We start from the raw sequence: 57671 nt of genomic DNA, 5'->3' as shown, positions 1-57671 counted from the left end.
TTATGATGAGGCATTCTTGTTTTGATCATCTGAAAAGAAGCTTTATACAGCTTCTCTCAAAAAAAATTCCTCTCCGGATAACCGGAGAGGAATTTCTAATATGTTCAGATCATCTATTTTTTTAATCTGATGCGATACAACATACTCATCGCAAAACCAAGCAGCATTACAAATGTTCCGATCCACAATACATTGATGAATGGGAATTTTATAATTTTTAAGGCAATGAAAGGTACCATTCTCGACGATTCTTTTACTGAAACCTCCAGGGTTTGATCATCAATCACCTTATCAATTCCGATAGCCAACCCTTGCGAAAATAAGGTATCATTAATTTTCTTAGGTTGTCCGTTTTCAAGGTAGTAAATTGGTTTTATTGACAATTTACGTTCCTGAGTATATACAGAAAAGTTAGCCTGTATAGCAGTATCATTAGCACCAAACTGCTTTTTAGAAGTAGTAGGATTCACCACTACACTATCCAGTTTAATATAACCTTCCATAAAAAACAGTGTATCTCCCACTTTTGCAGAATGCTTTCTGAAAGTAGCGGTATCTTCTCCGCTCATTAATTTATCAGAAGCATTTACATAGCTGAATATATCTCTGTTCCAATAGTGTTTAGAGTCAGGGTTATTAGAATAACCGGTAGCCCCTTTAGTATTCTTGATAACATCCGGCTTTAATACAAAAGTTTCAGAACCGTCTTTTTTAGCCAGCTCTACAAAGAAGTACATAATTCTGCCGTTATCGACGGTACTGTCTTCAGTGTAAGTAGCCCAATATTCACCCATATCAAATGGAACACCCTGATAGAGCGTCAGATTTTCCCAACCTTTTTGCTGTGCCTCTTCTCCGAAGTTTAAAGGATTCACCCAGTTCATGGATAAAATTTCCTGTTTTGAAGAAGAAATCAAAATACCTACCAGCATTAAACCGAATCCTACGTGTGAAATAGAGGCACCGGCAACTTTCAGGTTACCCTTGAAACCGATCCAGATATACGAGAAGTTGGCAACAACAGTATATACTGAAGCAAAAATAGCCAGATGAATAGCAGCTAAGAAACCTGCTCCGTATTTTACAAAATTCACTGCACCAAAAACAGAAATACAAACTGCAATCACCACACTGATTATTGTAGGCAGTGCGATTTTGCGGTAAAATGTTTTCTTAGCAGTATCTTTATATTTGAAGTATTGTGTTACAGCAGTGAGTAAACCGATCAGGATAGCCACAAATATCTGTACTCTGTTATAAGAAAATTCAACATTCTCACCCACATCCAGGCTGGTTCCGAAAATAGTGTTGATCACCGGTAACGAAGTAGCACCGATAATATAAATACCCGCAAGAAATAATACCAGTGAGCCGATAAACATCCAGAATTCACGACTCAATAAGTTTTCTTCTTTCTGAATTGCCGGTATTTGTTTATATCTTCTGATTAACAGGAAAACGGGAGGAATTACAAAACACCATAAGAATGCTTTGATCTGCCAGCTGGTACCCGTATCTACGAAAGCGTGTACCGAAGTATCCTGTAAAGCACCGCTTCTTGTTAAATAGGTAGAATAAATAATAAAAATGTATGCTAATATATAAAATACATACGTTGCTCTTAAAGAGTGGCCTGTAGAATTATACACCAACTGCGTATGGATTGCTGCCACAAATATCATCCATGGAACCAGAGAAGCATTTTCAACCGGATCCCAGGCCCAATAACCACCGAATGATAAAGACTCATACGCCCATATCGCGCCCAGCATAATACCTAACCCTAAAACTGCAGTTGAAAACAATAACCAGGGCATAGATACTTTTGTCCAGCCACCAAAATCCTTTTTCCATAAACCGGCAATAGCATACGCAAAAGGAACAATAGTTGCGGCAAAACCGAGGAATAAAATCGGCGGGTGAATCACCATCCAATAGTTCTGCAACAATTGGTTCAAACCATTACCGTCTGCGATATGGTGAACATAATCCGGACGTTGGAAAATAGGCGCGTCTGGAAACTGCTGACGAGTTAAGATAAAAGGTGAATTACCCATTTTCAGATCGAAAATGTAAATACCCAGAATCATTGTACTGATCAACGCCTGTGCAAAAGAGATCGTGGTCATTACAGGAGCTTCCCATTTCTTAGCGGTTTTCATCAGCATCAGACCAATTACGCCATGCCAGAAAGCCCACAATAAAAAGCTACCTTCCTGCCCTTCCCAGATACTACTCAACAAAAACTTCACCGATAAAGAACGGTCAGAGTGATTGTATACGTAATAATATTCGAAGTAGTGATTATAAATAAGATAGAAAATGATTGCAAAAACTGCAGTAATAGAAAATGCATCTACTGCAAATGCAATTCGTCCCAATTTCTTCCAGCTTAAAGCTTCCTGAAGATTTTGAACAGTAGCGGCTTTAAAATAGGCAATCATTGCCACCAAAGATGCTACCAAAGAAAGTATCACCAGGAAATGTCCTATTTGACCCGGTAATAAGTGTTCGCCGACAAAGTTCATCAGGGATTAGTTTACGTTTTGAGTAAGTGTTTCGTAAGTTGCGTTAGGGTTGTCTTTGTATTTAGAAGGACATTTCATCAGAATGCCATCTTTACGGGTAATCTCAAATACGCCATTTTGCATTTTACCCTTTAACACAATACGATCAGATTTCTCCATATCGAATGGTTTTTCGAAATAGTAGTGAACTTTAGCTTTGTTGCCCAGTGTATCTACCACGTAAAAAGTAGTAAGATTGGCATTTCTGGCGGGGTCATAAATAATCGGATCTTCCATTGAATGGTCTAACTGAGTAACCACAGTAACAGTTTTACCTTCTTTTTGTCTTGCAGATGCTAATGTTTCATAAGTAGATAAATCACCTACAAAAGTTAAAATAACCATCAAACTCGCTGCAATTCCAATTAATGCTACGATATGGAGCTTTTTCATAAATCAATCTTTCAATGCGCAAAGTTAACAGAAAAGGTTCATCTTTATGATAATTTGGTGACAAACCCCGGATTTTTATCAATATTTAACCTCCGTTTCCGGAAGGCTGGCAACGTATTATTACAATCATTTTCTAAAACGGTTCACTATGAGTCTTAAAAATCCATTAGAAAACTTCAACCCAAACGCTCCCAGTACCGCCAATAGTACGCTATTTGGTTTACCGTTCGACGCTTCTAACGCGGAACTGATCCTCATCAGCGTACCCTGGGAAGTGAGTGTCAGCTACGGTGCAGGTACCGCCAGGGCTGTTTATAATATGCTGGAAGCCTCGAAACAGGTAGACCTTTTTGACATAGACTCGCACCAGGCCTGGAAAAAAGGAATTTTTCTGATTCCGCCTGACGAAACCATTTTATCGAAAAGTGACTTTTTCCGTTCACTCACAGAAGCCCATATTCAATCAATATACGAAGATAAAACTATTGATAATGAACGGCTGGCAGATATTAACCTGGCTATGGACCAAACCCGTGAATGGGTAAAAGCAACCACTTCAGAGTGGTTGGCCAAAGGGAAGAAAGTTGCCCTGATTGGGGGAGATCACTCTACACCACTGGGTTTCATGCAGGCCCTTCATGACCTCGAAGGCGAATTCGGTATCCTGCAAATCGACGCTCATTGCGATCTTCGTAAAGCGTACGAAGACATTGAGTTTAGCCATGCTTCTATTATGTATAACGCGCTTGAACGCATTCCTGGTATCAGTAAACTCGTACAGGTCGGTATCAGAGATTATTGTGAGGAAGAATACGACTACCTGCTCGCCAATGCCGATCGTATCAGCTGTTTTTTCGACAATCAGATCCAAAAAGCCCTGTTTGAAGGAGCTACCTGGAGAGAAATTACCGATAAAATCATCGAACAACTACCCCGGAAAGTTTACATCAGCTTTGACATAGACGGTCTCGATCCTAAATTATGCCCCAATACCGGTACCCCGGTTCCGGGAGGATTTGAACTCTCGCAAATCGATTATTTATTACATCGTATCTTAGCAGCCGGAAAAACAATTATCGGCTTTGACCTTTCCGAAGTAGGAAACGGCGAATCCGATTGGGATGCCAACGTGGGCGCAAGAGTGCTCTGGAAATTATGTAACCGTTTTTTATCAAACCCCGTATGACGTTAAAATCAGCTTATACCATTTATCTGAAAAAATCTTCCAGAACAGGTATTGTATGGATGGGATTGTTCCTTCAGTTACTCTCTATTCCGTTTTTCATGAACGAATTGTGGGTAACACAACAATTACCAATGCTGTGCGCCGGACCAATTATTATTGCCCTGCTCATCGGTATACTGAAACTCAAATACAAAAATTCGAACCACCTGGTGTTCATTTTAGATTATCTGCTGATTGCAGCCACCTGGTTTGCAATGCCGGAATTCAAATTCATGGGGATACTTTTTCTGGTACTCGCCTGGTTCGACAGAAAACAGTTTCAACAACAAACCGTTGAAATCGGCGACCGCATACAATTCAAAAATAACCTCACCAAAAAAGAAGTAAACTGGAACGAGCTCGAAAATGTAGTACTGAAAGCAGGTATACTGACCCTTGACTTTAAGAATAATAAATTGCTGCAGCTCGACATTGACCGCAACAAAACTTCGGTTACCGAACAGGAGTTTAATCAGTTCTGTCAGAATAAACTTTAAAAATAAATTATTCAGGAATTAAGAAGACAGATCGTTAGTCACTTAATTCCTGAATAGCACAAAAACGTTCCACGTCAAAAACCTTTGCTTCAACAAAATGCTTTAACTAATTAAAAATCAGTTTATTTAAACAAATCAATCAACTGCTTCATTTACTTCTTCAACAATTTTACCATCCTGTCGTTTGCGCTTTCCTGCAACTATACTTTTCACAAAAATTAAGACTTTCCCTTAGGTAATCCGCCATTAATTTACGATTTTTGCGCCCTTATTGATAAGCAAATATGGCACAATTACAACAATCTCCCTACTTGATGTACTCTGACGGAGAGGGAAATATTTTTGAGGACGAGACTTTGTACGCAGTAGGTCGTGCGGGTTGGGATGCATTTCCTATTCCCACAGAAGATTGGATTCTTTTACCCACAGGCGGTAATTTATACGAATTACCCGGCCGTCGCGGTATCGGAATCGATGTTCAAACCGGAGAAATGAGATTGTGTGAAAAAGGTTGGGCCGTTGCTGCATTTATTCCTCCTGCGCACACGGGTTTGTTTATGGCGGCTTATGAAACGGTAGATCCGGAAGCCCCTACTCTTCCACTTTTTTGCTATACCGCAGCCGGCTGGCACAACAACGAATTTTATGTACCGGCAGTGCGTATTGAAAAAGATATCCGTCAGGAATGCGGAGGTTTTGAACAGGAACAGATCGATAATGGCCTCGGTAAATTTTTAGAAGCTTACCCCCATAACCGGCTGGTAAAACACCTGGCTGAAAATTGCTGCAATACCTATCATTGCCCTGCTGCCCGTAATTATTTCATGGGCCGTTGGGAATGTCCGGTTCCCAGCTCTCCGGCATGCAATGCCAACTGTATTGGCTGTATTTCATTTCAACCGCAGGAAGAAGAAATTGTTTCTACTCAAGATCGCTTAACCTTCAAACCTACAGCTGAAGAAATTATAGAGTTTACCGTACCGCACCTCGAGTCGGCACCTTTCCCGATCGTTTCATTCGGACAAGGATGCGAAGGCGAACCCTTGCTGATGTGGGAAACGATCCGTAAATCAATTCTCGAGATAAGAAAACATACATCTAAAGGATCGATCAATATCAATACAAACGGATCAAAACCTGCTGCTGTAGATGCATTATGCCAGGCAGGGCTCAATTCTATCCGTGTAAGCACCAACTCTGCCCAAAAACATATTTACGAGGCTTACTACCGTCCGAACAACTACGAATTTGAAGATATTGTAGAAAGCCTGAAAGTAGTAAGAAAGTACGGCGGCTGGGCAAGTATCAACTATTTTGTATTTCCGGGAATGACAGACACGGTAGAAGAATATGAAGCGCTGCGAAAACTGATTCAGGATACAGACCTCACAATGATTCAATGGCGAAATTTCAACATCGACCCCGACTGGTACCTTGGTAAAATCGGGATTGTTGAAACCGGCGAACTGATGGGCGTAAAACAACTTCAGGAACTGATTCATGAAGAATTCCCGGATGTAAAGTTCGGTTATTATAATCCTCCGATTGAACGGATCAACGGCGATTACGACTTACATTTTGCGCATTAATTATGGGTAAACTTTCTGCAAAATCGATCGGTGTAGTGCTGGCTGTAGCCGCTACTATCATCTGGTCATTTAATTTTATTATAGCAAAATGGGTGGTTGGAAACATTCCACCCGTTTCTTTGGCTTTCTGGCGTTGGGGAGTAGCTGCTGTGGTAATGATCGTCGTATTTCTTAAAACCAATATAGCCCATTTACATCTGCTTAAAAAACATTGGCTTTACTTTGCAATAACGGGGTTGTTCGGCGTTACTCTTTTCAATACATTACTCTATATCGCCAGCACATCTTCTCCTGCAATCAACTTATCGATGATCGGAACCACTACCACACCAATTGTATCAATTGCGCTGGCAGGTATTTTTCTGAATGAAAAAGTTTATTTGCAAAGAGTCATTGGCATGATCGTCACCTTCACCGGAATCCTGATTTTATTATCAAAAGGTGATATAGATACATTACTGCACTTCAAATTCACCAAAGGAGATGCCTGGGTAATCGGCTCAGCGGTGTCTTTTTCGATCTACAATATTCTGGTAAAAAAACAACCGGCCGGCGTACCACCCACCGCTTTTCTCACTTATACCTTTACCTTAGGAGCATTACTGCTATTGCCCGCTTATCTTTTCGAAACAGGGGGCCGCACACCATTTGTATGGGATGCAATAAACATATCCATCATCGGCTACCTGGCTGTAGGAACTTCGGTTTTATCATTCCTTTTCTGGAACGGTAGTATTAAACGCCTCGGAGCAGGAACCACCTCTCTGTTCGGTAACCTGATTCCAATCTTCAGTACCATCGAAGCAATTGCCATTCTTAAAGAACCTTTTACCATCTTACATGCAATCAGCGCAGGATTTATCATTGCCGGGCTCGTACTAGCCAACGGAAAGAAAGTGATTTAACCTATTCGCTTACGGTTCGGGTGGATACAAGCACATCCACACCATCACAAACTTCGTATATAATAACAGGAGTGATAAAACCGTACAGGATGAAAATATTTATAGACACCAATATTTATCTTGATTTTTACCGGAGTAACAGCCACCCGATGGAAGTTTTCAATTTATTAAAAGAAAACATTCAATCGATCGTACTCACCGATCAGGTTATTCATGAATTTGAACGGAATAGAGAAATGGTGATAGAAAAAGTAATTGAACAATTCAGCAGCGATAGCCGCATTGATACTTTTACCAGCTCCTATTTATATGAACTGGAAGTATTTCAGGAATTATTATCAACACACCGACATTATAAATCAGTTCAAAAAACCGTTACAGAACAATTAAAAAGCATCATACATAGGCCAGCCGGAGATCCGATAGACAATTTTTTCTCACAACTGGTTAATATTTCCATTAAGGAGAACCGTGTTCATTCTACCACCAAAGATATTCTCAGATTAGCCATACGAAGAAAACAACATGGCAACCCTCCACTATCAGCCAAGTGATCAATAGGTGATGAAATAAACTGAGAAATTCTATTGAGAAATGTAAAAGACGATTTAATAATTGTATGTAGAGATAGTACATTTCATGAACATCTCAGTTATTTAAGGAAGGAGTTTTACAAAGAAAGAGGATGTGAACTCGTAACTATTACTAATAGTTTATTAACTGCATTTCAAATAAGTAAAATCAACACCCCTTCTAACCCAATGAGACTTGAAGAATTAACAAACTCTTACAATGATTTTTGAAAACATAAACCTCAATAAACCAAAAACTACTCCTATGCTTAAAATAGCAATATATGTGTTATCCTTCGGCGATTATCTGTTTAAGATATCTGATGAAGAAGGAATAGAAATATTCATAAGTGAACGGTATTCTTCAGAAGAAGCATGCTTAACTGCAATAGAAAGAGCGAGACAACATGCACACCTTCCACAACATTACGCAACAAGACTATCATTTGATCTTAAATATTTTTTCTATTTCACTACGCCCACTCACCTGATTATAGGAGCAAGTGAAATGTGGGAAGAAGCCGACAAAAGAGATAAATACATGAAAATAATGATGGAAGGCTTTAAAAATGCCGAAGTACAGGAAGGAGTTGTAAATTATTAAAAACTGTTAAAATCACTCCCCCCTTATGGAATTAGCCCCTAATTTGCATCCTATTAGAGAGATATATTGAAAAACTGTATTACATTCGTATATAAATGATTAAAGCGTATGAATAACCAATTTGAAACCAATAAAAACTTAAAAGCCGGCGGCTATACCGCACTGGTTTGTAGTTTATTATTAGTCGTGTTTATTTTTGTGCGCTGGACCTTGCCCGAAGAGCCCGAGCTGCTTTTAGACGAAGGCCTTGAAATAAATCTGGGATCAAGTGATGAAGGTTTTGGCGATGACCAGCCCTTCGAACCGGGTAGTCCGGCCCCCAGCTCTCAACAAGCTTATACACCACCTACTCCTACACCCGCTGTAGCCGAACAAGTGAAAGATATAGAAACTGATGACAGAGATGAAGAAGCTCCTACCGTAACAGCACCTAAAGTAGTTCATCCGAACGCTACCAAAGTAGCAGAAAAAGAGGTTGCTACCAAAAAGGTAACAGCTAAACCGGTAGAAACGCCTCCTGCCCCGCCCGTTCAGAAACCTAAAACGGTTTTCAAAGGGTCTAACGGAACAGGAACCGGCGGTAATGAAGCCGATACTTACAAAAAAGGTGGTAACCAGGGTATTGCCGGTGGTACCGGAGATCAGGGCCGTCCGGGCGGTAATCCGGATTCAGATAATTATACCGGCGGTGGTACAGGAAACGGCTCTGGCATCAGAACAGAATCAGGTATCGGAAATAGAAAAGTAAATACCTGGCCTAAAATGACCGACGATTTTAACGAACGCGGTATCGTAATGATCGCTGTTAAGTTTGATCAAAATGGCAGAGCCATCGAATCTACCATCGTTCCTAAAGGAACTACCGGTGGGCTTTCGCTTCAGAATATTGCAAAAAGAAAAGCACAAGACATAAAGCTAAACGTTGATGAGAGTGCTCCGGCCACTCAGACCGTAACGTTCAGAATGAACTTTGTATTGACTAACTAACCCCGATTCCTTCGGGGTTTTTCCTTATCAAATGATGACTTATCAGGAAACTATTGAATTTCTGTTTTCTCAATTACCGATGTTTTCAAGAGTCGGAGCACCCGCCTATAAAGCAGATTTAAAAAATACCATGGCACTTTGTGACGCCCTCGGAAATCCACAACAGAAACTCAAATTCGTACATATTGCCGGCACCAACGGAAAAGGTTCCGTCAGCCATAGCATGGCTGCAATTCTGCAAAAAGCCGGCTATAAAACAGGATTGTACACCTCTCCCCACCTTTATGACTTCAGAGAAAGAATCAGAGTAAACGGAGAAATGGTTGAAAAGAGTTTTGTAGTAGACTTTACCGAAAAGATTCAATCTGCCATCAACGAAATTCAACCTTCTTTTTTTGAGTTGACTGTAGCTATGGCATTGGACTATTTTCTACAGCAACAGGTAGACATTGTTGTAATGGAAGTTGGATTAGGCGGCAGATTGGACAGTACCAATATTATTTTACCGGAAGTATCCGTTATCACCAATATCGGGTTTGATCACCAGGCATTTCTGGGCGATACGCTCATCGCTATAGCCGGAGAAAAAGCCGGTATTATCAAAGAACATGTGCCGGTTATTATAGGAGAAATGCATCCCGAAACACAAGCTGTTTTTTATGAAAAAGCCATAGCTCATCATACTACTATTGTTTTTGCCGATCAGGACTATCAGATTCTGGCCACACAACAAACACCCGAATACCTGAAAGTGGCTGTTCAACATAACGAAGTAGTGAGTTATTACCAGTTAGATCTCAACGGGTGGTACCAGCAGAAAAACTTACTGACAATTCTGGCCACCGTAGCTGCATTAACGGAAAAAGGATGGAAAATAAGTGCACAGGCTGTTGAAGCAGCACTGCAGTCGGTTAAAACCGTTACCGGCTTATTAGGAAGGTGGGATGTACTTCAACAACATCCTTTGGTAGTAGCCGATGTTGCTCACAATGTTGACGGCATACAACAACTACTGGAACAACTCGTTCATCTGAGATATGAAAAACTTTTCATTATCATCGGAATGGTAAAAGATAAAGAAGTGGAAAAAGTATTGAGCCTGCTACCCAAAGAAGCGCACTACTACTTTACCCAATCTCATATTCAAAGAGCATTACCAGCCAATATACTGGCAGAAAAAGCCAATAACGTTCAGTTAGCAGGAGAAGAAGCTCCGGATGTGAATGGCGCGATTCAGCTTGCTACTGCAGCAGCAAAAGAAAACGATCTGATTCTGATATGCGGAAGTGTATTCCTCATCGCAGAAATAGACCGCTCCATATTTTAATAAATCAATCTACCTAGTTTATCTAAAGCATAAAAAAGGCAGGTTACATGCATACTCTGAATAATTTCACCGGCGCGTAACTTGTCTTTTACCTCATCAACCGAAAACAAATGGATTTCAATATCCTCATTTTCATCTAATGCCTGCTCTTCCATCTTTTTTCCACCAGTGGCGAGATACATATGCATCCAGTTACTGTTCGTAGAAGGATTGGCAGATGTTTTACCCAGATAATGGTACTCTTTAAAACGGTAACCGGTTTCTTCCAGCAATTCTCTTTCGATAGCCGACTGATGTGAAGCATCGGTATCATCCACACAACCACCTGGAATTTCCCAGGCTGTTTCTCCGAGCGCATGACGATATTGCCTTTCAAGAATAATTTGCCCGTCTTCTGTTAAAGCCACTGCAGTAACCCAGGTCGGAAATTCATAAACATAATAAGGATCTACAATTTTTCCGTTCGGTTGCTCACAGGTATCTTTTCTTACTTTAAACCATAAATCATCAAACAGCTGTTCAGACTGAAGAATCTTCCATTTCATATCTTTCATTACCAGTTCATTTTTTCTCTTAAATAAGTAATGTGAGCGGTGTGGTGTTTTCCATGCCAGGCGTAATGTTGTAAACACTTCCATACAGTGTCAAACTCTTTACGCTCGGGATGATAATATTGTTTTGTAGTAAAATAATCTTCAGGTAAAGTTCTCAGGAATTCATACAACCGTGCATGTAGCGCGTGTAATAAGGTCAGACTAATATTTACCGGCAAGTTTTCAGCATCCTGCATTACGGCCCAGATATTTTCATCATAAGGAGCAATGGTAGGAGTTGTTTCACTTGAAACAGCCAGTTTTACACGGGTATACATGTTGGTATGACTATCTGCTACGTGGTGTACAACGGTATGAGGTGTCCACCCTCCTTCCCGGTAGGGCGTATGCAACTGCGCTTCGTCTAAACCGGTAATGGCATTCTCCAGCAACTGCGGCAAAAATTTTATGTCCAGCAATTTTTCTTCCAATAATATTTTACTAAAGGGCTGTTCTGTAAATTTCCCTATTGGATAGCGGGGATCTTTCATACTTTATAATTTATTCTGTTCTGAGTTGTTTTCCGGTCAATTGAATAAACACATCCTCCAGATTTGCCTGCTTCACCTGTTTTTGTTTTTCAAAACCACTGGCCACCAGTTGATCAATCAATTGATCAGGTGTAGACAAAGCGATAATTTTACCGTCATCAATAATAGCGATCCGATCACAAAGTATTTCCGCTTCATCCATATAGTGGGTGGTAATGATAATAGTAGTTCCGTTATCACGGATTTTCAGAATTAAATCCCAGAGATTTCTTCTAGCCTGTGGGTCAAGGCCTGTAGTAGGCTCATCAAGAAATATAATCTTAGGCCGGTTGATTAAAGTAGTGGCAATCGAGAAACGTTGTTTCTGCCCACCACTTAAATCTTTAAAATAGGCTTTAGCCTTATCTTGCAACTGTACACTTTCCAATAACTGGTAAGCGTCAACTGTTGCATTGTATAAACCGGCAAATAAATCGATTAATTCAACCAGCGTTGTTTTTGTATAAAAACCGGCCGCCTGTAACTGTACGCCGATGATTTGTTTAATAGCTTGCGGGTTTTCATCCAGGTCAATACCATCTACCCATACTTTACCGGCTGTTTTGTGCCGGAGTGTTTCAATTATTTCGAGGGTGGTGGATTTACCTGCACCATTAGGGCCCAGCAATCCGAAGATCTCGCCTTCTCTGACAGTAAAATTAATTCCTTTTACCGCTTCAAAGTGATCATAATATTTCACTAAATCCTGTACAACAATAATCGCATCTTTCATGGCAGAAAGGTACTAATTGATACTGGTTATTTAGCGAATAATTGTGTAAAGTATAATTGATTTTTTGAGTTACGCGCTACGCCGATTCCCGATAAAGTAAAGTTTCCTTCGATATTTTTTTTATGGCCGGGGCTTTTCAACCATCCCTTTACCACCTCCTCTGCCGACTCGGAGCCGTAAGCAACATTTTCGGCAAATGCGGTCATTTTAGGGTATTGAGACAGTACTACATCACGACGGGTGTCAAAACCGAAATGCCCGAACTGCACTTTGCCAGAAGCCATATTCGCCGAATGCTTGCGGGCCTCTACCGACATAGGAGCCAGGTCAGCCAAAGCGTTTAACCCTTTAGACCGGCGGTGCTGATTCACTAAACGGAGTATTTCTTTTTCGATCGCCGGGGCTACGCTGGTGGTTAATATGGGCCTCGAACCCGCAGCACCGGAACTACCTGAAGTAGTTGTTTTTGTAGTGGTAGTGGTATTTTTGCCGGTACTGGCACAGGCCGTCAGCAAAAAAAGGCAGCTTAAAAATAAATAAAACGTTCTCATATCCTGAATCTATAAAAAATTGATCCAAAAACAGGAGAACGTTCTAATTTTTGCATTTTTTTATAAATGAGACTCTAACTCTTCCATCATTAACTTAGAGCCAATAAATAATGGGGAACGCTGGTGCAACTCTGTCGGTACAATTTCAAGAATACGTTGCTGGCCGTTAGTGGCTTTACCACCGGCTACTTCTACTATGAAAGCAAACGGATTACATTCATAGAGTAATCTCAATTTGCCATTCGGCTTATCCTGAGTGGCAGGGTACATGAAGATGCCACCTTTAATCAGGTTTCTGTGTACATCAGCTACCATTGATCCGATATAACGCTGGGTGTAAGGGCCACCATTCGACTTGTTTTTACGCTGACAACCATCGATATACTTTCTTACGCCTTCATCATACTGAAAGAAGTTACCATGATTTACAGAGTAAATTTTACCCAGTTCAGGGCACTTGATATCCGGGTGGCTTAAACAAAACTCACCAATACTAGGATCTAATGTAAAACCGTTACAACCTCTTCTGGTAGCATACACCAGCATAGTGGAAGACCCGTAAATTACATATCCCGCAGCTACCTGCTTTACACCCGGTTGCAGAAAATCTGCTGCAGTAACCGGTGTTCCTACAGGGGTAACCCGTCTGAAAACCGAGAAAATGGTACCGATTGATACGTTGACATCAATATTACCGCTACCGTCTAAAGGATCAAACAAACACACATACTTTGAGTTCACACTAACCGGATCATCAAAAACCACAAAGTCATCCAACTCTTCACTACCGATACCCGCACAGCTGATACCGTGCCTGAGTACCCCCATAAATTGATTATTGGCGAAAACGTCCAGTTTCTTAACGTCTTCTCCCTGGATATTCGTAGCACCCGCATCTCCTAATATATCCACTAAACCGGCTTTATTTACCTCCACGTTCACACGTTTAGCAGCCAATCCGATATCTCTTAACAAACCACTTAATTCACCTGTGGCATTTGGAAAATTTCTTAACTGTAAAATGGTAAATTCATCTAATGTTAGCACTTTGCGACTAATTGCGCTCATAACAATTTGATTTAAGCAGTAAAGTGAATATTTGCACCAAATGTATATGAAATCAAACATTCCTCACAAGGTTCTGATAGAAAGTATTAACTTCATTTTTTTTATCGAAATTTGTAGCCGATTCCTTTACTTTTATATAAATAATTCTGCTTCTTTATGAAGGTTTTCAAATTTGGTGGTGCCAGTATTCAAAGTGTCGAAAATATAAAAAACGTCGGATCAATTTTAAAAACTTACGCAAACGATCCCGTATGTATTATTATCTCTGCCTTAGGAAAAACAACTAACGCACTGGAACGTGTAGTTAATACATATTATAAAGGAGAACAAGCAACTGCGCTGGCTTTGTTTGAAGAAATCAAACAATCCCATCTCTCACTCGCAAAAGAACTTTTAAATGATCGGTTATCCCATACCGAGAGTTATTTACTGGACTTTTTCACTGAAGTAGAATGGTTAATGCATGACAGGGTTGTTCAATCATACGATTACTACTACGATCAGATTGTTTGTGTGGGCGAACTCATGAGCTCAACGATCGTATCTAATTACTTAAACGAAATTGGTTTTAAAAACGAATGGCTCGATGTAAGGGACATTCTTAGAACCAATGATGCATTCCGGTTTGCATCTGTTGATCTTGATTTCTTTCAGAATGCGGTAGACCAGCAGGTAAAATCTATTCTGAGCGAAAAGTCTGTAATCACACAAGGGTTTATCGGCTCTACCGATGAGAATGAAAGTACTACCCTTGGCAGAGAAGGCAGTGACTATTCTGCCGCACTATTTGCCCATGCCTTAAATGCAAAAAACCTGACTATCTGGAAAGACGTGCCTGGATTCATGACTGCTGATCCGAAAGTATTCAATGAGGCAAATTTTATCCCCTCATTAAGTTATCAGGACGTTATAGAGCTTTCTTTTTATGGAGCCCAGGTTGTACACCCTAAAACCATTCAACCATTACTGGATAAGAAAATTCCTTTATATATCAAGAGTTTTATACAGCCAGCTGAACAAGGAACACTGGTTAGTGAACAAACCGTGAAAGGGTTACCACCGGTGATAGTAAAAAAAGATCATCAATGCCTGATAGAATTTACCACCCCCGATTATTCGTTTGTGGGAGGAAAACCGCTTCAAACATTGTATGAAATATTAGACAATCATCATTTAACCTCTCATCTTATACAGGTAGGGGCTGTTTCTGTTCAGATATGTTTAACATACGATAAAAACACCACTCCCAACCTCGCCACCAGTCTGGCAACTTTGGGAGAAGTAAATATTCAGCAGAATCTTACTTTATATACAATAAGAAATTACAATGGTACTTTGATTAAAAAGTATATTGATAATGATAATATCATTTTATTACAACAGACGAACAACACCTATCAGGCATTATTGAAAAATTAAGCATGAAACCTGTCGACTTCTATAACAATTATAAAGACGAATTAAGCATCGCTTTAAAAAAGGTAAAATCTAAAATATCCTGGTTAGGTTTTGGCCGCTTACTGGTATTTGTATTACTGGGTTATTTTGTATACCATCAATGGAACCAGCTTAGCACTGTACATTATTTAATATTACTGGCAGGAGTGGCCATTTTTATCTGGTTAATCAAACTTTCAGCCAATGCACAATCTTTAAAAGAAGCCTTAAACGCTCAGATAAAGGTGATTGAAAACGAAGCTGATAACCTCGCTACCGGCAATAATTTTTTCTCAAAAGGCGAATCGCTGCAAGAGTTCAACAGTACAACCTTCGACCTTGACCTTTTTGGTAACAAGTCACTGTTCCATTATATAAACAGAACCCATACCCACTATGGTAATGCGGCACTCAGCAACAGCATTATCAATGCAAATTTAAATATTGAAGAATTGCTTATTGACCAGCAAAAGGTTAAAGCAGTTGCAAAACATCCGAAACTCAATATAGAAATCGCAGCTTATTATCGAACAGAAGAAGATGCATCTGTACTCAAAAAAATGCAGGCATGGATACATGATACCACCAAACACTTCAGTACTGCTAATATGAATGTATTGAGATGGAGCGTTCCTGTAATATCAGCAGTATGCGTTGTGGCCAGTATAATTACTGAAAATTTCATATGGGCTACAATACCCATGCTGGTATTCTTTCCTTTAAGTATCCGCCTTTCTCTGAAAAGCTATTCATTACATCAAAAAATAACAGCATACGAATCGTATATCGAAAAGTACAGTACTATCCTAAAATCATTTACTGACCATACCCGCCAGGTTAATGAATTAAAAGAAGAACATCAACAGGCAGAAAAAGCTTATCGCGCACTGCTTAAATTACATAAACACCTTGAGATGACAGAGGCCACTAATAACTTACTGGTAAAACTCTTTCTCAACAGTTACCTGTTCTATGAAATTCATTGTTTGGCGAAGGTTGAAAAATGGAAAGAAGAATATCAATCTTCTTTTCAGGAATGGGAAACTTTAATAGGTAAAATAGAATACTATGTATCTATAGGTACGTTTGCTTTTAACCACCCCACGTATCAATATCCGGGCTTTATCAGAGAAAAACTCTGTATACGTGCAAAAGATGTTTTCCACCCGTTGATGATCAGCAGTGCAGTGAGTAATTCTTTTACGATTGGAGAAGAAGAACAATTAGTTTTATTAACCGGCTCTAACATGTCGGGGAAAACTACTTTTTTAAGAACAATAGGTGTGAATGTAATTTTATCACAACTAGGAGCTCCTGTAGCAGCAAGCGAATTCTCACTTTCCCCTTTAAAAGTATTAACCTCTATCCGGGTAAGTGATTCTTTACAGGAAAACACTTCCTATTTTAAAGCTGAATTAAACCAGCTTAAAGACATCATTGATCTGATTAAAACCCATCGTTTTCCTGTACTGGTATTGATCGATGAAATTTTAAAAGGCACAAACAGCGACGATAAAACCAATGGTTCTGCTGCCTACATGAAACAGCTCATGAAGCATAACTGTTTATGTATTTTCGCCACACACGATCTGATTCTAAGTAATCTGGAAGAACAATACACTGGTAAAATGACCAATTACTGTTTTGAAAGTATTATTCAGAATGAACAACTCTATTTTAATTATCTTATACAAAAAGGGGTCGCAAAAAATAAAAACGCCAGTTTCTTAATGAAACAAATGGGCATTATCGAATAAAATAATCACTTCATTGTGTCGCCTGCCACATCAGTTGATGCAAATCAAATTTATAGTACTATTCCCTGCGTTAACGGTTATATAAACAAACAATAATCTAACGCAAGGAATTACAATGATATACTTATTGAGAACAGGCAGCTTTTTGCTTATTGCATCAATTCTCCCCTTTCTGTCATCCGGCCAGCAATTAATGTTTAAACCCGATCTTCCTGAAGCCGGTAAAACTTTGACCCTTGAATATATTGCCCGCAATGATTATCACAAAAAAGAACTCTACGCCTACCTGTATGTTATTACCGATGAAAAGCCTGTGCTCGTAGACGGATTTCTTTCGCGTAAGGGTAAAAAGTACAAAGGCAAAGTAAAGTTACCTGCGAACGCCAAAGCTATCTACACTTATGTTTATCAGCATGACTACTTTGATAATAATTTTCAAAAAGGATATACAGCTATTACGAGAGGAAATGAATCATCAGGCAGAATACTGCTATTGGCTGAAAAAATACTGAATGAAAGAAACTGGTCACCTAACACCTACTTTCCCGATTTAGATACAGAACTGAAAAAGTATCAGGAACTGTATCAACAAAACTGGCAAGTCAATGAATGGCTGGCAGCTTATGATATCAGAAACTACTTCGACAAAACTTATTCAATTGATGAAAGAGCTGATTTTCTGAAAACATTCATCACTCAGGAAAACCTGACACCAATGCAGGCAGATGCCTTAAAAAAGCGATTTAATTATTTTCAGGAAAGAAGTTATGATCAGTACCTGGATAGTATTTCAGGACAAAAACCCACTACTGCATCCGGAACGGAAATTCAACTTAAACGAAGTGTTTCCCAAGCTTATCCTGCTTATAAAAAAGCACAACAGTTCAGACATTTCTATGATACCATCCGGAATAAATCATTACAAGAAGATTTAATCAATGAACTTTCCGGACTTGTTATACAGGAATATTTAAAAGAAGAAAAAATAGATTCAGCGCTGCAATGGTTACAATCGGTTAATACGTTAAAAAACAATTCTCTTTATGGCCCTTTGGTGGTAATGGCCTATACAACTCTGCATCAAAACAATGAATCACAACTCACTCAATTAAACCGGTATATCCAATCTACCAACAAAATTACACTGAACAGATTTCCGTATGAGAATATAGTAAACTACCAATACAGACAAAAAGCATTAGATGATTTTTCACTCTTTCTTGATGCTTTGAAAAATATTCAACTCAATAAAAAAGAAAAGGCCACCGAACAGTTCAGCCGGTTATTAGCTAATAAAACAATAGATTTCAGTTTATTTTCTGATATCTACCTCGATTTATTAACAGAACAACACAAGACGGCTGCCATTGAAGATTTGTGGAAAGCATCTTACTACAGAAACCAGCCTGATCCCAAAATGGATACGTTGGTACGTCAATATACGAAAGAAGGAAAAACCTCCTTTTCTGATTATGAAGAGGCCAGAAGAAAAATTCTTGCAGAATTGCTGGAACAGGAAGCTCAATTAATCACTCATAGTTTATCAAAAGTTAAAGCTCCCGCATTTGATCTGGTAGATATTGATGGTAAAAAAGTTTCGTTAGAAAGTTTAAAAGGCAAAAAGCTGATGATTGATTTCTGGGCTACCTGGTGCACTTTTTGTAAAATGTCGTTTCCCGAATTGAAAAAACTCCAGGAATATTTCGAGGCTAACGACCCGACTGTTAAGTTTGTTTTCATACAAACTATGGAAAGAGGTAATCTGAATAAGATGGTAGAGTCAGGAAAAAAATATTTAAAAGAAAATGAACTACCTTTTTACCATGTAATAGATGATCATTCCGATATGTATTCTTCTAAATTTTACCTCAATTCCATCCCGGCTAAAATATTCATTGACAGTGAAGGTAATTTTGTTTATAAAAGTATTGGCTTCAAAGCCGGTTATGAAAAAAACCTTGCAGAAATGAAAGCTATTTTTAATGCAATGGATTGAAAAAATTGAATAGTAAGAATGGAAAATTATAAATGAAAATTGACTTATACACTTAATTCCCCACTCTTAATTATTAATTATTTATTGATTCCACCCACCGCCAACGGCCCGGTATAAATCTACAATTGCTTCTAACTGTTTTTGTTTGAGCGCAACGAGGTCGAGCTCACTTCTTAAAGCATTACTTTGTGCAGTAATAACTTCCAGGTATGTAGCGTAGCCGCTTTTAAAAAGTAAGCCGGCATTTTTAACGGCGAGAGCTGCTGTTATCACTCTTTGCTCGGTAAGGTCTAATTGTAATTTTTGTTTTTCAATACTGGTTAATGCATTGGATATTTCACTTACGGCTGTGTACACAGAACGGTTAAAAGAAATTTCGGCTTTATCGCGTTCTAACAAAGCAATTTCATACCGTGTTTTCAATCGCCTGTTCTGAAATACCGGCTGTGTTAATCCGGCGGTGAACCCTCCTAAAATTGCACCGGGCAAATTAAACCAGTTTTCTGCAAACATACTGTTTGTACCGAATGCAGCTCCCAGGGTTAAATTCGGATACCGCATAGCCTGCTGAACATTCGCATTCGCATTCGCAGCACGTAAACTCCATTCCGCCTGACGGATATCAGGTCTGTTTCTAACTACTTCAATCGGTGTACCCAAAGTGATATACTCATTTTGAATCAGTACACTATCAATATCAGAATTTCTGTACACTGTATCAGGTAACTGTCCTACCAATAAACGCAATGCATTTTCCTGAATAGCAATTTTTTGTTCCAATTCAGGAATCAGTGATGCAGCAATTAACCTTTGCGACTCTGTTTGCTGTATTGCGAGAGCAGTGATTTCGCCCGCATCAAACTGTAAACGTATAATACGTAATGTACTATCGTTCAACTGGAGATTCTTTTGAGCTACTTCTCTTTGAGCATCCAGCATCATCAGATTAAAATAACCTTTTGCCACATTCGCTACTAAATTTGTTTCTAAAACCCTTTTCGCTTCCTGGGTCGAAAACCATCTTGCTAAAGCTTCTTCTCTTCCGCTCCTCAGTTTGCCCCAGATATCAATTTCCCAGCTGAATCTTAAATCAGTTCCATACTGTGAAGTGAGTATATACCAGTTTTCCGGTGGATTTCCCCCATTATAGCGTTCATAATATTTTGATGCTGCGGTGCTCATAAAGTCGTCTGAACGCCATTGCCGGTTGATATTTGCCAAACCGATATCCATTGAAGGCAGGAATGCAGCATTCGCCTGCTTCAATGTTTTATTGGCGATATCAATATTCTTCAATGTGGTTAATAAATCAAAGTTGTAATTCAACGACTGATCAATTAATAACAACAACGAAGAATCTTTAAAAAACTGACGCCAGTTGACTAGCTGTAATTGTACCGAGTCTTCACCCAATTCCATCGTTTCGGGCACTCTGAAATTTTCGGGAAAAGTCAACGGTGGAGTTTGATAAGGTTTACCCACCTTACACCCCCATAGGGCTAACAATAAAAAGAAACCTGTTATATATTGATATATTCTCTTCTTAATCATACGATGCCTGTTCTTTTGCTTTGAATGAAGCCTTAACTTTTTCATCTAAGGTTTTAAATACGATAAACAACAATGGTATTATGAACACCCCTAACACCACTCCAAAAAGCATTCCTCCTGCTGTACTGAAGCTTAAAGAATGGTTTCCGATAGCGGAAGGGCCCACAGTCCACATTAGCGGAATCAAACCGGCAATAAAAGCCAGCGAAGTCATCAGAATCGGCCTGAACCTTAATTTTGCTCCCATAATAGCTGCATCATAAATGCTCATTCCTTTCGCCCGTTGTTGAATAGAATACTCTACTATCAAAATTGCATTCTTTGCCATCAATCCGATCAGCATAATCATTCCTACCTGAACATAAATATTATTATCTATTCCTAACAGCAGAATGGTACCAAATACCCCTACAAGGCATAACGGTATCGAAAGCAACACTGCGAATGGCAATACATAACTTTCGTATTGCGCTGCTAACAAAAAATATACAAACATGATGCTTAATGCAAAGATCAATATTGTTTGAGAACCGGCCTGTGATTCTTCATAACTCATACCTGTCCATTCATAACCATAGTTACCGGGTAATTCTTTTTCTGAAAACTTCTCAATAGCTTCCATGGCATCACCTGTTGAATAACCTTTAGCCGGATTGATATTTACCTGAATAGAATTATATAAATTATATCTTGAGATGGTTTCCGGTCCGATAATTTTCTTTAAACTCAACACTGTACTGATAGGAACCATTTCGCCATTCTTATTTCGTACAAAAATTGATTTTATCGATTCAGGATCTGTCCGGTAATCAAAATCCGCTTGAACATAAACCCGATACTGGCGTCCGAAACGGCTGAAATCACCGGCCTGTACCCTGGCAAAGTATGCTCTGAGCGTTGACATAAGATCTCTTATATCCACCCCCATTGTTTTTGCTTTTACCGCATCGATTTCCACTTCATATTGCGGAAAATTAGCTTTAAAGCTGGTTTCAGCAGAGCCGATTTCCGGTAAACGGTTCAACTTATTAATGAATGTATCTGCAATCGTATTAAAGTCTCTGATATCACCTCCCAAACGATCCTGCAGCACCATTTCAATACCTCCGAAATCACCGAACCCCTGTACTGTAGGGCGTGGATAAACCGTAAAGCGGGCTTCATGGATGAATGCCAGATCTTTTCTGATAGTATCCATAAATGCTTTTATATTTTTCAGCTCTTTACGTTGTTTATGCGGTTTCAGGTTAATATATCCTGCTGCAAATGCCGGGGAAGCAGATCCGTCGATTGCATTATAACCTGATACGGTAGTCATACCTTCTATATCCTCGCGTTGTTTCAGGATGGCTTCGGCAGTTTTCAGAACTTCCGTTGTTCTGGCCAGTGATGCACCCGGCGGCATCGCCAGCGAGAAAGTAACAAAACTATCATCTTCAGTAGGTATAAAACTTTTTGGAGTAATCGACATCAATACCACACCGATCGCAACAAAAACAATTAACCCCAACCAGGCGAGTTTTGAACGTTTGATTAAAACTTTCACCACCCCTACATACCTGCCGGTTAAACGATCGAAAGAGGCATTGAATGCTTTGAAGAATTTCAACTTATAGGCACCTACCTTATTTAAAGGTTTCTGTTTATCAGGATCCGGTGCGCGTAAGAATAAGGCACAAAGTGCCGGACTTAATGTCAAGGCATTTAATGCTGATATAAGAATTGCTGTGGCGAGCGTATAAGCAAACTGTTTATAAAAAATTCCGGCTGGCCCCTGCATAAAACCTACCGGCAAAAAAACCGCTGCCATAATCATTGTAATAGATAATACGGCTCCGGAAATTTCAGACATTGTTGTTAAGGTGGCCATTCTTGGTTTCAGGTGCTCATCGTGCATCTTTTGGTGAATCGCTTCCACTACCACAATAGCATCATCCACCACAATCCCGATCGCCAATACCAATGCAAACATAGTTAGTACATTCAGACTAAATCCGAAAAGATTCAGAAAAAAGAAAGTACCGATTAACGATACGGGAATAGAAATAGCAGGAATCAGTGTAGACCTGAAATCCTGTAAAAATATAAATACAATAATAAATACTAAGATAAAGGCCTCGAAAATGGTGTGCTGTACCTGCGAAATTGACTCATCAATCTGGTCTCTTACGCTATAAGTAACATCGTAATGAATTCCTTCAGGGAAAGATTTCGATAAATCATCGAGTACTTTTCTAACATCCACATCAATGTCATGTGCATTTGATCCGCTGGTTTGGGTGATGTTAAGGGTAAGCCCCGGAAATCCATTTACTTTATTATCACTTCCCAGATTGGTTGCTCCGAATTCTACTCTGGCGATATCTTTGAGATAAAGCACAGAGCCGTCCGGGTTTGATTTCACCACAATAGTTTGAAATTCTTCCGGCTGGGTTAAACGGCCTTTGTGTTTAATAACCGTTTCAAAAGCTTCATCAGATGTTTCACCAAACTTACCCGGCGCAATTTCAAAGTTCTGATCTCTCAGGGCGGTCATTACATCCTGTGGAATCAGATTATACAGTGCTAACTTTTCAGGATTCAACCATAAACGCATAGAATAATCCCTGGCACCTACCCTGCTTACCTGAGCAACTCCATCTACCCTCAGCAATGGCCTGATCAGATTAATCTGTGCATAAGCCTGTAAAAAAGTTTCATCATATAATTTATCGGGATGATCCGAAAAAATATTAATAGTCATAATTACACCACTCTGACGTGGCATTACGGTAATACCGGCTTCATTTACTTCAGCAGGAATGGAGGAAATTGCTCTTGAGATACGGGTTTGAACATTCACAGAGGCTACATCCGGGTTGGTACCGGTTTTAAAGAATACATTTACGGAGCCAGAACCACTGTTAGATGCACTGGAACGCATGTAAGTCATATTCTCCACTCCATTAATAGTTTCCTCAACCGGTAACAATACTGATTTTGCAACCGTTTCTGCATCGGCTCCGGGATAACTTAAAGAAACCACCACGCTGGGCGGTGCAATTTCCGGAAACCGTGAAACGGGTAATAACTTTAATCCTACTAATCCCAGAATGATCAACAGAATAGAGATAACTGAAGCTAATATAGGGCGATCTACAAATGTTTTTAACATAAACAACGTTAAGTTTCAGAATAAGAGAACGCAATTTAGTTTACGTGCTCAATTGGAATAATTTCAGAACCTTCGGTTACTTTATCAAACCCTGATAAAATGACCCTGTCACCGACAGCAAGTCCTTCACAAACGATATAGTTTGCTTTACTTTTTCCGCAGATTTTAATATTTCTTCTACGGACTTTATTTTCCTCATCTAAAACATAAACGATGGTTTTGTCTTGCAATTCACTGGTAGCAATCTGAGGTACCTGTAATACACCTCTTTTAATTTCTGAGATTTTTAGTGTACCGGTAGAGCCGGTACGTAAAATATTGTCGTCATTCAGAAAAGAAGCGCGTAATGAAATGGCTCCGGTAGCTCTGTTCACCTGCCCGCTCACGGCGTCCACTTTTCCGAGTTTGCTATAAATTTCTCCATCAGCCAATATTAACTGAACGTCAGGAAAAGTTAGTTTATTAGTATTATTGTAACGGATGCCCGCAATACTGTCTTCTTTGGCTTTCATCTTGGAGAAATACAAAAAATCAGATTCACTCATAGAAAAGTATACATATACTTCTTTTACATCCGACAAAACAGTCAGCGCCTGATTGTCATTTTTTGTTACGAGATTGCCGATTCTTTTAGGAATACGGCCAATATATCCGTTAATAGGAGCTTCAATAATAGTGAAGTTAATATTGATATCCGCGCCACGAACAGCGGCACTAGCCTGTTCAAGACTGGCCTTTGCTACTTCGTAATCACTCATCGCAGATTTTAATCGTACTTCCGAGATAACGTCATTTTCTACCAATGGTTTTAGTCTTTCTACTTCCAGCTTGGCATTTTCCAGTCTTGCTTTTGCTACATTTTCATTCGCTTTCGCATTATTCCATACTTCCTGATAAGCCGACGGATCTACTTTAAACAGCTTTTGACCAATGGTAACATAGTCACCTTCGTCCACATAAATTTCTCTTAAAATACCTTCAACCTGTGGGCGGATCTCCACGTTCAGCTTGCCTTCAATGGTACCGAAATAGTCTTTTATAGTACTGGCTGTACTGGTATCTGCAACATAAATAGGTAAAGCTAAAAGCCTGTTTTTTTGTTGTTCCTCTGATCTTGCATTTGAACAGGCATTGATAAACAATGCAGTAATCGTAAGCACAGAAAAGAATCTAAAGAAGTAATTAGTAGAATTCAACATCATATATTTTTTTCACGGAGGGCAATTTGCAGAATTACCCTTTTCTTTGGTTTATAGTTTCGTATGAAGTTTAAAAAACATGCCAAGCAATCAAAATGTTTTGTTAATTTCCATAAAGCATGCAACCATAAAAAAATACCCCCAAAGTTATTGGGGGTATTCATTTATCAAGACTAGTTAACTTTTACAGCTAGTGGTTTAACTAAATTGTAGGTGACCGTATTGAGTAAATCTACAAATTTCACGTCATCTGTCATTTCAGGTAAACTCTTCGACCACATTGATAAAAACTTAAATTCATTTCCCTCCTTCAAAATCGGCATTTTTATCAGGTGTGTATTTACGATTCCGCTACCGGTTTTTGGAGCCGTAGCAAAGCTTCCGAAATTCTTTTTATCGACCAGCAGTGCCATACCTAAACCATCTTTGTTCTCAGATTGTATACCATATGAATACATAGAGATATAGTGATCAATTTCGAGATATTTGAACTCTACTTCATGTAAGTTCACTATTCCGGTTATTAACATTAACTCCCCGGGGGCATTTTTTATTGTTACCTTATTATTATAATACCATTGCCCTTTTGTAATAGTGATCAGTTCTTCAACATCGATAGGTTCCAGGTCGGGTCTTACTTTAAACCCTTTATATACCATTTTAAAAGCGGCCTGGATAGGTCCATCGTACAATTCTTCATACGTTACAGACTCGAACTGGTCACCGGCCAGGCGATACAATGAGTCTTTGTAAGAGAAACCAACAGCTCCGGCGCCTAAAGATCCGCCAACCTTCAGAATGTCCATTCCCCAGGGTTGCAGGTTATGATAGCTGACAGTAGTATCGGTACCTACTTCACTTAATACTAATTCGGGAGTTAATTTACCCCAGATATCCCTGCCGTTTCGTTTGTCGAAATATAATCTGAAACCAACGAGATCGTTCTCCCATGCAGGGCCTTCAGTAAGATATGGGGGCAATTTTTCTTTAGAGAAATCAGTAGCTTCCAGCCCCAGAATCATCGTATCTTTTTTTAGCTCCGCTCCAAAAGTTCTATCTGTCAGTAATTTCCGGTGACGCACCTGGGTGGTATTTGGATATACGGGTGTAGCGGCAGTTTTTTCAAACAGCAGCGTATCTGTTGCTGATGCTGCAACAGACACAACGGTCAAAAGCAAATCCCATTGACCATCCAGATCTGTATCTACTAATTGATAAGGCAATTCCTGTCCTTTCAGTAAAAGTTTGAAGGGTTCTTCAGAGAAACTTTTTAAGTCCGTTCTCTTTAATTCTACTAATTCAGCAGAACGGTCATGTTCTTCTCCGTTGGTAATTAAAACCGACAGGTTTTCTTTAGTTTGACAAGCGCTTAACAAGGCAATACTTGCGCAGGCCGCCAGGTTAAATATTTTTCTCATGAGACATTTGGTTATGGTACATTAAATTTAAAAAGGTATCATAAAAAAGGCAATCTTTTTAAGATTGCCTGAAGATATAAAAGCTGTTTTATTTTAAAAAGGTTATTTGTTTTTTAATAACAGTTTATTGAACGTTATTGTGAAATAATAATGCTTTTCGCATGATAATATTTCTGTTTTTTAAACGTTTTATATAAATGGGGTATTAGCATCAAAACATACCTCCTACCCACTGCATTACTAAACCGCATATATATGCGGCGTTTGTACCGATAGCATAACCTAATATGGCTAAAATCACACCTACGGGAGCTAAAGCAGGATTAAAAGCTGAAGCCACCACAGGAGCAGAAGCGGCCGCACCGATATTTGCCATACTACCTACGCCGGCGAAAAACAAAGGGGTTCTGGTTAATTTCGCCACTACTAAAATGAGTAATCCGTGGAAGGTGATCCAGATAGCACCCACTGCGAATAAACCGGGCTGTTGGAACATAGCAAGAATATCCATTTTCATACCGATGGTAGCAATCAATATATATAAGAAAACTGAAGCCATTTTTGAGGCACCGTATCCTTCCAGTTTGCGCACTTTTGTAAAAGACAAAGCAACGCCTACCAGGGTCGCGATAAACACCTTCCAGAAGAACTGAGAATCTAATGAATATTTACTTAAATGTGCGGCGTTTTCTCTGATATAATCGGCCAAAAAAGTACCTAATCCATGTGCAATTGCCACACCACCCAGGGCAACTCCTATAATTTGCATCATGCTGGTCAGCGTAGGCATTCGTTCACCTTCTGCCTGTTGAATAGCGAGCTTTTGCTGAATAGCATCAATTTCAGAAGTATCGGCTTTTAACCATTTATCTATCTTTTTAGCTTTACTGGCTGAATAAATCAACAATGCCATCCAGATATTAGCACAAATAACATCTACGGCGATGGTGGCTGAATATAAAGCTCCTGATGGCTGTAACATCTCAAAAAGTGCCGTTTGATTAGCTCCGCCGCCGATCCAGCTACCAGCCAGCGTCGTCAGACCTTTCCAGGTTTCTCCGTTTACCGTTTCAGGAGAGAACTGCCCTACAATAAACATTGCCAGTGGGCCACCCACCATCACCCCGATCGTACCGGTGAAAAATAATAAGCCGGCTTTTTTGCGCAATCGCCAGATGGCAGGAATGTCAAGATTTAAAGTAAAAAGTACTAATGATGCAGGCAACAAATAAGAAGAAGCCATTTTATACAAACCGGATTGCTCGCCGGATATAACGTTAGAAGAATTCAATATTCCCGGAATGAAATAACACAATAGCAGTGCAGGTACAATGGAGTAAAATTTTTTCAGATGTTTGTTATTACTGGCAGCTGTAGTAAATACCAGCCCTAAGATGGCGGCTAAAATTCCCATTACCACTACATCATCTTGAATCAGGGGTTGTTGCATTGACTTTTCTTTAAATTAAAAACAAAAGGTCAATTTACAGTATTTCATTGAATTAGAAGAGGTATAGCGTCAAAAAAGCCTCCGAAACTACGTCAGGAGGCCTTTACAGATATTTTAAAACCTTTTACTATTCATGATAACCTCATCAACAGTAGCAGTTTATTTTATCAGTATTATTTTACTGCAGCATAGCGGGATGCTACATAATCCCAGTTTACCAGACTCCACCACTTCTCAATATATTCAGGGCGGCGGTTCTGATAATTCAGATAATAAGCATGTTCCCAAACATCTAATCCTAACAAAGGAGTGCCTTTAACAGCTGCTACATCCATTAATGGATTATCCTGATTGGGTGTTGAAGTTATCTGAAGCTGTTTTTTTCCGTCAATAATCAACCAGGCCCAGCCGCTACCAAAAGTAGACTTTGCAGCTTCTGTAAATTGACTTTTGAAAGCGTCGAAACTATTAAACTGGTGTTCAATAGCAGCCAGCAGATCACCCGCAGGGGCATTTTGATCTGCAGCAGGGCGCATCATTTGCCAGAATAATTCATGATTATAGTGCCCTCCGGCATTGTTACGCATTTTTGTAGAATACTTCGAAACGGTAGCCAGAATATTTTCTAAAGTATTTTTGCTTACATCCACATTTTCCTCTTCCAATGCAGCTTTTAAATTACTGGCATAACTGGCTGCATGTTTGGTATAGTGCAATTCCATAGTAGCTGCATCAATTACAGGTTCCAAAGCATTGTATGCATAGGGTAAAGCAGCTTGTTGAAACCCTACTGTAGGTAAAGCAACAGCCGCATTATTTCCACAACTTTGTAAAACTCCCGGTAAAACCATCGCACCAATACCCACTTTAGCTGTATTCGAAATAAATGCTCGTCGTGTAGTATTATTTGTAGACATATGCTTGAATTATAATTACTAAGGTAAAAAAACAATCCGACAATCAGCTTAATTACACAAAAATTAATCCAGGTCAACTAATTGCTTCAAATGAGGAGAAAATTACAAATTCTTTTGTATGAACGTAATTATACAAACAAAAGATAATATTTTAGCAATGCGTGAACTGTTACAAATAATATTCATGAGTCAACATCTCAGCAATCCCGAATGGTATTTTCAATTCAGTAACGGAACAACACTTTCCGTTAAGGAGTTTATTGAAAAGCACTCGAATTTCTTAAAAATTCAGGTGTACAACCATGTAAAAGATGCAGACGATGTAAAAGACATTCTTCAGGATGTTATTATAAAAATATATAAACACAAAGACCGGTTTGACTCTGAACGCAGTTTAATCGCCTACATACTGAAATCTTGCAAAAATGCCAGTATAGATTTTCAAAAAAAGAAAAACAAAGAGCAAACAACAATGGAGAACTATCAGGTACTTCATTCTAAGAAAAGCCAGGAAATGCAGGATGAAGAAGCATATATGAAAGCAAAATTATTGTCAAAAGTGTACAAAAAATGGCAAACACTCTCTCCTAAACAACGAGATATACTCAAACAGACATATGTAGACGGGGCTTCCAACAAAGAAATCGCCCACCGCCTGAAAACCACCGAAGCATATATAAAGACACAGAAATACAAAATCTTAAAGAACTTTAAAGACCATTTAAATTAGCAAAAGGTTACTGATGTTCAGTAGCCTTTTATTTTGATAATCAACAGATTAAAAATGTCTGTTTTTTTTGAAAAATAAAGTATACCTAAAGTGGTTACTATTTAAAGGAATCAGCGTTTTATATAAAAGAACAAGTACTAGAGGAACATGCCTGAACTGGATTATGAACATATTGACCGTATCGTAGACCTCATTGAGAGCTTTTTATCAGGAGAAATCACTACTGCTGAAAAAGATGAACTTATACAATGGGTCTGTCAAAACGAAGCAAATCTTGCCTTGTTTGAGAAACTGGTGGGCGAGTACTCTTCTGCTGCCTTATTAGATGAGCAATTTTCTAAACTGGAGAGCATCTCAAAAGATGACGTAGAAAAAATATTCATCGACTGTATACGTGAAACCGAAGAGCCTAAATCGTTCTTTACCAAATACCGGCAACTTTTATCTATCGCCGCAGGGGTACTGATAGTAGTATTGGGAGGCATAGTATGGTATATGAACAGTTTAGACAAAAACCCTACCGACCCTACAGCAATCACCAGGCTGTTTACATTACCTGCACACGTTAGTAAACCAGCTGCAGACAGAACAGTAATCAGAATTGGTAATGATCAGCCTATTATTATTGAAAAAGCTATAGATACCATTGTATTTTCTAATGAATCTATAATGTATCCAAACGGAGAAATTATCAGTGAAGTTCATAAAAAGCCAACATCCACCACCGTTTTTGTTGAAACACCTTATAACGGTAAAATTAATCTGCTTTTAGCAGACGGCAGTAAAATCGGTTTACACCCCGGATCATCGTTGAAATTTCCACTTTCTTTTACAGAAACGGAGCGCAAAGTAGCGCTCGCAGGTGAAGCCCTCTTTAGTGTTCAGAAAACGAAAAGAAAGCAACCTTTTAAAGTAGAAGTAATAAACGAAAAACTCAACGCACCGGCTCAGGTAACCGTTTTGGGTACAAGTTTCTGGATTAGTTCACTCAAAGAACAGGATTTTTTTGAAACGGGTGTATTAGAAGGTGTAGTGGAAGTAAACTATTATTCAGGAAGAGAAGTTCTTATTGCCGGTAAATCAGCCATCACTTCTAACGAAGGTATTGAATCAAAAGAATTTGACCTTGAAACGCTCTCCGGAAAGTATGATGGAATGCTCTCCTGGGATAACAGCGAAATCGGAAGTATTCTTTTGACCTTAAAAAACTGGTACAACCTGAACTTAGAGGTTAATAAAGACTTTAACCTTCACCGTAAGTTTACGATCACATTTGATCCAAGACAAGAAATTTCAGAAAATCTGAAAATATTAACCTATTTAGGAATTACGCTAAAATTAGATAGTTCCGTTTACCCAAATAAGCTTTCTATAATCAACTAACCATCAACGTAATACATATAACTCATTTATTCGCACAGAGCGGATATAACACTTTTGCAGTATGTTAATCAGATGAAATCCGCAACTGCATAGGATATTTGTATAAATATCTTATGCAGTTTTTTTTTGTAAACTTTGGGGTAATGTTTATTTTCGGATATAACTTCACTGTTATTTCTTGTCTCGATTGAAACACCTAGCAATTATATTAATTGTTCTTGCAGCAACATGCGCTAACGTGCATGCACAAACAATAACGATCAATGTCCGGAACACCTCTGTCAAGAAAATTCTCGACAGCATTCTTTCTACTGCCAAAGATCGTAAGTATGTTGTTCAGTTCGAAAACGACAAAATCGGTTCGTATTTAAAAGAGCGCATCAACTTCAAAGCAGAGAAACTTTCTTTTCATGCTGCACTCGACTCTTTGTTCTTCTCTTTTCCGATTACTTACATCATTGACCAACACGTGATCGTACTGAAATATGATCCCACACCCAAAGAAAGAATCATTCATAAAATCACAATTTCGGGAAGAGTAATTAACCAACGGCAGGAAGCCCTGAAAGGCGCTACTGTTTATGTCAACAATAAGAAAAGAGGCATCAGCACCAATGATAACGGGTACTTTGAAATGAAGGTTGAATCGCTACCCGTACCAATTACTGTCAGCTATGTAGGCCATCAGCCACTAAACACTCAGATAACCGATTCCATTACCTCTACCCTTCAATTAACAGAAGTGATTGAAGAATTAGAAACAATGATCAATACCGGGTATGTGCGTCAGGCAAAAGACAGGTTTACCGGTAAATTATCGTCACTTACAGCTAATGAAATTGCGACCAATGCCAATCCTGATATCATGCAAAACATTGCCATGCAGATTCCTGCCATGATTCAGCATTTTAATAATGATTTTACCAATAACATTCCTCAATATCAGATCAGAGGAAGAACTACTATACACGCGAATCCGAACCCGCTCATTATTTTAGATCAGATTCCTTATCAAAGTAATACATTCAATATACATCCTGATGATATTGCGCGCGTTGATGTACTAAAAGATGCAGCTGCAGCAGCCATCTGGGGTGCCCGTTCCGGTAACGGTGTAATTGTCTTTACCACAAAAGAAGGAAAAGTCAATAATAAAGCCAGGATAACAGCATCAGTCACCAGCGGTATAGCACGCAAAAAGAACCTCTTTGCCGAAGATTACCTGAGTTCTTCAGAAATTATTGATCTGGAGCTAAGGCTCTTCGATCAGAAATATTACGACAGATTCTACAACAGACCTAACTTTCCTATCCTCTCGCCTGTAGCAGAACTAAAGTATGCTGAAAGCAAAGGGCTTGTCAGTTCAACAGAAGTGAATCGCAAAATAGAAGGCTTCAGAAATCAGGATATCAGAAATGATATCAAAGATCACTTCCAACGAAATGCAGGCTTTACACAGGCTAATGCACAAATTATCGGAGGCGGAAATCAAAATACCTATTTCTTTTCGATCGGTGGTTTAAAACAATTGCATGAAACACCCGGTAAGGAATCGAACAGACTGACCGTTAATAACAAAAACAGATTTTTGCCTTTTAATGGCGTAGAATTAGGTAATCATATTTTATACACAGAATGGAGGCATGACCTGCCACATGATCCTACTCAAAACCTTGATAAATTTATCCAGTACGCACCCTGGGCTGATGCCGGAGGAAAAGCATTACCTGTAGCAATGGATTATCGTCAATCATTTAAAGACTCAATGACCGACCTGTTAGGTTACCGCAATTGGAATTATTATCCATTAACAGAACACCAGAATAATTTTGGTAATAAGTATCAGAACGAATTACTATTCCAGTTAAACGCAAAGTTCAAAGTGAAGAAAAGGCTTCATTTTGATTTCATCTATAACTTTAATTTTAGCCGTCATCAGGATATTTACCGTTTCAGAGAAGAAAGTTATGAATACCGGCACACTTACAACAAGTTTGCATGGGTTGAAAATGGTGAGCTGAAGAGTATTATTCCCAGAGGAGAAATGCGGCACGAAGGTATTACCGACGAAAAAACACAAACTTATCGTTATACAGCCAGTTATCATTTCGAAGTTCCTAAATGGAGCCTGAAATCAATGATCATTATCGGCGGTGAGGCTAGAAAAAGAGAAATAGGGTATACGAACGAATTGAAGTTTGGTTATAATTCTGAAAACAAATCATCTGTATATATTGATCTTGATCCGTTATACCCTATCCTGAATAAATCAGCATCAAGCATTATTAAACAAAACATCAGAAATTTTAACGTAAATGAAAACTACTATTCCGAATTCTTATTATTAACGAATCAATGGAAAGATAAAATTATCATTGAAACCAACCTGAGAAGGGATGCATCCAACCTGTTTGGTGTTAATATCAATAACAAGTTTATACCATTATGGTCAATAGGTTCGAAATTTAATCTTGAGGAGCTGACTAAAAACCGCCATTTTAAGAATACCAGTATAAATGTAAATTTTGGTAAAACCGGTAATATTGATCACAATACCACTTCGCTTTTACAAGTGATGAAGCAAACTACAGCACAGGGTGCCACTCCGATTTTACAGTTATTGAAACCGAATGACCCCAACCTTAAATGGGAAACTTCAGACAATCTGAATATCAGCTTAAACAGATATTTTGAAAAATTAAATATTAATGCAAGCATTGACTATTATGAAAACAACTCAAAGGATCTGATCATCAACAAAATGATCGACCCGATTCTGGGAGTAGATAATGCCTGGGTGAATGACGGGCGCCTGCTGAGTAAGGGCCTTGAAATATTTGTATCAAATGAAGCAAATTTTAGTAATAAAGTAAAGTGGTATAACCAGCTTTCTTTTAATTATAACAAATCTACTATCAAAAGATATGCGGCAATACCAGAGTATAAAATGGATATTCTGCGTAAACCAATTATCAATTTACCCGGCGAAGAACTGTATTCTATTTACGCTAATAACTGGAACGGTATGGATGCCACCACCGCATTTCCTGTTTTACCTAAAGGGTATGCCAGCTTTGAAAGTTATTTGAAAGAGCAGAACCTGAACAATACTACACGTGTAGGAAATCTTTTACCAAGATACCTGATCAGATGGATGACTAAGGCTGACCTCGCACCATCCCTTACAATCGGGATGAATATTTCCTATAGAAGTCAATTGAATGTATTATCAAAGCAAAACACTTTTAACGACTTCCTATCGTCATACATAGGGCTTCAAAGCCCACTTCTGAGTGAAATTACCGAAAGTGTCGGTGATCCGTTATTGATTAAATCATTGGCACTTGATAACGTTCTATACCTGATGTACTCAAATCTGGCTTATCACAACAGTTCAGTAATGAGTATAGAACACTTCTATGTTAACTACCGGATTAAGAAACTGAACAATCTGAGCATAACGCTCAGTACAAACAATCTGATGAACCTGTCAAATAACAAAACTCAGGAGATAATTAATAATTTCTTCAGAAGAAGCTTTAATGTAAACTTTAAATTCACGTTATGAGCAGTAAAGTTATCATCATAGTGAGTATACTCCTGTTAACCGCCTGTAACAGATCCGGACTACTTGACAGTATAACATCTACCAACGTTGAAACGATCACTTCTGCTGAAGATGTGGAACACTTACTCAATAATAAATTTTTATATGATTGGGAATCTAATATCTCTGTTCTGATTACTGATGAAATTTCCTACAATCCATCCATTTATCCACAGCTCAACACCAGGGATATCTCTTTTTACTACTGGAGAGACAATTTTATACAGGAAAACGAAAGTTTCGAAGACTGGAAACATTATTACAATAAAATACTTACCGTAAATGCAATTATAGATTTTTATAGTTTAAAACAAACGCTCTCAAAATATGATAAATTTTTACTGGGAATCAGCTATTTTATAAGAGCAAAGACTTACTACGATTTAATGCAGCTCCACAGCTATGCAAATATTAACAGTGAGTCAATGTTAGGTGTACCTCTCAGAATTACAGCCTATATTGATGAAACGATACAACAACTCAGTATCAGGGCCACTTTTGCTTTTATAGATTCTGATTTACAGAAAGCACTTAATTTAACTAAAGAAGCCGAAAAAACGACTAGTATCAATATATTGGTGAATAGAAAATGGATCCTGGCCTTTGCCTCAAGGTATTTTTTATATACACAACAATATGAAAAATCGCTGTTTTACTCCAAAGAATTATTGGGCATAGAAGGCGGCTCTTTGATCAATTTCACATTGTATACGAATCAGAATACAAGAATTTTTTTACAACCGGATATTATCGGTACCATTTCGTTTAATTCATTGGAAAGTGTTTTATTGTCAATGATGACGAATACAAATATTTATATCAATGAAGAATTGATCGGACTTTACAATAACTATGACAAAAGAAAAAGTTTATTCTTTACCTTGAGAAATGGTAAATATTTTTATAAAAATCCTTATCTGGCAAGTCTGTTTAGCTCTTTTATGGGATTCACTTATTCGGAAGTATTTCTGAATAAACTGGAGTGTGAGTTAAGACTGAATTACGCACAGGATTATCAGGCTTCATTAGCAGAATGGCTATCAAAAAGATATACGCAAAACATTTTCACTTCTGCGTATACAAATAGTCTTGATTTCATCAGGGATGAGCGTAAAAAAGAATTTATCATGCGAGGAATCAGGCTGGCTGATATCAAAAGATATTACAATGAAGGTACCGATACCCAATTAAAAAAAATCCTGGATCAGAACGAAGTTAAGATAACCGTTTCCGATCCAGGAATCAATATATTGTATCCAAATTCAGTAATTAAATCATTCAATATCCGTCAGGTAGCAAGAAATTAATACCTTACTACCAGTTTATCATTCAACTCCCTCTTCCACAAAAACGGGTACGCCCCTCATACAGGGGTCAAAATTTTGATACAATTCATTCCAGTTCCAGGCACAAATAGGAGTAAGATCAGTAGAGCACATCCAGACTTCACCAAACCCAGCCCAGGCCGGATCTGATAAATTTTGACTCCAGAACATCTGAAAATAATAGCACGGTGTTTCTTCCTTTGCTACTTCAAATGAAGAAAAGGCGGTAAACATTACAATAAATAAACCTAGCCAGATTTTTGCTTTTTTCGTTCTCATAATTTACTTTTTTAAGTGTTTCGAAATTGAGTGTTAAAAATGCATGGCAGTATGCTAATCAGTTCCGCGAATTTTAATAGGATGGTTTCGGAGTAATACCGGAAGTGATTACCGTTGGTTTTTCCGGAGCAATCGGATTATTTATGCAATACCAATGCATAAACAATAGTAAAAAGTTAATGATGTATTGTGTTTCCCATGACATAGTATGCCAGATTCCCACACAATTACAAGGAGCCAGACCAAGTTTGTTTAATAAAATAGAAGCGATGTATAAATTGTAGCCCATAAGAGTCAGCATGCTTATAATAAGTCCGGCAGTGCGTGTTTTCTCTATAAAGATCAACGCAGCCAGCAAGGCATGAAGCAGGGGCACAATGATTGCGATGAGAACAGCATGATTACCGATGAACTGTTGCTGTTTTAGCTGTGAAACAAAAGGGTCAAAACCAACCACTTTTGATACTGCAACAAAAACGTACAGACATACAATAATCATTACCATCCCTTCACCTATCCACTGTTTGCGCATAGATACGGGTTTTAAAATGAAAAGAAAAGATTATTATGATCGGGAATACTTGATGTGCAAGCTGATCGCGGGAGAAAGTAAGTTATACGAATAGGCTTTTCAGCCTATTTGCAGAGACAGAAAAAATTGACTTGGATTTTAAAAGCGAGGCACAATAATATCTTTGAGGGTTTAATTTTGGGGGAGTTATCAGGTAATCAATAATCAGAAAAGCAACCGAAGAATAATAGTGTGTTTGTATGTGTAGGATGTCTTTGTACTATAGGTAAGTATTCTTCTTCTTTTGTAATTATTTAACCAAATTTAACGACCCGCTAAAGCAAACCCATTTTCTGTTTAAAGATTTATCACAATTAATGCGGATAAATAAAACAAATTAACTTTATACAACTTTATTCTGTAGAAAAACATTCAGGTTGCGGCCTAACAACTCCGTATAATCGGAAATAATGAGGTCTGCGGCTGCTAATTGCTCTTTTTTATGAGTAGAAGTAATAGCGATGGTGAAAGCACCAGCTGTTTTTGCTGCTATAACACCATTTGCCGCATCTTCAAAAACAATACACTCCGCAGGGTCTATCTGCAACCGGCTGGCTGCCAGTAAAAAAATATCTGGAGCCGGCTTACTATTGTGTACTTCTTCGCCGGTAGTAATTACATCAAAAAATTGCAAAAGAGATAATCTGTTCAATACACTGTCAGCCTTATATCTTCTTGAACTGGTAGCTAAAGCTATTTTATAGCCCTGTTCTTTTAACTGTGCCAGCAATATGTCTACTTTGGCCAGCAACTCAATACCGGTTTCTTCTACATAAGCATCAAAATATTCAGCCTTTGCTTGTAATATAGAAGAAAACAGTTTTTCTTCTACTTTCATAAACTGAGCTACAAAGTCAACGCTTTTCATACCCAACAAAGGGAAATACTTATCCCAGGTTAAATCAAGATCATAATCTAAACAAACTCTTCTCCACGCCTGAAAATCAGCTTCAGTAGAATGGATCAGTGTACCATCCATATCGAAAATAATACCTCTATACTTCTTCACTGTATCTATTTAATAGTTAGTTTAAATTATATATTATAGAAAATCGTGCAATGTTAAATCAAATACTAATACGGAGTTTTCTTCAATAATATTCATTTTAGTACAACCGTAAGCTAATGATGGTGGTAAAATCAACATAATCCGACCTCCTTTACCAATTTTAGGCAATCCCATCTGCCAACCCGCAATTAATCCGGATAATGAAAAATGAACCGGCTCACGACTTTGATCAAAAGTTCTAAAGTCTGTCAGATAACCTTTATATTCAACTTTTACAGTATTACTCACGCTGGGGCGTTGACTATTGCCTTCTGCAAGAACAATGTAATAAAAACCTCTGGTATCGTGCTGAACGGTTAAATCATTCTGGGCTACAAACCTTTGAATAGAATCCGTATTCAAAAATGCCTGCATTCTTTTTTCTTCTTCTTCAGCAGAAATAGGTTTACAAACATTGTCTTTTAAACAGGCAATTGCACCAAAAATTCCAAGAAAAACCAGAACAAGTAAGGATTTAGGATAACGCATCGTTTTTTTAAATTTTAGCAAATATACTCCCACCAACGCAAAAAAAAACCCCGTATTGTTATTACGGGGGCTAAAATCGAGATTTTTATGGCATTATTCCTGTATAAATTCTGCATTTACTCTGATCGTAACAACTTCTCCCAAAGCTGCAGCTCCTGTACCGGGAGCAATTCCGAAGTCCTTTCTGTTCACTGTTCCGATAAGTTTAAAACCGGCAACATCTTTTCCACGCTGGTTTTTTACCGTTCCTCTGTAAGTAACTTCCAATTCTACCTGCTTAGTGATGCCGTGCATTGTAAGGTCTCCGATCACTTTGTACTTATTGCCCGATACCAACTTGAAAGAACTGCTTTTGAAAGTGATGTTTGGGTGTTTTGCCGCATCAAAATAATCTTCTTTCTGTAAATGACCGTCGCGCATCTTATTACCGGTATTAATTCCGGCAACCGGAGCAGAAAATACTACTACTGCATCAGTAAAATCAGCTTTTGAAGCAGTAATCGTAGCGGTAGCATGCTGAAATTCTCCCTCCACATCCGAAACTGTCATGTGCGATACCTCAAATCCTACCCGCGAATGCGAGGCATCCATCGTCCAGTTTTGAGCAAAAACACTCACCCCTAATAGTACCGCAAATAATACAAGACTCACTCTTTTCATATATTTTACAATGTTTGAACTCTAAATTACAGCTATTATCAGTTCTTAGTTCTTTCTTGCTTAAAAATGACCATTTTTTGAAAAAGACAGTCGGTTCGCTATTTCATTCTTTATGCCTTTAGCTTATCTTTCTGTAACAACTGAAACTCACCGACATATTTAATTAAACCTTATTTATGAAATTGCTCTTGTTCGTGTGCTTCTTATCAGCGGTTATTCAAGCTAATGCACAGAATACTACCTATCTGAAAGATTTATATCTTTTACGCGGCCAACTAGCTAAAACACCCTCTTACAAAGACCAGATAAAAGCACAAAAGGCGGTTGCTTATCAGGCTCTTGTTGATTCACTAAGTAAGCTTACAACTGAAGATCCAACATCCTTTGAATACTTTGCCAACCTATCACAGTTGTTGTTTCCGGTAAACGACAATCACCTCATTTTATCGCAAACGATAAAAACCACTCAGACGGGTAACCAGCAGATGATACAATTCAGAAAAGTACCGCAGTATAATTATAATACCGATTCACTCAGGAAAGTACTTAGCAGCAAACCTGACACTTCAGTAGAAGGTATTTATTATTACGAAAATAAATTTGAAGTGGGTTTGTTTCAGATAAAACCTTATGAATACCTGGGAGTGGTACTCAGCAGTAACTTCGCTGCTATGCAAACAGCCCAGTTTGCATTTTATTTATACGAAAAAGCTCCGTTGCAATTTCATGGCATTTATCTTCACCCCTACTCTGGTCAATACATACTTCAGCTGACTGAAAAATACAGGAATCTGTCTTTAGTGAATTCATATAAGCAGTTCTTAGACTTTACCAATACCTACAAAAAAGATACATTGAAGCCAGACTATGTTAACCTTCCTTCAAACGCCCCTCTTTTTAAATATGAGAAGATAAATGACTCAGTTGATTATGTTGTATTGAGAACCTTTCAGCGAAACAACGCCAATACCAAAGAATCCTTCGCTTTTTATAATCAGCTGCGCGAAAGTGTAAAAGGCGCTTATCTGATCCTTGACCTGCGCAATCATTACGGTGGTTCAAAACTTGAAATGAAAAAGTTTTATAAACTGATGCAGCAATACACCAAAAAAAATAAACTCTATGTTTTGGTCAATAACCGCACTTTGAGCCAGGCTGAAATTTTTACTTACATGTTGCAACAACTAAAAAACACAACGACTGCAGGCCAAACCACTAAAGGTATGATTACGTACGGATCAAACTACGGCAAGAGTAATACCTTACCCAGCGGTGAAATTATTTTTAATCCTACGGATATGTATGGCCAATTCAAATTGCTGAATTATGAAAACACAGGCATTGAGCCACAAATTATTCTTACGACCAACCAAAACTGGATTCAACAAGTGCTGGATTTAATAAAATAAAAACAGGGTAAAAACATTTATTCACCCCATTAAAATATTACAAACAATAAGCATTACAATCTTTTCAATGATTGATTTCTCTGATTAACGGTATGTTCAATCTGATTGATAAATGCGAGAATATCATTTCTTTCCATTCCTGTAACCGTGATGATAATTTTAATACTTGCAGATCCTACTGCAATAACATTCTTTTTAGTATAAACATACACTAGAAACTGAAAAACAGAGGCTGCCAGAAGCAATACAAAAAAAGAAGCAGGTATTATATCAGACCATCCCAGCGCTGCTACCAGTGTAATCAGGCCTGTAATTAAATACCAAAACTTACTATAATAATAATTTTCGCAGGAACTGACATGTTCCAGCAGGATACTTTGTTGAAAAGCTTTGCCTAACTCTTTATATTCATAAATAATTCGATGTGTCGTTAAAACAACAGAATTTTCATCTGATGAAGAAACTAATTGTTCATCCGGAAATAAATCAATCATTTGTCAGAATTTAAGGTTTAAGATATCTTACAAAGCCTTGTATAACGAGGATCTGTAAGTTATAAATACCCGGAAAACGATTTTTCCTGAATTTTTATTATCCGGGGTTTATTTATTCTGATTTTTGTCAATTCATTCATTTCAACAGCTGCTGTTCGAACAGTTTTGCATCGATAGATGTATTAATAGTATACACTTTCTGCTTATTTTTGTATTGATTTTTATTCATTTAAAGCCGGCATCATGGATTTCTTACGTTCAAAAACAGATTACAGTACCTATTTCACAGGTAATCAGGAGAATATGTCACTGATGGAGCTGAATCTCGGCAACCTTTACCTGCCCAGCGGTCAGATAGTAGCCTGTGATCCACTGGTCTGCTTAGGCAGAAGTCTGGCTTTTAACAAAACACTTCCTGCGGGTTCATATCCGGTTACTGCGTATGTTAAGCAAAATGAAGAACAGGGAGATAGGATTGCTCTGATAAAAATAGAATTTAAACCGGATACTACAGTTCGCTGGGAAATGGCCCTCACTGAATTTGATGATATTGCACTGATGACCAAACCAGATGATTTCTTTGGTTTTCCTGTAGATTCCGGCTTAGCCAGTTTATGTGATGCTGAAACACAGGAATTGTATGAAGCCTTTACAGATAAATACTACAGTGAGCAATCCGGTACAGATATTTATACCGATTACTTTAAAGCAATGTTTGAAAAAAATGCTGCTGAAACCGATACCGGGGGCAATTGGATTAATTTCACTATCCCACACTCAACCTTGCACAATGTAGTAATGTTCAGCAGTGGCTTTGGAGATGGTAATTATCCATGCTACTGGGGTATTAATGCAAAAAATGAAGTTTGCAGTTTAGTCGTTGATTTTTTTGTATTATCACATTAAGTTAAAAAAACAATTACGGCGTCTGCTATTGAAGAATTTAATCAGCAACAATGACTACATTATTTATCAAAAATATGGTTTGCAACCGCTGCATAATGGTGGTGCAAAATGAACTGGAAAAATTGAACATTCATCCAAAAGCTGTTACCTTAGGTGAAGTAGAACTGGCAGAACCGCTCACAACTAATCAGAAAGATGCCGTAAATGGCGCACTGGAAGCAATGGGATTTGAGTTGATCGATAACAAAAAAAGTAGAATTATCGAGCAGATCAAAAATATCATTATTAAAATAGTACATCACCAGGATGGGGAACTAAAAGAGAACCTTTCGGATATTTTGAGCAAGTCGTTGCATCAGGACTACCATTATTTATCCAATCTCTTTTCAGAAGTAGAGGGTATTACTATTGAAAAATATTATATCGCACAAAAAATAGAAAAGGTAAAAGAATTGTTGGTTTATGACGAGTTATCACTGAGTGAAATTGCTTATCGCCTCAACTATTCCAGTGTTGCCTATTTAAGCAGTCAGTTTAAAAAAGTTACGGGCCTCACACCCAGTTATTTTAAACAGGTGAAGGCCAATAAAAGAAAACCTTTAGACGAGGTTTAAATCTTATAAAACATTCTACAAATTCTGTAACAACAGAACCCACAACTATTGCCAACTTTGTATCCAGCAAAGTAATCATCATGGCAAAGTCAACTAATAATACATCCACAGCTAAGGGCATATATCCCGTTACAGGTATGTCGTGTGCTTCCTGTGCCAACAATATCGAATCTGCTACTCAGGCATTAACCGGAGTAGTAAACGCCAGTGTGAATTTTGCCAATGAAAAATTATTGGTAGAATACAATCCACAGCTCATACAACCTGGTGCTTTAAAAGAAGCCATTCGTCAGATCGGATATGATATCGAATTAGATGAATCGGTTGATACGAGTCAGGCACATCAGCAAAAACTCAGCTCTTTGCGTTTTAAAACAATACTATCAATTATACTTTCAGCACCGGTAGTGTTCATCGGTATGTTCTGGATGAATATGCCGTATGCAAATGAAATCATGTTGATTTTATCAACTCCGGTCATCTTCTGGTTAGGGAAAGATTTCTTCGTGAATGCCTGGAAACAGGCACGCCATCGTAAAGCAAACATGGATACACTGGTAGCTCTCAGTACCGGAATTGCCTATATATTCAGTGTTTTCAATATGATTTTTCCGCAGGTATGGCATGAAATAGGGCTGCACAATCACGTTTATTTTGAATCTGCTGCTGTTATTATCTCTTTTATACTGTTGGGCCGTTATCTGGAAGAAAAAGCGAAAGAAAGCACTTCCGGAGCTATTAAAAAGCTGATTGGTTTACAACCTGATGAAGTAACCATTCTATATGAAGGTAAAGCCTCTGCTATTCTTTTATCTGCCGTCAAAATTGATGATATTCTACTCGTGAAACCAGGTGAAAAAATTGCGGTAGATGGTGTTGTGGTAGATGGAAGTTCCTATATTGACGAAAGCATGTTGAATGGCGAACCCATGCCGGTTCAGAAGAAACAGGCAGACAAAGTATTTGCCGGAACAATCAACCAAAACGGCAGCTTACAGTATAAAGCACAGAAAGTTGGAAAAGATACATTACTCGCTCAGATTATTCAGTTAGTTGAAAGTGCTCAAGGCAGTAAAGCCCCCGTACAAAAACTGGTGGATAAGATAGCCGGAATTTTTGTTCCTGTAATTATTCTTCTTTCAATAGTTACACTGATTACCTGGTCTGTTTTGGGCGAAAACGGATTTTCTCAGGGTTTATACGCCATGATCACCGTATTGATTATTGCGTGTCCTTGTGCATTAGGCCTCGCAACACCCACTGCTTTAATGGTAGGTATTGGCAAAGGTGCCGAAAAAGGTATTCTTATTAAAGATGCGGAAAGCCTGGAAGTAGCAAAATCGATCGATACCATTATTCTTGATAAAACCGGTACTATCACAGAAGGTAAACCGTTGGTAACCCATATCGAATGGTTTAACAAAAAAGAAAAAGATGAACAGATTTTGTACAGTCTTGAACATTTATCAGACCATCCGATTGCTAAAGCAATTTCCAATCATTATTCCGATATGCTACCGGTTGCTGTTCAAAATTTTGAAAACTATACCGGGCGTGGAGTTAAAGCATCCTTCGAAGGAAAAAACTATTTTGCAGGAAACCGTTTTTTTCTGGAAGAAAATGGTATTCAATTAAATTATAGTATACCGGCTGAGTTACTGAAACACGCTCCCACTATTATATGGATGGCTGAAGATACAACTGTAAAAGCCATGATCAGTATTGCCGATACAGTTAAAACAGGTTCAGTTGAGGCTATCCGTCAGTTACAGGCAAAAGGAATGGAAATTCACATGCTGACAGGAGATAATGCCGACACAGCCAAACTGATTGCAGAGCAGGTAAATATCAGCCATTATCAGGCTGATATGTTACCACAGCAGAAAGCTGCATTCATTGAAGTTTTACAAAAAGAAGGACGCAAAGTTGCAATGGTTGGTGATGGTATTAATGACAGTACGGCGCTGGCGCAGGCAGATCTGAGTATTGCCATGGGGTCAGGCAGTGACATTGCGATGGATGTGGCTCAAATGACCATCATTTCATCAGATCTGAATAAAATTGTTGCTGCAATCGAATTATCAAAACAAACCTCCAATACCATTCGTCAAAACCTGGCCTGGGCTTTTATTTACAATCTAATCGGCATTCCTGTTGCAGCCGGCGTATTGTATCCATTCAATGGATTTTTATTAAACCCGATGCTGGCAGGAGCAGCAATGGCATTAAGTAGCGTAAGTGTAGTAGTAAACAGTTTAAGGCTCAAATGGAAACAGTAATTTTTATAAAAGAAAACAAAAAAAGCATAACAAACTACTTTTTTGTTTTCCGAACTTTATACTATAAAACTTTCAATCATGAAATATCAATTCAAAACAAATATAAACTGTAGCGGTTGTATTGAAAAAGTAAAACCGCATCTCGATCAACAATCAGGCATTTCGCATTGGGAAGTAGACACCAAACAACCTGATAAAATATTAACCGTAGAAACAGAAAATCTAAAAGACTCCGACATTATTAATGTGGTTAAATCGGCCGGATACAAAATAGAACCTATTCATTAACGTTATAATTCTTTTTAAGCCAAACAATTACAACTTTAACTTTTTCTTCCGGAAAATATTTAGTATATTAATAGTATGGGCTTTGTTTGACTTTTTTATGGCTAAATAAAAAAGCTACTCAGATGAGTAGCTTTTTTTATCAGTATCATATTCGTTATTTCTTATTAACCACAGTATCCAGACGATCCATATAGTCAGTGATGATACCATCTACACCCCACTCAATCAATCGTTGCATATCAGCTTTTTCATTTACTGTCCAGTTAACAAACTTCATTCCTTTCGCGTGAACTGAGTCAATCAGCTCTTTGGTTGTAATACCGTAAGCAGGAATATACATATCCGGTAAAAAACCAAGTTCATCCAGGTGCTGCGACATAGAAACCTTACCATCTCCGGTTAAAAAACCAAGCGGAACCTGAGGGTATTTTTCTTTGCTGTAAACCAGTACACGTTTATCAAAAGACTGGATATAATATCTGTCGCCTATATTTTTAGATTTAATTAATTCCATCAGTTTATCCACCAACACTTGCGGAGTGGCATTATAACCGATAGAATCATAATAAGGAGAAGTTTTGAGCTCTATATTGTATACAACAGGTTGTAATCCTTTTGTTTTGGTATAAGCTTCTACCGAATCGATCATTTCACCGAACAAAGGCATTGACACTTTTATTTTTTCCTGTTCGGGGTAAGTTTCGAAAAACTTAGACCCTACATCAAATTTTTTAATGTCTTCGTAATTCATCTGATGGAAGACGAATTTTTTGGCGTCATCAGCAGTTATTTCAGTACCGTCTTCGTATAAAGTATGTCTGAAATTCGGCAGTGGGTCATGTGCTACCAGAATTTGTTCGTCTTTGGTAAGATACAAGTCCACCTCAATAAAATTAGCTCCATGATCGATCGCTTTGATCATGGAAGGAATCGTATTTTCAGGGCTCAATCCTCTTGCACCTCTGTGCCCTTCCATCCAAAAACTTTTCGGAAAGCTGTCAGGAATATTAGGCTTAAACATTTTGTTTTCTTCGTTGGATGCGCAGCTGATCATTAAAGAGCAGATAACAGCTGCCGATAAAAATTTCATTTTCATGTTGAGCGATTAAGCATTTTGTAAAAAACAATATAACAATGCTGCGATGGCAGCACCAATGATCGGGCCTGCTACAGGAACCCAACTATAACTCCAGTTATTACCGGCTTTATTTTTTAAAGGAATTAAAGCATGAATGATTCTGGGGCCAAGGTCTCTGGCCGGATTAATCGCATAGCCGGTAGTACCACCTAATGCCAAACCGATTACCCAGATCAGGAAGGCAACAGGAATCGCTCCTAACGAACCTAACCCTACCGGTGTATCATTCAGTGTACCGTTTCCTTTGATATTAAATATTACAAACAGTAAAACAAAGGTACCGATGATTTCACTAATCAGATTATTCACTTTGTTATCAATCGCCGGTGCCGTACAGAAGCAAGCTTGTTTTGCACCGGGGTCATCGGTTCTGTTAAAATGATCACGATAAAAGATCCATACCAGGAATGCTCCGATCATCGCACCGATCAATTCGGCCGCAATATAAGAAGGTACATTCTCCCAGGGAAACTGACCACTAAAAGCCAGTCCCAGAGTTACTGCAGGATTCAGGTGTGCACCGCTAACATCTCCGGCAATAATTACTCCGGTAAAAACAGCCAGTGCCCAACCGGTGGTAATCACGATCCATCCGCCGTTATTTCCTTTAGTATCTTTTAAAACAACATTCGCAACAACGCCATTACCCAGTAAAATTAAAGCAGCTGTTCCGATTACTTCAGCAATAAATGGTGACATAGCAATAGTTAATTGGTTTAGTGAGTTTATTTATCATCGTCTTCAGCCCAAACTTTAGCGGCTTTAATAGCTTTTTCCCAACCTTTGATGAGTTTATCAGCATTTGCAGCATCAGGAGTAAAAGCAGTATCCAGCTGCCATTGTTGTTGAATTTCTTCAGGAGACTTCCAGAAACCTACTGCCAGCCCCGCAAGATAAGCAGCGCCTATGGCCGTTGTTTCTGTTATTTTAGGGCGTACTACTTTTGTTTGTAATACATCTGCCTGAATTTGCATCAACTGATTATTCACTGTGGCGCCACCATCTACGCGTAATTCCTGAATAGCTTCACCTGCATCTGCCTGCATGGCTAATAAAACATCCCTGGTTTGCAACGCAATACTTTCCAAAGCTGCGCGGGCAATATGAGCGGCTGTTGATCCACGGGTCAGTCCGACCATCGTACCTCTCGCATATTGATTCCAGTGAGGAGCACCCAAACCGGCAAAAGCAGGTACAAGATAAACACCACCATTGTCTTTAACTGAAGCTGCTAAAGCTTCCACATCACCCGAAGACTTAATAATTCCCAAACCGTCACGTAACCACTGAATCACTGCTCCACCGATAAAGATAGATCCTTCCAAAGCATAGGTTACTTCTTCGCCGATTTTCCAACCGATGGTGGTAACCAGGCTATTTTTAGAACGGATGGGCTTATCACCAATATTCATTAACATAAAGCAACCGGTGCCGTAGGTATTTTTTACCATACCCGGCTGTATACATTGCTGACCGAATAATGCGGCCTGCTGATCACCGGCAATACCTGCAATCGGAATTTGTGCAGCCAATATATTACTCGAAGTAGTGCCGTAAACTTCACTGGAAGAACATACTTCCGGCAACATAGAAACAGGAATACCGAAAAGTTCTAACAACTCTTCATCCCATTTCAATTCATGGATATTATAGATCAGAGAGCGGGAAGCATTCGACACATCCGTGATGTGTTTTTTTCCGCCTGTAAGGTTCCAGACCAACCAGCTATCGACGGTACCGAATGCAAGATGTCCATCCTGTGCACGTTCTTTCGCACCTTTTACATTTTCTAAAATCCATTTGATTTTTGTAGCAGAAAAGTAAGCATCGATGATCAGTCCGGTTTTAGACTGGATTTTTTCATTCCATTCTGCTTTTATACTATCGCAATAAGCAGCTGTACGACGGTCTTGCCATACAATAGCATTATAAACAGGTTCACCGGTACGTCTGTCCCAAACAACAGTCGTTTCACGTTGATTCGTAATACCGATAGCAGCAATCTGATCGGCATTAGCGCCTGCTTTAGTGATAGACTCAACGGCTACGGCAATCTGACTGCTCCATATTTCGGCAGGATCATGTTCAACCCACCCCGGTTCGGGAAAGTATTGCTGAAACTCTTTCTGTGCTACGGCAATCACATTTCCTTTCTTATCAAAAATAATAGCCCGGGAGCTGGTGGTTCCCTGATCTAATGACAAAATATAACGTTGCATGCAATGGTCATTTTAAAGTTATTTAAGATAGTTTCCATCCTTCAATATCTTCCCCCAGCGTTCATAACCTTTCATATTTAAATGCAGGCCGTCGTAAGTGAGTGAAGCTTCTAATTTTCCTTCAGCGTCAAGGAATTTATTATGAAAATCGATAATGGTTACTTTATTGTCTTTACCCATTTTTCTGATACCTTCATTTACCAGGGCAATCTGCTCATCTTTATTAAAATGTGCTCTCGGTGTAAAGGAGTTATTGACCGGTAACAATGTATGGATATAGATTTTTGTTTTCGGTGAACCGGCTTGTATCCTGTCTGCCATTTTCTGAATATTTCCGATCACTACCGTAGCCGGTACATTGCGCGAAATATCATTAATGCCGATCAGAATAAAAACTTTCTTAGGTTGCCCCTGAATAATCGGGTCAAGTCGTTCTAATACGCCGAACGTAACATCTCCCGCGATGCCTCTGTTTCTGATGTATTCGTTATCAAAATATTCATTCCACTCAAAATAATCAGTGATACTGTTTCCCAGGAAAATGATATCTTTTTTTGAAGTTTTGAACGTTTCAAACTGATTCTTTTTGAGTTCGTAAATACCTGGCCGGTAAGTACTGTCCCATTTAGGTTGTGCATAACCAACTGCTGTCAGCAACAAAGCCATTCCCATCAGGGTAATTTTTTTCATCCGGTTTATACGTTTTGGGTTACAGAATATATTTTTCCGAATCGGTCTTGTGCACGAACCGTAATTATTTTTGCATTTTCAGGTAATACGGCTTTAAATAAATGGTCTGTATTTCTAGGTTCCACCCATCTGCGCACAGCAGGCAATTCAGGACCTAAATATAATTCATTTGCAAGAGGATCAAAACCTTTATGATTCTGCATTGCTGCAAAACTTCCGTTATCAACACTATATTCCACTTTCCACATCGGGTCATAATTCCAAACATTTGCCAGTACTTCCTGTTGATTCGAAAGATTTTTTTCTACATATAATTTCAGCTGGTAATCGGCTGGTTTACCTGCTGCTTTGTAATACCATTCTAACTGGTTTCCTTTAACTGTATACACACCATATCCTGATGGAGTACCGTCACCGCAAATTCCACCTGTCCACCATGCTCCGCAAACGGTTCCGTGGTTGTGTTCAAATACATTATTTTTAATCACATTCACATTGATATGTGTATGTCCGGTCATTACGTGAACATTATTAAAACGTTCTACTATTTTATAGAACGCGTCATTGTTTTTTACTTCATTATACACTGGTATATGTGCACAGATAATAATCAGATGATCGGCCGGAATCAGTGCAAGATCTTTCTCGAGCCAGTCTAACTGATGCTGTTGCAAATAACCGTCATACTTTTTATCCTGCCCGAGATAACGAACATCATCTAATACTACATAATGTGCTTTGCCTCTGTTAAACGAATAATAGGTCGGCCCATAAGTTTCCTGAAAAGTATCATCACTAACAGAGTCGTCACCTTTATTCAGATCCATATCATGATTTCCTAAACACTGAAAAAAAGGAATACCGGTTTTTTCCACTGCAGCTTCATAATGTTTGAAATAATTAAAATCATCCCATACAATATCGCCTACCGTAATACCATGAATCAAAGCAGAAGCGCCCGCTGCTTTTACTAATTGTTGCAGATCAGGAACAGATTCACTCATTAATCTTTCTACATCTTTGTCATTCTGAATCTGCGTATCCGCCCAAATTACAAACTGATGTTCATCGTCAGATTTATTTAAAGCAGTGAGTTCAAAATCAACATTTTTTGCCGATTGAACATCTCTCAATAAATGATAAAATCTGGCGATTCCTTTTTCATTAGGAATAGCATAACCTGCAGGAACCGAAACAAATACTGCTACCGCATCAGTATGCAGTTTTATTTCATACCTTCCTTTTTTATCTGTTGTTACTACTGAATAACCATCGCTCACCACTACCCCTGCCAAAGATTTACCACTGCTGTGTACTTTACCTTTAACGGTTTGAAGACTTGCGGCAAATCCCTGTAACGGCATTAACATCCATCCGCCGATTGCTAAACTGATCGTTTGTAAGAACCTTCTCCTTTGCATAGCTTTTAATTAAATTGAAAGTTGATAATTTAAAGAGCAAAGTGTGCAGATACCGGAATAGAGTCAACACTGTTTTATTGAATCGATAGAACCTTTCTCCATTCACGACTTTCCACTTTACATTCTACAAAGATGGGTTTTGAATGTTAAGCGATTATTAATAACCTTATTTTTTCAATACAATATAACACACTTAATAAATTAAGAATTAATAATTAAGAATGGTTATGTAGTTTTTAAACTGAATATTATTTGCTGTTTTCAATGATAAAGAGCTGTTTTCATTTTCCATTCTCCAAACATAGGAGAAATTAAATTATTAATACGTTCTCTCTTAATGCTTCAAACGATAATCTTTACACAACTCCTCAAACTGTTTTACCTGTTGCTGTTGCCAGTTTTCATCTCTATTCAGCTCTTTCGCCATGATTGCCGCTACGGATGGAGCAAGTTGCAGGGCGGTATCAGCATCGAGCAGCAATACACGGGTTCTTCTTGATAAAAAGTCTTCAATGGTACGTGCCTGTTCAAAACGAATAGCCCATCGAACCTGAGCAGGATGAATCTGCAAGGTTTCATTCAGCCAGTTTTCCTCTGATTGATTGATTGCCTCTTCAATGGCTGCTGCATCAGATCCGTAATAGAAAAATCTGTATGACCAGTCGTGTAACTGTGTAGCACCATGAACAGGTAAATGTCTGGTTTGTGTTTGAGTCGGTTTCCAGCCTTTATGTTTTTCGATGGCATCAATAATATCTTCTGCCATTTTTCTGAAGGTGGTCCATTTACCACCTAAAAGGGTGAATAAATGTGCTTCAGTAATACTCACTTTATGCGAACGGGATATTTCTTTTGTTTTTTGTGACCCTTTTTTAGGAGCAGCCAGGGGTCTTAACCCTGCAAATACACTCAATACATCACTTCTGGTGGGTGCTTCTTTCAGATAAGCCGCAGCAGTATTGAGAATGAAATTGACTTCTTTTTCTAAAGCCACCGGATCGAGGCTGGCATGTTCTACGGGTGTATCGGTAGTACCCACTACCACTTTATTGTGCCAGGGAACGGCAAAAAGAACTCTGCCGTCTGATGTTTCAGGAATCATCAATGCATCGGTACCCGGCCAGAACTTCTTATCAAATACCAGGTGTACACCCTGACTGACACGAATGGTGTTTTCGCTATCAGGTTTTTCCATTTTCAACACATCATCAACAAATACACCGGTGGCATTGATGACTGCATTTGCTCCATAATAATAAGGCTCTTGTGTTTCCTGATCAATTGCATGCACTCCATTCAGAATACCCTGATCATTTTTCGACAAACCTGTTACTTTCATATAGTTCAATGCAACTCCACCTTTATCGATGATGGTTTGCATCAGGTTGATAGCCAGCCGGGCGTCATCGAACTGGCCATCGTGGTACTGAACACCACCTTTGAGCCCGTTTTCTTTAATAGTAGAAATTCTTGGCATTACTGCAGAACGATTGACAAAAACGGAGGAGCCGAGGCTTAGTTTACCTGCGATCCAGTCGTACAATTTCAGGCCGATAGTATATTTAATACGATCAAAAAAGCTATAAACAGGAATAATAAAGGTCTGGTTACGTACGAGGTGCGGTGCATTCTGAACCAGTAAACCTCTTTCGATACTAGCCTCCCTCACCAATTTAACATCACCCTGAGCGAGGTAGCGTACACCACCATGCACCAGCTTGGTACTTTTCGAAGAAGTTCCTTTTGCGAAGTCAACCTGCTCGAGCAAAAGTGTTTTGTAACCGCGGGTAACTGCTTCCAGCGCTGCGCCGAGGCCGGTAGCGCCACCACCAATTACAATCACATCAAAATCAGTAATTGAGCGGGATTGTTCTAATAACCGGGTACGTTGATATTTCTGTAATTCAGCACTCATACTTTCGTTTTGTTTCGTTTCATTTACTATCCGAAAGTATAAATAATATTTCAAAATTCAAAACGAATCAATAAGAAAGAAATCGCAACTCTACAAATATTGATAATCAGTTAATTATAAAAAGGTTATGAAAATAGCGAAGGATATATTAGATTTGAGGAAAGCAAAAGCAACATGTTAAGTTTAACTGAGCGTCATCAATTGATCTTACAAAAGCTACATCAGGAAGGACATGTGAAAGTGGTGGATTTGTGTAAAACACTGGATGTTTCTTCTGTGACGATTCGGAAAGATTTGAAACTGCTGGAAGAAAAGGGATTACTTTTCAGAAACCACGGCGGGGCGATGCAGCACAATCCTTATGCAGCAGATCGTCCGGTGAATGAGAAAGAAAAGATTAATTCCGACGAAAAGTCGAGGATTGCTCAAAAAGCTGCAGACATGATTGTACCCAATGATTGTATTCTGATAGCGTCAGGAACCACTGTACAATATTTTGCGAAACATATTCATCCGAATTTTCATTTTACGGTGCTGACTGCGTCATTAAACGTAGCACAGATTCTCAATACACATCCCGAAATTGAAGTATTACAGCTGGGTGGAGTGTTAAGAAAAAGTTCATCGTCTGTAACGGGTTTTTATGCGGAGAAAATACTGGAAGATTTTGCCTGCAGCAAACTCTTTCTGGGAGTTGACGGTATTGATCTTGAGTTTGGTTTATCCACCACCAATACGCTGGAAGCTCACCTGAATCGCAAAATGATTCAGTGCGCACAGAAAACTATTTTATTGGCAGATTCTTCTAAATTTGGCAAAAGAGGCTATGGCAGGATTTGTGGCATTGAAGAAATCGACCAGATTATCACCGATAAAAATATTTCGCAGCATCAGAAAGACAGTTTGCTGGAGATGGGGATTGAGCTGACAATTGTTTAGTGAAATTATCGGAACCTTATCCAACCTTCAGGAGTTTATTTTCATCTTATAATAAAGCTCAGCAGAGCATCATTGTTTTTAGCCCAAAATTAAACTGCATGATTCGAACAACGTTCAAGAGCATGTTAGTCTTAATGTTATTAGGCAGCAGCTTTTTTGCGCAGGCGCAAAAAGTTCCAACCCCTAAAGAACATTTTGGATTTAACATTGGCGACGATTACCAACTTGCCTCCTTTGTACAAACTGAGGCTTATTTCAAGAAATTAGCCAGTACTTCCGACAGATTGAAGTATACTGTTATCGGTAAAACTGAAGAAGGAAGAGACCAACCTATGTTGATCATCTCCTCTCCTGCCAATCTTCAGCAATTAGCTAAATACCAGGAAATTTCTCAGAAATTAGCTCGCGCAGAAGGAATCACTCCTGAAACTGCAAGAGTATTAGCAAAAGACGGAAAAGCCGTGGTTTGGATTGACGGTGGCCTGCACGCTAATGAAGTTTTAGGTGCACACCAGTTAATTGAAACTGCTTACCAGTTAACCACACGTACAGATGAAGAAACGATGCGTATCCTCGACAGAGTAATTATTCTGATGACGCACGCTAATCCTGACGGTCAGGATTTAGTGACCAACTGGTATATGAAAGAGTCTGATCCGAAAAAAAGAAGCACCGGCAATCTTCCGAGATTATACCAAAAGTATATCGGACACGATAACAACCGTGACTTCTATATGTTAAATACAAAAGAAGCACAGAATATCGGCCGTCAGTTATTTGTTGACTGGCTTCCGCAGATCATGTATAACCACCACCAGACTGCACCTACCGGTGCGGTAGTAGCAGGTGCTCCTTATCGCGATCCGTTCAACTACGTATTCGATCCGTTATTAATGACCGGAATTGATGCATTAGGTGCAGCAATGGCAAACCGCCTGAATGCTGAAGGTAAAACAGGATATACTGCCAGAAATGGTGCTGTATTCTCTACCTGGTATAATGGTGGCTTGAGAACCACTACTTATTTCCACAACATTATAGGTTTATTGACAGAAACAATTGGTAGTCCAACTCCAATGGAAATTCCCGTAGTTACCACCCGTTTGATTCCTGATGGAAACACCACCAACCCGGTAACTCCGCAAAAATGGCATTTCCGTCAGTCTATCGACTATTCTGTATCGATGAACTATGCCGTATTAGGATATGCTCAAAGACATTGTGATGAGTTGTTATACAACATCTATCGCATGGGATTGAACAGCATTGAAAGAGGCAGCAAAGATTTCTGGGCATTGTCTCCGTCTAAAATCGATGCCATCAATACAAAAGCGGAAGCTGAAAAACCGGCAAATGCTCCTGCCCCTGCTCCCGGTAACTTCAGAGGCATGCGTTATCCTTCAGTAGATGTATATAACGCAGTGATGAAAGACCCTGCCAGAAGAGACCCGCGTGCGTATATCATTTCAGCTGATCAGTCAGACTATGCCACTTCGGTTCGTTTTGTAAACGCCTTAATCAATAATGGTATTCAGGTACATAAAGCAACTGCAGGTTTCACCGTTAATGGTAAAACTTATCCTGCAGGTTCTTATGTAATCAAAACCAGCCAGGCCTTCCGTCCGCATATTCTGGATATGATGGAACCTCAGGATCACCCGAACGATTTCAGATATCCGGGCGGACCTCCGGTACCTCCATATGATGCAGCCGGCTGGACTTTAGCTTATCAGATGGGTGTTGAATTCGACCGCATCCTGGAAGGTTTCGATGCTCCTTTAGCAGTTTTACCATGGGGTGTTGCTGAAAAAGCAACCGGTAAAATCAGCGGATCAGGCAATGGTTATATTTTAAGTGCGAAAGAAAATATGTCATTCCTGGCAGTGAACCAGTTATTGAAATCAAAAATCAATGTGGTAAGAATCACTGCGGGTCCTGAACAAGGCAACTTCTTTGTTCCTGCAGCAGGAAAAGCAATTTTAGAAAAAGCTTCTAAAGACTTTGGCGTTACTGCAAAAGCAACTTCTTCTAAGTTTACTCAAACAGCGAAAGTACAACCGTCAAAAATCGCATTATGGGATGTTTATGGCGGATCAATGCCTTCAGGTTGGGTAAGATGGTTGTTAGAGCAATTCCAATATGATTTTGATGTGGTATTTGCTCCAACCATTGATGCAGGTAATTTAAAATCAAAATATGATGTGATTGTATTTGTTGGCGGTGCTATCGGATTGAATCTGCCAGATAGTAAACAATCTTATCAATTACCGGCTAATGATAACATTACTGCTGCTGAAAAAGTAAATTATGGCAGATTGAATAAAGACAAATCTATTCCGGCGATTCGTCAGTTTATGCAGGATGGTGGTACCGTTGTAACGATCGGTAGCAGCACAGCATTAGCTTATCACCTGGAATTACCTGTTAAGAATGCCTTAGTAGAAATTCAGAATGGTAAAGAAGTAAGATTAACGAACGAGAAATATTATATCCCTGGTTCTATTCTTGAAGTAGACTTCGATGCAGCTCATCCTGCAGTATGGGGTATGAAATCAAAAGCGGATGTTTACTTTGACAACTCAGCAGTATTCCATGTAGCACCTAAATCGTTAGCAGACGGTAGCATTCAACCATTAGCATGGTTTAGCACAGCTACTCCGTTAAGAAGTGGATGGGCATGGGGTCAGAATTATCTTCAGGATGGAGTAACTGCTTTTGCAGCAAACATCGGAAAAGGTAAATTACTGGCTTATGGTCCGGAAATTACATTCCGTGCACAACCACATGGTACATTCAAACTATTATTTAATCAGTTGTATAAATAAAATATAAACTGATGCTACTATAAAAAAGCTGTTACTCCGGTAACAGCTTTTTTGTTTTGGCAACTATTGTAGTCACGAAGAAATAAAGTCTTAACAGTATATCACACCGGATACAATCCGGCGCGAGTGAAGATCTGGTGCCGGATTGCGAGATCTGGTGCCGGATTGCATCCGGTACCGCTTTTATACATCAATGGTGCTGCTTTGTAAGCGGTACCCTTTTGTATGCACTACTGCTTTGCAAATACTAACTGTCTGCATTCAACACTTCTTCAAAACAATTACGATACAGGACGCACCGGATACAATCCGGCGCGAGTGGTGAGGGATATTCTATTACTTATTGAAATAAAGCCATTTCCGATATCCAGATATTATCCTTACCATACGCTGTTGGTACTGCACTGGCTGTAATTACCAGGGTTCCACCCTTTCTGATTTCATCTCTGGTAATCCATATACGGCCTAAATCCTTTCCATTTAAAGTAACTCTTTTTATATACCTGTTTGCAGTATGATATCCGTTAACACGGATTGTAAAAACGGACGCTTCGTTTTTGATTTTTACTGATTCAAAAAAAGGGACACTCAGATAATAAACCGGTTCACCAATCAACGGTTGGTGCAAACCTATTGCAGAAAGTACAAACCAGCCCGACATAGCGCCGGCATCATCATCCATTGTTCGGATATATGCCTTAGGTTGATTTTTATACAACCTGTCAATGCTTGGTTCAATACCACGAAGATTCTCATTGAAGTAATACTGTACAATCGAATCCAGTGCAATATGATGAATCAGGTACTGATACTTTGAAGGATGATTACTCGCATTGTACATAGTGGGAGATTGTATATCCGGTTCATTCGCACGATTATAGTAATGATTATCAAAAAAGTCATCTAACTCTTCAGTAAACTTTTCCTTCCCTCCTGCCAGTTCTATTAAACCTTTTACATCAAAAGGAACATTCCATCGGTATTGCCGGATTGTACCCTGATACATATTTCTTGCAGACATGCGGTCTACATCTCTCAAAGTAAGATCTTTAAATTCTTTTAACCAGACTGTTTTATAATCTGCAGCTCTTTTCAAGAACTGTTGCCGATGTTCAGGATAAAGTTTTGCCATTGCCCAGAAATCATAGGTAGCTTCAAGAAATTTATCAGGTTTAGAAAAATCGAAACGGCTGGTATCCGAAAATACTTTTTCCTTTATACCATTTACATCCACCTGATAGCCTTTGGCTACAGCATCGGCCAATACCACTGCAGCATGTTCTGTTCTTACGGAATTTGCCGGTTCATTTTCCCCTGCAAAATCATATTTGCCATAGCGGTAAAGATCGGCGATAGAAGTGATTATGTGCTGATAGGTTAGCGGATACAACAGCTCGAGTAAGGGAAGCTGGGTCTTATAAT

General features: G+C 38.8%; 48 protein-coding genes (1 of these 48 only partly in view). 22 read left to right on the top strand and 26 right to left on the bottom strand.

The window, feature by feature from the left end:
- Positions 1–113: 113 nt before the first annotated feature.
- Together ccsA and D9O48_RS12585 are read right to left on the bottom strand one after the other, a co-directional pair.
- Positions 114–2528, bottom strand: a complete 2415-nt coding sequence (gene ccsA, locus D9O48_RS12590) for a cytochrome c biogenesis protein CcsA (protein ID WP_126973332.1) — start codon at positions 2526–2528, stop codon at positions 114–116.
- 6 nt (positions 2529–2534) lie between these two features.
- Positions 2535–2960 (bottom strand): cytochrome c maturation protein CcmE domain-containing protein, encoded by a 426-nt coding sequence (locus D9O48_RS12585; RefSeq protein WP_126973331.1) that lies wholly within the window; start codon positions 2958–2960, stop codon positions 2535–2537.
- Between the two features lie 148 nt (positions 2961–3108).
- On the opposite strand from D9O48_RS12585, the gene D9O48_RS12580 reads away from it, so the two are divergent.
- From D9O48_RS12580 to D9O48_RS12545, 8 genes are all read left to right on the top strand, one after another.
- Positions 3109–4146: an agmatinase family protein gene (locus D9O48_RS12580; RefSeq protein WP_126973330.1), complete on the top strand. Its 1038-nt coding sequence runs from the start codon at positions 3109–3111 to the stop codon at positions 4144–4146.
- Positions 4143–4682, top strand: a complete 540-nt coding sequence (locus D9O48_RS12575) for a hypothetical protein (protein ID WP_126973329.1) — start codon at positions 4143–4145, stop codon at positions 4680–4682. The genes D9O48_RS12580 and D9O48_RS12575 overlap by 4 nt, the downstream gene beginning before the upstream one ends.
- A gap of 284 nt (positions 4683–4966) precedes the next feature.
- Entirely contained in the window at positions 4967–6271 is a 1305-nt protein-coding gene (locus tag D9O48_RS12570) for a radical SAM protein (protein ID WP_126973328.1), read from the top strand.
- 2 nt (positions 6272–6273) lie between these two features.
- On the top strand, positions 6274–7176 hold the full coding sequence (locus D9O48_RS12565; protein WP_126973327.1) for a DMT family transporter: 903 nt from the start codon (positions 6274–6276) through the stop codon (positions 7174–7176).
- An 89-nt stretch (positions 7177–7265) separates the two neighbouring features.
- Entirely contained in the window at positions 7266–7730 is a 465-nt protein-coding gene (locus D9O48_RS12560; RefSeq protein ID WP_126973326.1) for a PIN domain-containing protein, read from the top strand.
- 283 nt (positions 7731–8013) lie between these two features.
- Positions 8014–8352: a DUF1508 domain-containing protein gene (locus D9O48_RS12555; RefSeq protein WP_158624888.1), complete on the top strand. Its 339-nt coding sequence runs from the start codon at positions 8014–8016 to the stop codon at positions 8350–8352.
- A 108-nt stretch (positions 8353–8460) separates the two neighbouring features.
- A complete protein-coding gene (locus D9O48_RS12550; protein WP_126973324.1) occupies positions 8461–9339 on the top strand; it encodes a hypothetical protein in 879 nt (292 codons plus the stop codon).
- 34 nt (positions 9340–9373) lie between these two features.
- Positions 9374–10666, top strand: a complete 1293-nt coding sequence (locus D9O48_RS12545) for a bifunctional folylpolyglutamate synthase/dihydrofolate synthase (protein ID WP_126973429.1) — start codon at positions 9374–9376, stop codon at positions 10664–10666.
- On the opposite strand, the gene D9O48_RS12540 is transcribed toward D9O48_RS12545, so the two are convergent.
- Genes D9O48_RS12540 through fbp form a run of 5 tightly spaced genes read right to left on the bottom strand, consistent with a single transcriptional unit; the run spans position 10663 to position 14141 of the window.
- The gene (locus tag D9O48_RS12540; protein ID WP_233589241.1) at positions 10663–11304 is read right to left on the bottom strand and encodes an NUDIX hydrolase; all 642 of its coding nucleotides are present in this window, start codon (positions 11302–11304) and stop codon (positions 10663–10665) included. The genes D9O48_RS12545 and D9O48_RS12540 overlap by 4 nt on opposite strands.
- On the bottom strand, positions 11220–11750 hold the full coding sequence (locus tag D9O48_RS12535; protein WP_126973323.1) for a YfiT family bacillithiol transferase: 531 nt from the start codon (positions 11748–11750) through the stop codon (positions 11220–11222). Before D9O48_RS12535 ends, D9O48_RS12540 begins: the two co-directional genes overlap by 85 nt.
- Before the next feature lie 10 nt (positions 11751–11760).
- Positions 11761–12522 (bottom strand): ABC transporter ATP-binding protein, encoded by a 762-nt coding sequence (locus tag D9O48_RS12530; protein ID WP_126973322.1) that lies wholly within the window; start codon positions 12520–12522, stop codon positions 11761–11763.
- A gap of 26 nt (positions 12523–12548) precedes the next feature.
- The gene (locus D9O48_RS12525; RefSeq protein WP_126973321.1) at positions 12549–13073 is read right to left on the bottom strand and encodes a CAP domain-containing protein; all 525 of its coding nucleotides are present in this window, start codon (positions 13071–13073) and stop codon (positions 12549–12551) included.
- Between the two features lie 60 nt (positions 13074–13133).
- Positions 13134–14141, bottom strand: coding sequence for a class 1 fructose-bisphosphatase (gene fbp / locus D9O48_RS12520; RefSeq protein ID WP_126973320.1), 1008 nt, complete (start codon positions 14139–14141; stop codon positions 13134–13136).
- A gap of 156 nt (positions 14142–14297) precedes the next feature.
- Between fbp and D9O48_RS12515 the strand changes: the two genes are divergently transcribed.
- The 3 genes from D9O48_RS12515 to D9O48_RS12505 all read left to right on the top strand — a co-directional run bounded on the left by D9O48_RS12515 (position 14298) and on the right by D9O48_RS12505 (position 19331).
- A complete protein-coding gene (locus tag D9O48_RS12515; RefSeq protein ID WP_126973319.1) occupies positions 14298–15560 on the top strand; it encodes an aspartate kinase in 1263 nt (420 codons plus the stop codon).
- Between the two features lie 2 nt (positions 15561–15562).
- Positions 15563–17335 carry a MutS-related protein gene (locus D9O48_RS12510; RefSeq protein WP_126973318.1) on the top strand — a complete coding sequence of 591 codons (1773 nt, stop codon included), beginning with the start codon at positions 15563–15565 and terminating at the stop codon, positions 17333–17335.
- Between the two features lie 115 nt (positions 17336–17450).
- Positions 17451–19331: a TlpA family protein disulfide reductase gene (locus tag D9O48_RS12505; protein WP_126973317.1), complete on the top strand. Its 1881-nt coding sequence runs from the start codon at positions 17451–17453 to the stop codon at positions 19329–19331.
- 81 nt (positions 19332–19412) lie between these two features.
- On the opposite strand, the gene D9O48_RS12500 is transcribed toward D9O48_RS12505, so the two are convergent.
- From D9O48_RS12500 to D9O48_RS12475, 6 genes are all read right to left on the bottom strand, one after another.
- Positions 19413–20882, bottom strand: coding sequence for an efflux transporter outer membrane subunit (locus D9O48_RS12500; RefSeq protein ID WP_126973316.1), 1470 nt, complete (start codon positions 20880–20882; stop codon positions 19413–19415).
- Complete coding sequence (locus tag D9O48_RS12495; protein WP_126973315.1) at positions 20875–24036, bottom strand: efflux RND transporter permease subunit; 3162 nt, start codon at positions 24034–24036, stop codon at positions 20875–20877. Before D9O48_RS12495 ends, D9O48_RS12500 begins: the two co-directional genes overlap by 8 nt.
- Before the next feature lie 35 nt (positions 24037–24071).
- Positions 24072–25235 carry an efflux RND transporter periplasmic adaptor subunit gene (locus D9O48_RS12490; protein ID WP_126973314.1) on the bottom strand — a complete coding sequence of 388 codons (1164 nt, stop codon included), beginning with the start codon at positions 25233–25235 and terminating at the stop codon, positions 24072–24074.
- Between the two features lie 173 nt (positions 25236–25408).
- Positions 25409–26653 (bottom strand): DUF4861 family protein, encoded by a 1245-nt coding sequence (locus D9O48_RS12485; RefSeq protein ID WP_126973313.1) that lies wholly within the window; start codon positions 26651–26653, stop codon positions 25409–25411.
- A 211-nt stretch (positions 26654–26864) separates the two neighbouring features.
- Entirely contained in the window at positions 26865–28103 is a 1239-nt protein-coding gene (locus tag D9O48_RS12480; RefSeq protein WP_126973312.1) for a DUF819 family protein, read from the bottom strand.
- A gap of 173 nt (positions 28104–28276) precedes the next feature.
- Positions 28277–29020 (bottom strand): superoxide dismutase, encoded by a 744-nt coding sequence (locus D9O48_RS12475; protein WP_126973311.1) that lies wholly within the window; start codon positions 29018–29020, stop codon positions 28277–28279.
- A gap of 118 nt (positions 29021–29138) precedes the next feature.
- Between D9O48_RS12475 and D9O48_RS12470 the strand changes: the two genes are divergently transcribed.
- The 4 genes from D9O48_RS12470 (at position 29139) to D9O48_RS12455 (ending at position 36047) form a co-directional block, all read left to right on the top strand.
- Positions 29139–29750 carry an RNA polymerase sigma factor gene (locus tag D9O48_RS12470; RefSeq protein ID WP_126973310.1) on the top strand — a complete coding sequence of 204 codons (612 nt, stop codon included), beginning with the start codon at positions 29139–29141 and terminating at the stop codon, positions 29748–29750.
- Positions 29751–29897: 147 nt separating this feature from the next.
- Positions 29898–31133 (top strand): FecR family protein, encoded by a 1236-nt coding sequence (locus tag D9O48_RS12465; protein WP_126973309.1) that lies wholly within the window; start codon positions 29898–29900, stop codon positions 31131–31133.
- 238 nt (positions 31134–31371) lie between these two features.
- Positions 31372–34701 carry a carboxypeptidase-like regulatory domain-containing protein gene (locus D9O48_RS12460; protein ID WP_158624887.1) on the top strand — a complete coding sequence of 1110 codons (3330 nt, stop codon included), beginning with the start codon at positions 31372–31374 and terminating at the stop codon, positions 34699–34701.
- On the top strand, positions 34698–36047 hold the full coding sequence (locus tag D9O48_RS12455) for a RagB/SusD family nutrient uptake outer membrane protein (protein ID WP_126973307.1): 1350 nt from the start codon (positions 34698–34700) through the stop codon (positions 36045–36047). The genes D9O48_RS12460 and D9O48_RS12455 overlap by 4 nt, the downstream gene beginning before the upstream one ends.
- 18 nt (positions 36048–36065) lie before the next feature.
- On the opposite strand, the gene D9O48_RS12450 is transcribed toward D9O48_RS12455, so the two are convergent.
- The 5 genes from D9O48_RS12450 to D9O48_RS12430 form a co-directional block, all read right to left on the bottom strand.
- Positions 36066–36344, bottom strand: a complete 279-nt coding sequence (locus tag D9O48_RS12450; RefSeq protein ID WP_126973306.1) for a hypothetical protein — start codon at positions 36342–36344, stop codon at positions 36066–36068.
- A gap of 73 nt (positions 36345–36417) precedes the next feature.
- Positions 36418–36876: a MauE/DoxX family redox-associated membrane protein gene (locus D9O48_RS12445; RefSeq protein WP_126973305.1), complete on the bottom strand. Its 459-nt coding sequence runs from the start codon at positions 36874–36876 to the stop codon at positions 36418–36420.
- A gap of 382 nt (positions 36877–37258) precedes the next feature.
- On the bottom strand, positions 37259–37924 hold the full coding sequence (locus D9O48_RS12440; RefSeq protein WP_126973304.1) for an HAD family hydrolase: 666 nt from the start codon (positions 37922–37924) through the stop codon (positions 37259–37261).
- A gap of 33 nt (positions 37925–37957) precedes the next feature.
- Entirely contained in the window at positions 37958–38452 is a 495-nt protein-coding gene (locus tag D9O48_RS12435; RefSeq protein WP_126973303.1) for an FKBP-type peptidyl-prolyl cis-trans isomerase, read from the bottom strand.
- Positions 38453–38545: 93 nt separating this feature from the next.
- Complete coding sequence (locus tag D9O48_RS12430) at positions 38546–39112, bottom strand: YceI family protein (RefSeq protein ID WP_126973302.1); 567 nt, start codon at positions 39110–39112, stop codon at positions 38546–38548.
- Between the two features lie 176 nt (positions 39113–39288).
- On the opposite strand from D9O48_RS12430, the gene D9O48_RS12425 reads away from it, so the two are divergent.
- Positions 39289–40521, top strand: coding sequence for a S41 family peptidase (locus D9O48_RS12425; protein WP_126973301.1), 1233 nt, complete (start codon positions 39289–39291; stop codon positions 40519–40521).
- Positions 40522–40574: 53 nt separating this feature from the next.
- Here D9O48_RS12425 and D9O48_RS12420 read toward each other — a convergent pair whose 3' ends face one another.
- Complete coding sequence (locus tag D9O48_RS12420) at positions 40575–41015, bottom strand: hypothetical protein (protein ID WP_126973300.1); 441 nt, start codon at positions 41013–41015, stop codon at positions 40575–40577.
- 243 nt (positions 41016–41258) lie between these two features.
- Between D9O48_RS12420 and D9O48_RS12415 the strand changes: the two genes are divergently transcribed.
- From D9O48_RS12415 to D9O48_RS12400, 4 genes are all read left to right on the top strand, one after another.
- Positions 41259–41921, top strand: a complete 663-nt coding sequence (locus D9O48_RS12415; RefSeq protein WP_126973299.1) for a DUF4241 domain-containing protein — start codon at positions 41259–41261, stop codon at positions 41919–41921.
- 50 nt (positions 41922–41971) lie between these two features.
- Complete coding sequence (locus tag D9O48_RS12410; protein ID WP_126973298.1) at positions 41972–42535, top strand: helix-turn-helix domain-containing protein; 564 nt, start codon at positions 41972–41974, stop codon at positions 42533–42535.
- A gap of 80 nt (positions 42536–42615) precedes the next feature.
- On the top strand, positions 42616–44814 hold the full coding sequence (locus D9O48_RS12405; protein ID WP_126973297.1) for a heavy metal translocating P-type ATPase: 2199 nt from the start codon (positions 42616–42618) through the stop codon (positions 44812–44814).
- Between the two features lie 78 nt (positions 44815–44892).
- The gene (locus tag D9O48_RS12400; protein WP_126973296.1) at positions 44893–45102 is read left to right on the top strand and encodes a heavy-metal-associated domain-containing protein; all 210 of its coding nucleotides are present in this window, start codon (positions 44893–44895) and stop codon (positions 45100–45102) included.
- Positions 45103–45256: 154 nt separating this feature from the next.
- Here D9O48_RS12400 and D9O48_RS12395 read toward each other — a convergent pair whose 3' ends face one another.
- The 6 genes from D9O48_RS12395 to D9O48_RS12370 form a co-directional block, all read right to left on the bottom strand.
- Entirely contained in the window at positions 45257–46198 is a 942-nt protein-coding gene (locus tag D9O48_RS12395; RefSeq protein ID WP_126973295.1) for a glycerophosphodiester phosphodiesterase family protein, read from the bottom strand.
- 9 nt (positions 46199–46207) lie between these two features.
- Entirely contained in the window at positions 46208–46939 is a 732-nt protein-coding gene (locus tag D9O48_RS12390) for an MIP/aquaporin family protein (protein ID WP_126973294.1), read from the bottom strand.
- A 26-nt stretch (positions 46940–46965) separates the two neighbouring features.
- Positions 46966–48459 carry a glycerol kinase GlpK gene (gene glpK / locus D9O48_RS12385; protein WP_126973293.1) on the bottom strand — a complete coding sequence of 498 codons (1494 nt, stop codon included), beginning with the start codon at positions 48457–48459 and terminating at the stop codon, positions 46966–46968.
- Positions 48460–48477: 18 nt separating this feature from the next.
- On the bottom strand, positions 48478–49149 hold the full coding sequence (locus tag D9O48_RS12380) for a GDSL-type esterase/lipase family protein (protein ID WP_126973292.1): 672 nt from the start codon (positions 49147–49149) through the stop codon (positions 48478–48480).
- A 5-nt stretch (positions 49150–49154) separates the two neighbouring features.
- Positions 49155–50570 carry a calcineurin-like phosphoesterase C-terminal domain-containing protein gene (locus tag D9O48_RS12375; protein ID WP_126973291.1) on the bottom strand — a complete coding sequence of 472 codons (1416 nt, stop codon included), beginning with the start codon at positions 50568–50570 and terminating at the stop codon, positions 49155–49157.
- Between the two features lie 334 nt (positions 50571–50904).
- Positions 50905–52485, bottom strand: coding sequence for a glycerol-3-phosphate dehydrogenase/oxidase (locus D9O48_RS12370; RefSeq protein WP_126973290.1), 1581 nt, complete (start codon positions 52483–52485; stop codon positions 50905–50907).
- A gap of 174 nt (positions 52486–52659) precedes the next feature.
- On the opposite strand from D9O48_RS12370, the gene D9O48_RS12365 reads away from it, so the two are divergent.
- Both D9O48_RS12365 and D9O48_RS12360 read left to right on the top strand, forming a co-directional pair.
- A complete protein-coding gene (locus D9O48_RS12365; RefSeq protein ID WP_126973289.1) occupies positions 52660–53424 on the top strand; it encodes a DeoR/GlpR family DNA-binding transcription regulator in 765 nt (254 codons plus the stop codon).
- A gap of 98 nt (positions 53425–53522) precedes the next feature.
- Positions 53523–56249, top strand: coding sequence for a M14 family metallopeptidase (locus D9O48_RS12360; protein WP_126973288.1), 2727 nt, complete (start codon positions 53523–53525; stop codon positions 56247–56249).
- Between the two features lie 340 nt (positions 56250–56589).
- Here D9O48_RS12360 and D9O48_RS12355 read toward each other — a convergent pair whose 3' ends face one another.
- Positions 56590–57671: the 3' portion of a glycoside hydrolase domain-containing protein gene (locus D9O48_RS12355; RefSeq protein WP_126973287.1), read on the bottom strand. 958 nt of this gene lie beyond the right edge of the window; the window shows 1082 of its 2040 coding nt (coding positions 959–2040); its start codon lies beyond the right edge, outside the window — the gene reads right to left on this strand; it ends in the stop codon at positions 56590–56592.

The organism is Gynurincola endophyticus (genome assembly GCF_003991195.1).
Classification (GTDB): Bacteria; Bacteroidota; Bacteroidia; order Chitinophagales; family Chitinophagaceae; genus Gynurincola; species Gynurincola endophyticus.
The sequence above is the reverse complement of the archived record's forward strand: the minus strand, read 5'-3'. Positions and strand labels throughout refer to the sequence as shown.

Bases quoted from the DNA above. Each gene is read 5' to 3' on its own strand.
- ccsA (WP_126973332.1), bottom strand. From the start codon at position 2,528: ATGAACTTTGTCGGCGAACACTTATTACCGGGTCAAATAGGACATTTC.
- D9O48_RS12585 (WP_126973331.1), bottom strand. From the start codon at position 2,960: ATGAAAAAGCTCCATATCGTAGCATTAATTGGAATTGCAGCGAGTTTG.
- D9O48_RS12580 (WP_126973330.1), top strand. From the start codon at position 3,109: ATGAGTCTTAAAAATCCATTAGAAAACTTCAACCCAAACGCTCCCAGT.
- D9O48_RS12575 (WP_126973329.1), top strand. From the start codon at position 4,143: ATGACGTTAAAATCAGCTTATACCATTTATCTGAAAAAATCTTCCAGA.
- D9O48_RS12570 (WP_126973328.1), top strand. From the start codon at position 4,967: ATGGCACAATTACAACAATCTCCCTACTTGATGTACTCTGACGGAGAG.
- D9O48_RS12565 (WP_126973327.1), top strand. From the start codon at position 6,274: ATGGGTAAACTTTCTGCAAAATCGATCGGTGTAGTGCTGGCTGTAGCC.
- D9O48_RS12560 (WP_126973326.1), top strand. From the start codon at position 7,266: ATGAAAATATTTATAGACACCAATATTTATCTTGATTTTTACCGGAGT.
- D9O48_RS12555 (WP_158624888.1), top strand. From the start codon at position 8,014: ATGCTTAAAATAGCAATATATGTGTTATCCTTCGGCGATTATCTGTTT.
- D9O48_RS12550 (WP_126973324.1), top strand. From the start codon at position 8,461: ATGAATAACCAATTTGAAACCAATAAAAACTTAAAAGCCGGCGGCTAT.
- D9O48_RS12545 (WP_126973429.1), top strand. From the start codon at position 9,374: ATGACTTATCAGGAAACTATTGAATTTCTGTTTTCTCAATTACCGATG.
- D9O48_RS12540 (WP_233589241.1), bottom strand. From the start codon at position 11,304: ATGGAAGTGTTTACAACATTACGCCTGGCATGGAAAACACCACACCGC.
- D9O48_RS12535 (WP_126973323.1), bottom strand. From the start codon at position 11,750: ATGAAAGATCCCCGCTATCCAATAGGGAAATTTACAGAACAGCCCTTT.
- D9O48_RS12530 (WP_126973322.1), bottom strand. From the start codon at position 12,522: ATGAAAGATGCGATTATTGTTGTACAGGATTTAGTGAAATATTATGAT.
- D9O48_RS12525 (WP_126973321.1), bottom strand. From the start codon at position 13,073: ATGAGAACGTTTTATTTATTTTTAAGCTGCCTTTTTTTGCTGACGGCC.
- fbp (WP_126973320.1), bottom strand. From the start codon at position 14,141: ATGAGCGCAATTAGTCGCAAAGTGCTAACATTAGATGAATTTACCATT.
- D9O48_RS12515 (WP_126973319.1), top strand. From the start codon at position 14,298: ATGAAGGTTTTCAAATTTGGTGGTGCCAGTATTCAAAGTGTCGAAAAT.
- D9O48_RS12510 (WP_126973318.1), top strand. From the start codon at position 15,563: ATGAAACCTGTCGACTTCTATAACAATTATAAAGACGAATTAAGCATC.
- D9O48_RS12505 (WP_126973317.1), top strand. From the start codon at position 17,451: ATGATATACTTATTGAGAACAGGCAGCTTTTTGCTTATTGCATCAATT.
- D9O48_RS12500 (WP_126973316.1), bottom strand. From the start codon at position 20,882: ATGATTAAGAAGAGAATATATCAATATATAACAGGTTTCTTTTTATTG.
- D9O48_RS12495 (WP_126973315.1), bottom strand. From the start codon at position 24,036: ATGTTAAAAACATTTGTAGATCGCCCTATATTAGCTTCAGTTATCTCT.
- D9O48_RS12490 (WP_126973314.1), bottom strand. From the start codon at position 25,235: ATGTTGAATTCTACTAATTACTTCTTTAGATTCTTTTCTGTGCTTACG.
- D9O48_RS12485 (WP_126973313.1), bottom strand. From the start codon at position 26,653: ATGAGAAAAATATTTAACCTGGCGGCCTGCGCAAGTATTGCCTTGTTA.
- D9O48_RS12480 (WP_126973312.1), bottom strand. From the start codon at position 28,103: ATGCAACAACCCCTGATTCAAGATGATGTAGTGGTAATGGGAATTTTA.
- D9O48_RS12475 (WP_126973311.1), bottom strand. From the start codon at position 29,020: ATGTCTACAAATAATACTACACGACGAGCATTTATTTCGAATACAGCT.
- D9O48_RS12470 (WP_126973310.1), top strand. From the start codon at position 29,139: ATGAACGTAATTATACAAACAAAAGATAATATTTTAGCAATGCGTGAA.
- D9O48_RS12465 (WP_126973309.1), top strand. From the start codon at position 29,898: ATGCCTGAACTGGATTATGAACATATTGACCGTATCGTAGACCTCATT.
- D9O48_RS12455 (WP_126973307.1), top strand. From the start codon at position 34,698: ATGAGCAGTAAAGTTATCATCATAGTGAGTATACTCCTGTTAACCGCC.
- D9O48_RS12450 (WP_126973306.1), bottom strand. From the start codon at position 36,344: ATGAGAACGAAAAAAGCAAAAATCTGGCTAGGTTTATTTATTGTAATG.
- D9O48_RS12445 (WP_126973305.1), bottom strand. From the start codon at position 36,876: ATGCGCAAACAGTGGATAGGTGAAGGGATGGTAATGATTATTGTATGT.
- D9O48_RS12435 (WP_126973303.1), bottom strand. From the start codon at position 38,452: ATGCGTTATCCTAAATCCTTACTTGTTCTGGTTTTTCTTGGAATTTTT.
- D9O48_RS12430 (WP_126973302.1), bottom strand. From the start codon at position 39,112: ATGAAAAGAGTGAGTCTTGTATTATTTGCGGTACTATTAGGGGTGAGT.
- D9O48_RS12425 (WP_126973301.1), top strand. From the start codon at position 39,289: ATGAAATTGCTCTTGTTCGTGTGCTTCTTATCAGCGGTTATTCAAGCT.
- D9O48_RS12420 (WP_126973300.1), bottom strand. From the start codon at position 41,015: ATGATTGATTTATTTCCGGATGAACAATTAGTTTCTTCATCAGATGAA.
- D9O48_RS12415 (WP_126973299.1), top strand. From the start codon at position 41,259: ATGGATTTCTTACGTTCAAAAACAGATTACAGTACCTATTTCACAGGT.
- D9O48_RS12410 (WP_126973298.1), top strand. From the start codon at position 41,972: ATGACTACATTATTTATCAAAAATATGGTTTGCAACCGCTGCATAATG.
- D9O48_RS12405 (WP_126973297.1), top strand. From the start codon at position 42,616: ATGGCAAAGTCAACTAATAATACATCCACAGCTAAGGGCATATATCCC.
- D9O48_RS12400 (WP_126973296.1), top strand. From the start codon at position 44,893: ATGAAATATCAATTCAAAACAAATATAAACTGTAGCGGTTGTATTGAA.
- D9O48_RS12395 (WP_126973295.1), bottom strand. From the start codon at position 46,198: ATGAAAATGAAATTTTTATCGGCAGCTGTTATCTGCTCTTTAATGATC.
- D9O48_RS12390 (WP_126973294.1), bottom strand. From the start codon at position 46,939: ATGTCACCATTTATTGCTGAAGTAATCGGAACAGCTGCTTTAATTTTA.
- glpK (WP_126973293.1), bottom strand. From the start codon at position 48,459: ATGCAACGTTATATTTTGTCATTAGATCAGGGAACCACCAGCTCCCGG.
- D9O48_RS12380 (WP_126973292.1), bottom strand. From the start codon at position 49,149: ATGAAAAAAATTACCCTGATGGGAATGGCTTTGTTGCTGACAGCAGTT.
- D9O48_RS12375 (WP_126973291.1), bottom strand. From the start codon at position 50,570: ATGCAAAGGAGAAGGTTCTTACAAACGATCAGTTTAGCAATCGGCGGA.
- D9O48_RS12370 (WP_126973290.1), bottom strand. From the start codon at position 52,485: ATGAGTGCTGAATTACAGAAATATCAACGTACCCGGTTATTAGAACAA.
- D9O48_RS12365 (WP_126973289.1), top strand. From the start codon at position 52,660: ATGTTAAGTTTAACTGAGCGTCATCAATTGATCTTACAAAAGCTACAT.
- D9O48_RS12360 (WP_126973288.1), top strand. From the start codon at position 53,523: ATGATTCGAACAACGTTCAAGAGCATGTTAGTCTTAATGTTATTAGGC.